The sequence below is a fragment of the Vibrio sp. 1249-1 genome (genome assembly GCF_033340495.1).
In genome coordinates this window covers 112071-169741 of sequence record NZ_JAWOWJ010000003.1, presented here as the reverse complement: position 1 = coordinate 169741, position 57671 = coordinate 112071, and the positions used below count along the sequence as shown (strand labels likewise).

53 protein-coding genes (1 of these 53 only partly in view) are annotated in these 57671 nt (G+C 45.3%); 29 read left to right on the top strand and 24 right to left on the bottom strand.

The window, feature by feature from the left end; all coding sequences use genetic code 11:
* Positions 1-66 precede the first annotated feature (66 nt).
* On the bottom strand, positions 67-930 hold the full coding sequence (locus R7Z50_RS07550; RefSeq protein ID WP_017820079.1) for a helix-turn-helix domain-containing protein: 864 nt from the start codon (positions 928-930) through the stop codon (positions 67-69).
* Positions 931-1114: 184 nt separating this feature from the next.
* On the opposite strand from R7Z50_RS07550, the gene R7Z50_RS07545 reads away from it, so the two are divergent.
* Positions 1115-2014 (top strand): AraC family transcriptional regulator, encoded by a 900-nt coding sequence (locus R7Z50_RS07545; RefSeq protein ID WP_009706616.1) that lies wholly within the window; start codon positions 1115-1117, stop codon positions 2012-2014.
* A 299-nt stretch (positions 2015-2313) separates the two neighbouring features.
* Positions 2314-3411 (top strand): YdcF family protein, encoded by a 1098-nt coding sequence (locus R7Z50_RS07540; RefSeq protein ID WP_104980250.1) that lies wholly within the window; start codon positions 2314-2316, stop codon positions 3409-3411.
* Positions 3412-3464: 53 nt separating this feature from the next.
* Here the strand turns inward: R7Z50_RS07540 and R7Z50_RS07535 are convergent, their stop codons facing one another.
* The 3 genes from R7Z50_RS07535 to R7Z50_RS07525 all read right to left on the bottom strand — a co-directional run bounded on the left by R7Z50_RS07535 (position 3465) and on the right by R7Z50_RS07525 (position 4743).
* Positions 3465-3800 (bottom strand): type II toxin-antitoxin system RelE/ParE family toxin, encoded by a 336-nt coding sequence (locus R7Z50_RS07535; protein WP_020195558.1) that lies wholly within the window; start codon positions 3798-3800, stop codon positions 3465-3467.
* A 13-nt stretch (positions 3801-3813) separates the two neighbouring features.
* A complete protein-coding gene (locus R7Z50_RS07530) occupies positions 3814-4056 on the bottom strand; it encodes a type II toxin-antitoxin system Phd/YefM family antitoxin (RefSeq protein WP_005383516.1) in 243 nt (80 codons plus the stop codon).
* A 264-nt stretch (positions 4057-4320) separates the two neighbouring features.
* Positions 4321-4743 carry an organic hydroperoxide resistance protein gene (locus R7Z50_RS07525; RefSeq protein ID WP_064369558.1) on the bottom strand — a complete coding sequence of 141 codons (423 nt, stop codon included), beginning with the start codon at positions 4741-4743 and terminating at the stop codon, positions 4321-4323.
* Between the two features lie 137 nt (positions 4744-4880).
* Between R7Z50_RS07525 and R7Z50_RS07520 the strand changes: the two genes are divergently transcribed.
* The 4 genes from R7Z50_RS07520 to R7Z50_RS07505 all read left to right on the top strand — a co-directional run bounded on the left by R7Z50_RS07520 (position 4881) and on the right by R7Z50_RS07505 (position 9444).
* On the top strand, positions 4881-5339 hold the full coding sequence (locus R7Z50_RS07520) for a MarR family winged helix-turn-helix transcriptional regulator (RefSeq protein WP_064369557.1): 459 nt from the start codon (positions 4881-4883) through the stop codon (positions 5337-5339).
* Between the two features lie 305 nt (positions 5340-5644).
* Positions 5645-6202, top strand: a complete 558-nt coding sequence (gene ahpC / locus R7Z50_RS07515) for an alkyl hydroperoxide reductase subunit C (RefSeq protein WP_005374632.1) — start codon at positions 5645-5647, stop codon at positions 6200-6202.
* Positions 6203-6536: 334 nt separating this feature from the next.
* A complete protein-coding gene (gene ahpF, locus R7Z50_RS07510) occupies positions 6537-8105 on the top strand; it encodes an alkyl hydroperoxide reductase subunit F (protein ID WP_005374617.1) in 1569 nt (522 codons plus the stop codon).
* 919 nt (positions 8106-9024) lie between these two features.
* A complete protein-coding gene (locus R7Z50_RS07505) occupies positions 9025-9444 on the top strand; it encodes a VOC family protein (protein ID WP_005374615.1) in 420 nt (139 codons plus the stop codon).
* Between the two features lie 77 nt (positions 9445-9521).
* On the opposite strand, the gene R7Z50_RS07500 is transcribed toward R7Z50_RS07505, so the two are convergent.
* Together R7Z50_RS07500 and R7Z50_RS07495 are read right to left on the bottom strand one after the other, a co-directional pair.
* Positions 9522-10061 (bottom strand): CAP domain-containing protein, encoded by a 540-nt coding sequence (locus tag R7Z50_RS07500; RefSeq protein WP_017634523.1) that lies wholly within the window; start codon positions 10059-10061, stop codon positions 9522-9524.
* A gap of 127 nt (positions 10062-10188) precedes the next feature.
* Positions 10189-11145 carry a LysR family transcriptional regulator gene (locus tag R7Z50_RS07495; protein WP_065275550.1) on the bottom strand — a complete coding sequence of 319 codons (957 nt, stop codon included), beginning with the start codon at positions 11143-11145 and terminating at the stop codon, positions 10189-10191.
* A gap of 126 nt (positions 11146-11271) precedes the next feature.
* Between R7Z50_RS07495 and R7Z50_RS07490 the strand changes: the two genes are divergently transcribed.
* The 3 genes from R7Z50_RS07490 (at position 11272) to R7Z50_RS07480 (ending at position 13470) form a co-directional block, all read left to right on the top strand.
* The gene (locus R7Z50_RS07490; RefSeq protein ID WP_064355013.1) at positions 11272-11958 is read left to right on the top strand and encodes a DJ-1/PfpI family protein; all 687 of its coding nucleotides are present in this window, start codon (positions 11272-11274) and stop codon (positions 11956-11958) included.
* A 119-nt stretch (positions 11959-12077) separates the two neighbouring features.
* Positions 12078-12608, top strand: a complete 531-nt coding sequence (locus R7Z50_RS07485; protein ID WP_254901941.1) for a sigma-70 family RNA polymerase sigma factor — start codon at positions 12078-12080, stop codon at positions 12606-12608.
* A gap of 166 nt (positions 12609-12774) precedes the next feature.
* On the top strand, positions 12775-13470 hold the full coding sequence (locus R7Z50_RS07480) for a VC0807 family protein (RefSeq protein ID WP_005383527.1): 696 nt from the start codon (positions 12775-12777) through the stop codon (positions 13468-13470).
* A gap of 73 nt (positions 13471-13543) precedes the next feature.
* Here the strand turns inward: R7Z50_RS07480 and R7Z50_RS07475 are convergent, their stop codons facing one another.
* A complete protein-coding gene (locus R7Z50_RS07475; protein WP_206959519.1) occupies positions 13544-14536 on the bottom strand; it encodes a zinc-dependent alcohol dehydrogenase family protein in 993 nt (330 codons plus the stop codon).
* An 88-nt stretch (positions 14537-14624) separates the two neighbouring features.
* The gene (locus R7Z50_RS07470) at positions 14625-15440 is read right to left on the bottom strand and encodes a helix-turn-helix transcriptional regulator (protein WP_318149027.1); all 816 of its coding nucleotides are present in this window, start codon (positions 15438-15440) and stop codon (positions 14625-14627) included.
* A 111-nt stretch (positions 15441-15551) separates the two neighbouring features.
* Here R7Z50_RS07470 and R7Z50_RS07465 point away from each other — a divergent pair, with 111 nt between their 5' ends.
* A complete protein-coding gene (locus tag R7Z50_RS07465; protein ID WP_017634527.1) occupies positions 15552-16244 on the top strand; it encodes an MOSC domain-containing protein in 693 nt (230 codons plus the stop codon).
* Positions 16245-16310: 66 nt separating this feature from the next.
* On the opposite strand, the gene R7Z50_RS07460 is transcribed toward R7Z50_RS07465, so the two are convergent.
* Positions 16311-17549, bottom strand: a complete 1239-nt coding sequence (locus R7Z50_RS07460; RefSeq protein WP_025768699.1) for a DEAD/DEAH box helicase — start codon at positions 17547-17549, stop codon at positions 16311-16313.
* Positions 17550-17813: 264 nt separating this feature from the next.
* The gene (locus tag R7Z50_RS07455; RefSeq protein ID WP_005383547.1) at positions 17814-18815 is read right to left on the bottom strand and encodes an arginine deiminase-related protein; all 1002 of its coding nucleotides are present in this window, start codon (positions 18813-18815) and stop codon (positions 17814-17816) included.
* A 404-nt stretch (positions 18816-19219) separates the two neighbouring features.
* Here R7Z50_RS07455 and R7Z50_RS07450 point away from each other — a divergent pair, with 404 nt between their 5' ends.
* Together R7Z50_RS07450 and R7Z50_RS07445 are read left to right on the top strand one after the other, a co-directional pair.
* A complete protein-coding gene (locus tag R7Z50_RS07450; RefSeq protein ID WP_054578587.1) occupies positions 19220-21070 on the top strand; it encodes an ABC transporter ATP-binding protein in 1851 nt (616 codons plus the stop codon).
* Positions 21071-21661: 591 nt separating this feature from the next.
* A complete protein-coding gene (locus R7Z50_RS07445; RefSeq protein ID WP_005374596.1) occupies positions 21662-22369 on the top strand; it encodes a DUF445 domain-containing protein in 708 nt (235 codons plus the stop codon).
* Positions 22370-22472: 103 nt separating this feature from the next.
* On the opposite strand, the gene R7Z50_RS07440 is transcribed toward R7Z50_RS07445, so the two are convergent.
* The gene (locus R7Z50_RS07440) at positions 22473-22949 is read right to left on the bottom strand and encodes an Lrp/AsnC family transcriptional regulator (protein ID WP_005374595.1); all 477 of its coding nucleotides are present in this window, start codon (positions 22947-22949) and stop codon (positions 22473-22475) included.
* A 292-nt stretch (positions 22950-23241) separates the two neighbouring features.
* Positions 23242-23490, bottom strand: a complete 249-nt coding sequence (locus R7Z50_RS07435; protein ID WP_005374593.1) for a hypothetical protein — start codon at positions 23488-23490, stop codon at positions 23242-23244.
* 358 nt (positions 23491-23848) lie between these two features.
* On the opposite strand from R7Z50_RS07435, the gene R7Z50_RS07430 reads away from it, so the two are divergent.
* Positions 23849-24382: a GNAT family N-acetyltransferase gene (locus R7Z50_RS07430; protein ID WP_085569453.1), complete on the top strand. Its 534-nt coding sequence runs from the start codon at positions 23849-23851 to the stop codon at positions 24380-24382.
* A gap of 18 nt (positions 24383-24400) precedes the next feature.
* Positions 24401-24835: a hypothetical protein gene (locus R7Z50_RS07425; RefSeq protein ID WP_213905563.1), complete on the top strand. Its 435-nt coding sequence runs from the start codon at positions 24401-24403 to the stop codon at positions 24833-24835.
* Between the two features lie 91 nt (positions 24836-24926).
* Here the strand turns inward: R7Z50_RS07425 and R7Z50_RS07420 are convergent, their stop codons facing one another.
* Entirely contained in the window at positions 24927-25166 is a 240-nt protein-coding gene (locus R7Z50_RS07420) for an RNA recognition motif domain-containing protein (protein WP_005374587.1), read from the bottom strand.
* 148 nt (positions 25167-25314) lie between these two features.
* Here R7Z50_RS07420 and R7Z50_RS07415 point away from each other — a divergent pair, with 148 nt between their 5' ends.
* A complete protein-coding gene (locus R7Z50_RS07415) occupies positions 25315-25848 on the top strand; it encodes a GNAT family N-acetyltransferase (protein WP_213905564.1) in 534 nt (177 codons plus the stop codon).
* Positions 25849-25972: 124 nt separating this feature from the next.
* On the opposite strand, the gene putP is transcribed toward R7Z50_RS07415, so the two are convergent.
* From putP to R7Z50_RS07395, 4 genes are all read right to left on the bottom strand, one after another.
* Complete coding sequence (gene putP / locus R7Z50_RS07410; RefSeq protein WP_005374582.1) at positions 25973-27466, bottom strand: sodium/proline symporter PutP; 1494 nt, start codon at positions 27464-27466, stop codon at positions 25973-25975.
* 136 nt (positions 27467-27602) lie between these two features.
* Complete coding sequence (locus R7Z50_RS07405) at positions 27603-28310, bottom strand: 1-pyrroline-5-carboxylate dehydrogenase (protein WP_318148984.1); 708 nt, start codon at positions 28308-28310, stop codon at positions 27603-27605.
* 11 nt (positions 28311-28321) lie between these two features.
* Positions 28322-31453 carry a bifunctional proline dehydrogenase/L-glutamate gamma-semialdehyde dehydrogenase PutA gene (gene putA, locus R7Z50_RS07400; RefSeq protein ID WP_203345533.1) on the bottom strand — a complete coding sequence of 1044 codons (3132 nt, stop codon included), beginning with the start codon at positions 31451-31453 and terminating at the stop codon, positions 28322-28324.
* Positions 31454-31859: 406 nt separating this feature from the next.
* The gene (locus R7Z50_RS07395; RefSeq protein ID WP_176311374.1) at positions 31860-32672 is read right to left on the bottom strand and encodes an AraC family transcriptional regulator; all 813 of its coding nucleotides are present in this window, start codon (positions 32670-32672) and stop codon (positions 31860-31862) included.
* Between the two features lie 974 nt (positions 32673-33646).
* Between R7Z50_RS07395 and R7Z50_RS07390 the strand changes: the two genes are divergently transcribed.
* Entirely contained in the window at positions 33647-34366 is a 720-nt protein-coding gene (locus R7Z50_RS07390) for a PAS domain-containing protein (protein WP_017820063.1), read from the top strand.
* 73 nt (positions 34367-34439) lie between these two features.
* Here R7Z50_RS07390 and pdxH read toward each other — a convergent pair whose 3' ends face one another.
* Positions 34440-35075: a pyridoxamine 5'-phosphate oxidase gene (pdxH, locus tag R7Z50_RS07385; protein ID WP_005374570.1), complete on the bottom strand. Its 636-nt coding sequence runs from the start codon at positions 35073-35075 to the stop codon at positions 34440-34442.
* Positions 35076-35190: 115 nt separating this feature from the next.
* Here pdxH and R7Z50_RS07380 point away from each other — a divergent pair, with 115 nt between their 5' ends.
* From R7Z50_RS07380 to R7Z50_RS07350, 7 genes are all read left to right on the top strand, one after another.
* Positions 35191-37065 carry an ATP-binding protein gene (locus tag R7Z50_RS07380; RefSeq protein ID WP_206970558.1) on the top strand — a complete coding sequence of 625 codons (1875 nt, stop codon included), beginning with the start codon at positions 35191-35193 and terminating at the stop codon, positions 37063-37065.
* Entirely contained in the window at positions 37058-38281 is a 1224-nt protein-coding gene (locus tag R7Z50_RS07375) for a sigma-54-dependent transcriptional regulator (RefSeq protein WP_005374563.1), read from the top strand. Before R7Z50_RS07380 ends, R7Z50_RS07375 begins: the two co-directional genes overlap by 8 nt.
* A 173-nt stretch (positions 38282-38454) precedes the next feature.
* Complete coding sequence (locus R7Z50_RS07370; RefSeq protein ID WP_005374562.1) at positions 38455-39846, top strand: HlyD family type I secretion periplasmic adaptor subunit; 1392 nt, start codon at positions 38455-38457, stop codon at positions 39844-39846.
* A gap of 114 nt (positions 39847-39960) precedes the next feature.
* Positions 39961-40644: a transglutaminase-like cysteine peptidase gene (locus R7Z50_RS07365; RefSeq protein ID WP_005374561.1), complete on the top strand. Its 684-nt coding sequence runs from the start codon at positions 39961-39963 to the stop codon at positions 40642-40644.
* Between the two features lie 5 nt (positions 40645-40649).
* The gene (locus R7Z50_RS07360; protein WP_005374560.1) at positions 40650-42563 is read left to right on the top strand and encodes an EAL domain-containing protein; all 1914 of its coding nucleotides are present in this window, start codon (positions 40650-40652) and stop codon (positions 42561-42563) included.
* Positions 42564-42578: 15 nt separating this feature from the next.
* Positions 42579-44693 carry a type I secretion system permease/ATPase gene (locus R7Z50_RS07355; protein WP_005374556.1) on the top strand — a complete coding sequence of 705 codons (2115 nt, stop codon included), beginning with the start codon at positions 42579-42581 and terminating at the stop codon, positions 44691-44693.
* Positions 44694-45186: 493 nt separating this feature from the next.
* Entirely contained in the window at positions 45187-45780 is a 594-nt protein-coding gene (locus R7Z50_RS07350) for a mechanosensitive ion channel family protein (RefSeq protein WP_042522270.1), read from the top strand.
* A gap of 300 nt (positions 45781-46080) precedes the next feature.
* Here the strand turns inward: R7Z50_RS07350 and R7Z50_RS07345 are convergent, their stop codons facing one another.
* A complete protein-coding gene (locus R7Z50_RS07345) occupies positions 46081-46419 on the bottom strand; it encodes a hypothetical protein (RefSeq protein WP_017821886.1) in 339 nt (112 codons plus the stop codon).
* A 231-nt stretch (positions 46420-46650) separates the two neighbouring features.
* Here R7Z50_RS07345 and R7Z50_RS07340 point away from each other — a divergent pair, with 231 nt between their 5' ends.
* A complete protein-coding gene (locus tag R7Z50_RS07340; RefSeq protein WP_258476643.1) occupies positions 46651-47235 on the top strand; it encodes a flavodoxin family protein in 585 nt (194 codons plus the stop codon).
* Positions 47236-47298: 63 nt separating this feature from the next.
* On the opposite strand, the gene R7Z50_RS07335 is transcribed toward R7Z50_RS07340, so the two are convergent.
* Positions 47299-48924, bottom strand: a complete 1626-nt coding sequence (locus R7Z50_RS07335; RefSeq protein WP_318148983.1) for an ABC transporter substrate-binding protein — start codon at positions 48922-48924, stop codon at positions 47299-47301.
* Between the two features lie 141 nt (positions 48925-49065).
* Here R7Z50_RS07335 and mpaA point away from each other — a divergent pair, with 141 nt between their 5' ends.
* Positions 49066-49776 (top strand): murein tripeptide amidase MpaA, encoded by a 711-nt coding sequence (gene mpaA / locus R7Z50_RS07330; RefSeq protein WP_115386879.1) that lies wholly within the window; start codon positions 49066-49068, stop codon positions 49774-49776.
* A 19-nt stretch (positions 49777-49795) separates the two neighbouring features.
* On the opposite strand, the gene R7Z50_RS07325 is transcribed toward mpaA, so the two are convergent.
* Complete coding sequence (locus tag R7Z50_RS07325; RefSeq protein WP_005500180.1) at positions 49796-50647, bottom strand: SIS domain-containing protein; 852 nt, start codon at positions 50645-50647, stop codon at positions 49796-49798.
* Positions 50648-50889: 242 nt separating this feature from the next.
* On the opposite strand from R7Z50_RS07325, the gene murQ reads away from it, so the two are divergent.
* From murQ to R7Z50_RS07310, 3 genes are all read left to right on the top strand, one after another.
* Entirely contained in the window at positions 50890-51792 is a 903-nt protein-coding gene (murQ, locus tag R7Z50_RS07320) for an N-acetylmuramic acid 6-phosphate etherase (protein WP_206970555.1), read from the top strand.
* Between the two features lie 28 nt (positions 51793-51820).
* Complete coding sequence (murP, locus tag R7Z50_RS07315) at positions 51821-53275, top strand: PTS N-acetylmuramic acid transporter subunit IIBC (protein ID WP_140356814.1); 1455 nt, start codon at positions 51821-51823, stop codon at positions 53273-53275.
* 148 nt (positions 53276-53423) lie between these two features.
* Positions 53424-54479 carry a porin gene (locus R7Z50_RS07310; RefSeq protein ID WP_054576525.1) on the top strand — a complete coding sequence of 352 codons (1056 nt, stop codon included), beginning with the start codon at positions 53424-53426 and terminating at the stop codon, positions 54477-54479.
* 89 nt (positions 54480-54568) lie between these two features.
* On the opposite strand, the gene R7Z50_RS07305 is transcribed toward R7Z50_RS07310, so the two are convergent.
* Together R7Z50_RS07305 and R7Z50_RS07300 are read right to left on the bottom strand one after the other, a co-directional pair.
* Positions 54569-55234: a peptidase E gene (locus R7Z50_RS07305; RefSeq protein WP_054575283.1), complete on the bottom strand. Its 666-nt coding sequence runs from the start codon at positions 55232-55234 to the stop codon at positions 54569-54571.
* Between the two features lie 37 nt (positions 55235-55271).
* Positions 55272-56183: a LysR family transcriptional regulator gene (locus R7Z50_RS07300; RefSeq protein ID WP_318148982.1), complete on the bottom strand. Its 912-nt coding sequence runs from the start codon at positions 56181-56183 to the stop codon at positions 55272-55274.
* Between the two features lie 88 nt (positions 56184-56271).
* Here R7Z50_RS07300 and catC point away from each other — a divergent pair, with 88 nt between their 5' ends.
* Positions 56272-56931, top strand: coding sequence for a type C chloramphenicol O-acetyltransferase (gene catC / locus R7Z50_RS07295; protein WP_025768711.1), 660 nt, complete (start codon positions 56272-56274; stop codon positions 56929-56931).
* A 55-nt stretch (positions 56932-56986) separates the two neighbouring features.
* Here catC and R7Z50_RS07290 read toward each other — a convergent pair whose 3' ends face one another.
* Positions 56987-57671: the 3' portion of a FapA family protein gene (locus tag R7Z50_RS07290; RefSeq protein ID WP_318148981.1), read on the bottom strand. Its footprint extends 995 nt past the window's final position; the window shows 685 of its 1680 coding nt (coding positions 996-1680); the start codon falls outside the window, past its right edge; the stop codon is at positions 56987-56989.

The following is a 57671-nucleotide window of genomic DNA, read 5'->3' as shown; positions in this document are numbered from 1 at the left end:
TAGTAGCCCAGCGGATAAGAGAAAAATTGGATTTTTGCGACAACTTTCGGGCTGATTAGCAATGTATTACGACTCAAAATCGCCATAGATATCGATGGTTAAGTCACGTTTTTTCAGGTATTTGCTCGGTGTTTTTCTTAGCTGATGTTTGAGGGTACGAATCAAATGCGATTGGTCACTGAAACCAAATTGTTGTGAGAAACTCGCCCAATCAATCGCTTCTTGTTGCTTGTAGAGAGTCAAAATCATCTGCTCCAGACGCGCCATTTGTTGATACTGCTTAACGCTCAACCCCACCACTTGTTTGAAACTGCGCTCAAGCGTTCTGCGAGAACAGGCGCACTGTTTGGCTATCTCATCAATATCCATCGCTAACTCAGGTGAACGTAGCGCTTGAGCGTCCATCACGGATACCGCTTTTTGTGACGCCAAAAACGGTTTGGTACGGCAAGGTTCGATATCTAACGCATCTAAATGTTGTTTGATGTAGTTCAGCAAACATTGCGATGAACCTTGCAACTCTAACTGCCATAAGCCTTGTTGAAAGCGCTCATCAAACGCCGCGTTAAGCCAATCAAACCATTCGCATTGGTTAATTGCACTAACTTGGGATGCATCACTAAACCGTGATTCAATGGCATAAAAACCCTCTGGGCGAAAGGTGATACCAATACGCTTGATGGGAGCCGTATCTTCCAACAACAGTAAATGTTCGTTAGCCATTAACAAGTGGCAGCCTTTGCCAGCAAGCTTTGTGTGTCCCGTGTCGTAGCTGTAGCCTTGCTCTGGTGGCGTAAAGAGTAAGTGAGCACGCGGGTTTGGGATAAGGTGCGGCTTGGGGTCAATGACTTCACCCTCTGGCACTTCCAAGTACCAAACTTGATGAATGAGCCATTCGTACTCTGGCAGAGACTGTTTCCAAGCTATCATGATTGTCCTAGCGGTTAGTAAAGATAATGGGCGCAACGTTTTTGCTTAAACATCTGCTCGTTGAGTGTGACTGATTGACGCTCATCTCGCCACGCATTTCTCACGCTGCTCCCTTGCAAGCTTGTTGGATTGCGGTAGGCTTTGAGCAGAGAAAACAAGCTGAACAGAACAAGGAAATCCCCCGATGCGCGTCGACTACCACCAACGACTGGTTCCTGTGATTCGTTATTTAGAACAACACTTTAATGAACCACTCAATCTGCCAGAAGTGGCCGCGCTGGCGAACCTTTCTCCTTATCACTTTCATCGCACCTTCAAAGCCGTGCAAGGCGAGACATTGGCTGATTTCATTCGACGTTTGCGTCTAGAAGCCGCCGCCGATGACTTATTCAAATCCAAGCAACCGGTATTAAACATTGCCTTAGAGTACGGATTTTCTAGCTCACAGAGCTTAGCCAAAGCCTTCAAGCAACATTATGGCGTTACACCTACGGCCTTTCGCGACTGCGAAAACTACCAGCAGTTTTCTGAATTAGCACGAAACAGCAAGATTGGACACACGTTGCGCAAGAATGGAAACGAAGTAACACCAAGCGATTCATATACTGGCTCTGAACTCACCAAATGGAGCATGACAATGGAAACGCAAAACTTTGAAAAAGCAAAACTGGCTTACATTCGCGTAAACGGCCCTTACGGCCAAGGCTATGAGGAGCCATCAGGTCGCTTGTATCAATGGGCAGGAATGAAAGGTTTGGCAGGCAATACCTGCATCTTCATCTACCATGACAATCCAGAAATCACGCCAGACGAGAAGTGTCGCACTGATATCTGCTTGATGGTGCCAGAAGATACGGAAGTTCCAAAAGGCATTGAGCTGCAAGACTTCCCCGGTGGTCAATATGCGGTGATGCGCCAGCACATTACTGACCCGAGCCAATACTCAAAAGCATGGGATGATGTCATGAGCAAGGTAATTGAATCCGGTATTGAGAACGACGACCGTCCTTGCTTCGAGCTTTACCACAGCTTCGACCCACAAACGCACCATGCAGACGTTAGCTTCTGCACCGCGATCAAATAAACCAAAAGCCTGCATCGTTGCAGGCTTTTTCATTTCTTACTCTGGTCGCTTAAATCCCTTCTTCTAAACGCTGTTTATCTTTTAATCCAATTACTTAGAATACGAACGAATACCTTTTTATTTTCGTGATCCTACTTCGCGTTTTGACTACGCGCGTTCATTCGCTCGACTGAGTTGGGATTCATTTCACAGATTATTCATGAAGCGAACCTAGACTGAAAAAAACTCCATCGACCCCGTTCGACCTACAACGCTAGGCACAATAAAAACTAGGTACTACAGCACCTCTAGGACATTCCATGAAGAAGAACTTACTTGCCATTGCTCTTGGTAGCGTAATTGCGCTGACTGCTGCCCCATACTCTATCGCGGCTAACGATGCTGCTATCCAATCTTCCGCCGACTACTCACAGATCGTCACCAAACGTCAGGTTGTCGACCAACTGCTGAATGACGCGGTACAAGCATTCAAATCCCCTGCGCGTATCTCGCATGCGGGTTTTACCGCCAAAATGCCGAGCAACATGGAGATTGTTACCGACCGCTTACTAGAAGCCTACAAACTTGAGCCGTACCGCACTGACCTACTGATTTCTGCGGCAAACGCACAGATCTACAACAAGAATGCAGACCGCGCGATTGAACTGTTTGAACAAGCTCTTTCTGTCGCACCAGACGATGTGGATTTGCACGCTTACTTAGCGGTATGGCAACGCTTTGAGGGCAACCAAGCAGAATCAGCGAAACACATGGCGACGCTCATGAAGCTCAATGCAGGTAAAGCGGCAGATATCCAACGCATCTTCGACACCGTAGACCGCGTACTTGCAACGCCACTAAAAGAGAAAGCCGATAAAGGCAAACTGGATGACAAAGGCGCTATAGTCACGTTGGGATACGCGCTGAACCCAGATGGTTCAATGCATCAAATCTTGGTTGAGCGTCTGGAAACCACGCTAGCAATGGCGAAAGCAAACCCAGACGCGTTGATCGTGTTGACGGGTGGTGTACCGAAGAACCACAAAACCGAAGGCAAATTAATGGCAGATTGGCTGATTGAAAAAGGCATCAGCAAAGATCGCATCATTGAAGAAAACTACGCCACCAGCACGGTAGGTAACGCCCTATTCAGCAGCTACGCATTGGCACGTCATAACATCAAGCACGCGACCATCATCAGCTCAGCGAGCCATGTGCGCCGTGGTCAAACCTTGTTTGAAATCGCAAGCTGGCAAACTGGCCCGCAAGACATCACTTTTGACACAGTGAGCTATCCAGACAAGCCACTGAAAGACTTAGCCAAAGCCAGCGATGGCGAATTGCTTGGTATCTACCGCGATGCACTGCGTACCTACGGTATGTGGAGCTACCGCTCTTACCCGCTAGAGTCGCGTTAATACACTAGAGCCAGAAAGCAAAAGAGACCGCGTTAATGCGGTCTCTCATAGAATCATTTGAACATGATGCAGTGGTCAATCAATGCGTTTTGTAGGTTTTGTTTGTCACTCAGAATCACTAGAGCATAGATAGTATTTTTGTCACCAATTCGGTAAAGCAGCTTGAATCCATCAAAGCTAAATTGCCGGATGTCGTAAACACCGATTGTTGTCAGTTCATAACAAGGGGGATAGATAGACGGGTTATTCAAAACGTTGTGTTCAAACCTCTGCTGAACCGCAATTAATCTATCAATCACATCGTTGCGAGCGCTCCAGTTCGATAAATAGTTAATACTCTGAATAGCCGTATTTTCAAAGGTTTGTGTATAGAGAACTTTTGCTTCCATGCTCGTATCAAACTCAATCTTTGAGTGCTGCTAACGTGCTCTTCATATCTTCTGATGACTTTACACGTTCATTCGCAACATCATTTTGAGCAAAGCTAACAAACTTCATTAAAGCAATGGCTTCATCACGCTTCTGACGTTCTTCATAAGACTCAACGACATAAATAGGCTTACCATTTTGCGTAATCGTCATTGGCTCATCCAGTTCAAGCTTCGCAGCATTCTTTTTTAGATAACTTACCGTTTCAGTGCTCATCACATGACTCCTATCGGCAACCTCGCTGGTGTAACAACAAGCGAATCCAGCCGAACTATACTGCAGGTTTGACCGAAATATTTGAATCAATAGAAAGTGCTAATCACATTCTATTTTTCGTTTAGATTTTGACCTAATCTTGCCAACTATACCTGTGCATTTCGAACAAACCAAATTAAGTTTGAATTTAGACTCCTACTTCAAATATAGAAAAAGCCTGCGTACTTGCAGGCTTTCTTGTCTTTGTGCAGTGATAAGAACCGCTTAAATTGCTTCGCCGTTTACCGTTACTACCACATCAATGTTGCCACGAACTGCGTTTGAGTATGGGCAAACTTGGTGTGCAATGCGCGTTAGTTCTAGCGCTTGTTCTTGTGGCATGTCTAGCTCTACGGCTAGGCTCACTGTTAGTGCAAAGCCGCCGTTATCGTTCGGACCGATGCCCACTTCTGCCGTTACAGGAGCGCTTTTCAGGTTTACTTTACCTTCACGTGCTACGTGCAAAATCGCGTTAGAAAAACACGCTGAATAGCCCGCTGCAAAAAGCTGTTCTGGGTTAGTTGCTGCGCCTGTGCCGCCCATTTCCTTCGGGTATGACAGCTCTAGATCGAGAAGACCGTCATCTGTTTTTACTTGACCATTACGACCAGCCAAAGCGGTAGCTTGAGTTTTGTATAGAGTAGTCATGCGAGTGTCCTTCTTAATTTAAGTTGCGCACAATTTAATTGCTTGCAATCTTATATCGAAGTAAAGATCGTTTGCAACTATATTGTGCACAATTTATTTTATGACTCTCTTTCTCTATGAGCAGGTAGGCAGCGCCAATGAGCCAGTGTTACACCGACAACACCATGACCAACGACGATAAACTCTTACTCGAAAACCAAGTTTGCTTCCCGCTCTACAGCGCAGCAAATGCAGTGATCCGAGCGTACCGCCCGTTGTTGGACGAGCTTGATTTGACTTATTCGCAGTACTTAGTGATGATGGTGCTGTGGGAGAAAGACGGTGCCAGCGTAAAAGAATTGGGGTCACAACTGCATTTGGACTCAGGCACACTCACACCGCTGCTTAAACGCTTAGAAGCAAAAGGCTATGTAGAGCGTGGTCGCAGTGAAACCGATGAGCGCGTTCGCGTACTCAACCTAACAGAGCAAGGTCGTGCCCTTAAAGAGCAAGCTAAGTCGGTGCCAAACGCCATGATGTGTAAAATCACCTTAGAGCTAGATGAAATGATCATGCTGAAGAAGTTGTGTGGCAAAGTGCTCGACAACCTGAGCTAACAAGATAGAAGCATCCGCTTCACCACTTCCTATTAGAAAGAGCCTGCCGAGATGCAGGCTCTTTCGATCTTGTTCAGAACATCCACTTAAGGTCATCATCAGTATTCTCTATTGCTAATCCGCCTTCATCTTCAATAAAACCTATCAATGCAAACCCACTTACATCGGATATGCCTATCAAGTGAAATAGGAAATGGCTATCAATAGGATAGTTACAAGCGATTTTCCTTAAACACACTCCGATGAGAATATACTTTCCGAAAGCAACAACAGCTCAGCTTAAAACATTCAAAGGAAAGTAAATTATGATTAATACTCAAATCAAACCATTTGCAGCTACAGCGTACAAAAACGGCGAATTCGTTGAAGTAACAGAACAAGACGTCCTAGGTAAATGGGCAGTATTCTTCTTCTACCCAGCAGACTTTACGTTTGTATGTCCAACAGAACTGGGCGACCTAGCAGACCACTACGAAGAGCTACAAAAACGTGGCGTAGAAGTTTACTCAGTATCAACTGACACACACTTCACTCACAAAGCATGGCACGACAGCTCAGACACAATCGGTAAGATTCAGTACTACATGCTTGGCGACCAAACAGGCAACATCACAAACAACTTCGGTGTGATGCGTGAAGGTCAAGGTCTTGCAGACCGTGCAACGTTCCTAATCGACCCAGAAGGTACTATCCAAGCAATGGAAATCACTGCTGAAGGTATCGGTCGTGACGCAGAAGACCTACTACGCAAAGTGAAAGCAGCTCAATACGTAGCAGCGCACCCAGGCGAAGTTTGCCCAGCTAAATGGAAAGAAGGTGAAGAGACACTAGCTCCATCACTAGACCTAGTTGGCAAAATCTAAGCCACTGAAATTTAAGTTCTAATCAGTTCCGATTTCCTTTTTCTGATTAGAACTGAATTAGAGAGCACTTCAGGTTAGATACCTTGACGACCTTCTGCCTGATTTGCTCTCTCCCCCTCAGGTTTTATCTACAGTAACCACTTTTTATTACCTATCTGAATAAGTAGGTGTGCAGTAATTGCGTAGAAAAAATCGTTTAGAACCAGGCATAGATTTTCGATAGCTAGTTACTCTAACTACAAAATCTATAACGCAGTTATCAACGATTTTAGCTAGCAACAATGAACACATACTTGTTTTGATTGGTAACTATTTAATTAAGGTAGTAACAACTATGTTAGACCAAGCGATCCAACAACAACTCAAACAATATCTGGCTAATGTAAAAGAAGAAGTTCGTTTAGTGGTTAGTCTAGATGAAAGCAAAGCATCGAATGACATTTTGTCTCTAGCGAACCAAATCGCAGAGATGAGCGACCTAATCACCGTTGAACGTGACGACAACGCAAGCGCACGTAAACCAGTGATGGCGGTAACTAACCCAGCTAAAGGCACAGCACTACGCTTTGCAGGCTTGCCAATGGGTCACGAATTTACCTCTCTAGTATTGGCACTGCTTCACTCTGGCGGTCACCCAATCAAACTAGAACCAGAAGTGATTGAGCAAATCGCAGCACTAGACAAAGATCTAGACGTAGAAATCTTCATTTCACTGTCGTGTCAAAACTGTCCGGACGTGGTTCAAGCGTTCAACATGATGGCGGCGATCAACCCGAAAGTAAAAGCAACCATGATCGACGGTGGTTTGTTCCAAGATGAAGTGAAACAACGCGACATCATGGCAGTACCAAGTGTATTCGTGAACGGTGAGCTATTCGGTCAAGGCCGTATGTCTCTGACTGAAATCCTAAACAAAGTGGATGACGGCGCGAGCGAGAAAGCGGCGAAAGCACTAAGCGAAAAAGACCCATACGACGTACTTGTTGTCGGCGGTGGCCCTGGTGGTAGCGCAGCTGCTCTTTATGCTGCTCGTAAAGGTATTCGCACTGGTGTTGTTGCTAAACGCTTTGGTGGTCAGGTTATGGACACCATGGCAATTGAGAACTTCATTTCGGTAAAACGTACTGAAGGTCCAAAACTGGCAACTGACCTAGCAGAACACCTAAAAGAATACGATGTAGACGTCGTGACTGAGCAACAAGCTGAGAAGCTAATGGGTGCAGCACACACAGAAGATGGTTTGATTCACATCCAACTTGAAAGCGGCGCAACGCTGAAGAGTAAGAGTGTCATCTTAAGCCCAGGTGCACGCTGGCGTGAAATGAACGTTCCGGGAGAGCAAGAGTACCGCAACAAAGGTGTCGCGTACTGCCCACATTGTGACGGTCCACTGTTCAAAGGCAAGAAAACTGCGGTTATCGGCGGTGGTAACTCAGGCATCGAAGCAGCTATCGACCTTGCTGGTATCGTAGAACACGTAACGGTTCTTGAATTCGCAGACGTACTTCGCGCAGACCAAGTGCTTATCGACAAAGCGAACTCACTACCAAACGTAGACATCATCACGATGGCGCAAACAACAGAAGTGGTGGGTGACGGTACTCGCGTAACAAGCTTGAAGTACAAAGACCGCAACACAGACGAAATCAAAGAGATTGAACTGTCAGGTATCTTTGTTCAAATCGGTCTAGTACCAAACACAGAATGGCTAAAAGATTCAGAAGTAGCCCTATCTGAGCGCGGTGAGATTGAAGTCGGTAGCCGTGGCGATACTAGCCTAGAAGGTGTGTTCGCAGCGGGTGACGCAACAACCGTTCCTTACAAACAGATCATCATTGCGATGGGTGAAGGTGCAAAAGCAAGCTTAGGCGCATTTGACTACCTAATCCGTAAGCAAGGTTAATCTCCAAATTTCTTGGACACAAAGCGCACGGTGCTGTGTTTTCTTCCCCGGAAAACCAATCGGGGCACCGTGACAGCGATGAGTAACAAGAAATAAAATCAAAAAACTAGAAGCCCAAAGACTTTGCCAGCAGATATTAACTGCTGGCTTTTTTGGTTTGGGGAGAGGTGTAAGCAAATCTCTCAGCGCTCCGAGTTCAAACTGGAGGGAATGGCTCTACAATCACGGATAATTCAGTTCACTCCACCAGCATCACAACGCGCTGCGAATAGATTCTGAATACTCGCTTAGGCTCCTTCAGAATGACGCTGTTCGTTTAGCGTTCTCTCCCCGTCATTCCCGCGAACCTAGGTGAGACTCGGAATCTACTCACCGTAAACTCGATCGAAAATGAGTAGCACGAACAAACAAAAGGTGAAACAAGGTTGCAAGCACCTTACCCAACATTCAACCAGCAACCCCACCTAACCTCCCCTTGTATCAAACTCCGAAGCTCTCAACACGCAGAGCTCAAAAGGGAGGAACTGGTTCTGTGCTCGCGGATAGTTCAATTCACAACGCAACATAACAACACACTGAAAGTAGATTCTGAATACTCGCTTAGGCTCTTTCAGAATGACGCTCTTCGTTTAGCACTCTCTTTCCGTCATTCCCGCGAACCTAGGTGAGGCTGGGAATCTACTCACCACAAACTCGATCGAAAATGATTAGCAAGAACACGAACAAACAAAAGGTGAAACAAGGTTGCAAGCCCCTAACCCAGCTCTCAGATTCAAAGCACCAAACCCACCGAATCTCTCAATGTATCCAGATCCAAAGATATCAACCCTAAAAATTTTAAAAAAGCCCTTTACCTCAACTTTACTTGAGGTTTTAGCATATTCATCGTTGGCTAGAAAATGACAAAAAGGAGCACATCATGATCCAACTAGAACATATTAACTTAGTCGTGAAAGATATCCCTGAAATGCTGAAGTTTTACCAAACTGCATTTCCACATTGGTACGTGCGTGATGAAGGTAAAGGCGAATGGAGTGGCAAACCAAGAAACTGGCTACATTTTGGCGACGAGTATCAATACATAGCCATGAGTGACCATGGCGAAGGAGAAAACCGCGAGTTGAGCGGGCACCAAGTTGGGCTAGCGCATTTTGCTTATGTGACCAACAACGTCGATGCAATCATCAAAAGACTAACCGATGCAGGTTATCCGATTGCCCAACCTGGTGCTGATGAACCTTACCGCAAAAATGTGTATTTTGTTGACCCTGCCGGTTTTGAGATTGAATTTGTTGAATACCTGGCGGATGACCCAAAACTTCGTAACCTGACAAGCTAAAAGAGATGTAAATAATAAAACGCCAGCAGATAGTGACTGCTGGCGTTTTATTTTATCTATCAGGCTTCTTTATCGCATTAGCGCTGTTTGGCAAAAACCTGAGTCCAGTAATATCCGTAGCGTGCAGAGTGATTTTCGACAAGCGACGCGCCCATCTGATCAAAATCCGCACTCATGATATTAAGGCAGTGACCTTCACTCGATAACCAAGCATTAATGACGGCGTTAATGCTGCTTTGCCCTACGGCGACATTCTCACCAATGGCGCTCCAAGCATAACCCGTTGCGTTAACTCGATCTGACATTTTGCTGCCATCAGAGCCTGTGTGGCTCATGAAATCGCTGTTCGCCATATCGCTTGAATGTCGATAAGCGGCGCTTTCCAAATCGTAGCTCCAAGTCAGGGCCCCAACAGGTGGCATGGTGGTTGCGCCACACTGTTGTGTAGTAGAGCGGGCGCTGTTGACCGCTGCAAGCATCTGCTCGGCAAATGTGCCTTGTGACGATGTGGAACCTGTGTTTTGTGAGCCGCTTTCTGCTGGGGCTGACGACTCCCCATCGCCGCCACATGCGCTGAGAAGTAGGGCCAAAGCAGGCACTAAGATCTTAGTTGGCATTGTCTTTCCTTTATGAGTGACGAAGAGCAAACTGCGCTTTTCGATAATAACGCCCAATAAACTAACAAAAACCAATAAAAGCACCATATAGCTTAGGGGTTTTTAACCAAAGACTCACATGAAGTTTTCAATCACCTTGGTTCGGTCGATAAATCGGCAACGTTTCAGCCCAAGTATGGAATGGCGTTTCATCCATATCCTGTATTGCTTGAGTGATAAAATCGATGAACACCCTAACTCGTGCAGGCACATATTCCCGGTTGGCATAGAGAAGATACACGCCATTTCCTGCTTGGCGCATGCTCGGAAATATCGGCACTAAACGCCCCGCTTTAAGCCAGTCTCTCGCGATAAAATGAGGAATCTGAGTTAATCCTAAGCCTTCTGCGCAAAGCTCTGCCATGGATTCACCGTCATTTACAATATAGTTTCTTTCGGGGTCATATTCACTCGCACCGTCTGGTTCTGGCATCCGAATCGGCAACAGTTTCCCCGTTTGTTTAAAACGAAAACGAACCCAAGAATGGTCATTGAATACATCCGGGCTACTCGGAACACCATGGCGCGCTAAGTAATCCTGACTGGCACAAATGATAAAATCGATAGGGCTGAGCTGACGCACAATCAATTGACTATCGTGAGCGACACCAGAGCGAATCGACACATCAATACCTTGCTCAATAATATCAACGTAGGCGTCATCGTAATGAATATCGATAGTGATGTTAGGGTAGCGGCGGCAAAACTCTTTTAACAAAGGACGAATATAGAGGCGACCGTACGAGACAGGCACATTAATCTTAAGCTGCCCTGAAAGTGCATCATTGTGACTTTTTAATGAATCCTCACATGCCGCCAGCTCTTCCAGTACAAACCTAGCAGTATTTGCGTACCGACGACCAGCTTCTGTCAGGCGGCTCTGTCGCGTAGAACGTTGAAAAAGCTGTATACCCAAATCGCTTTCGAGACGATGTATGGCTTTGCTCACGGTCGAAGGGTCAGTGCCATACACTTTGGCAGCCGCAGCAAAACTACCGCCATCTAAAGTGGCAATAAAAAATCGTAGGGACCGTATCTTATCCATATAACCAATGAACTCTATTCATGAATTTTATTCACTTTAGTAAAGACCAAGTGGCTCTTCAATCACTAATTAGCCTAAATATAATGAACCTCAATAACTTGATGCTCTGTTAGCGAGGAAAAAACCATGGGTAAAAACGGATTGAAGAATGCACTACAACTATTGATAGCAACACTAGTCCTATTCTTTGGGGTGCTTCAAACAGCACATGCCGAAGATAAACGAATTGGTATTCTAGTTTACGATGGCGTACTGACCTCTGATGTTACTGCGCCTTTAGAGGTTTTTGGCGTCGCAAGTCGTCTCACTTGGTTTAGCGATTATGACGTGCTCACCATTTCCGTCTCCGATCAGAAAACCATCACCACTGAAGAAGGATTAAAAATTGGTGTGGATGCTTGGATTGGTGATCTGCCGGAACTCGACGTACTGGTTTTAACATCCAGCTATGACATGGATGCACTAATCGAAAATAAAGATCTCATTCACTTTATTAAAACTACCTCAAAGGCGGCAGATTGGATGGCAAGTAATTGCTCTGGCGCGTATTTGTTAGCCGAAGCTGGCCTTTTAAACGGCAAAAAAGCAACAACTTGGGCCGGAGGTGAAAACGGCTTTCAAAGAGATTACCCAGCAGTCAAAGTACAAGTCGACCAGAATTTTGTCATTGATGATGGCGTTATCACTTCGAACGGTAGCCTAGTTAGCTATCAAGCTGCTCTTAAGCTACTTCACCTTATGACTTCAGAGTCTAAAGCTCAGGAAGTCGCAGATGCCATCCAGTACTCACGTTTTTCCAACCAACCATTTTAAGCGTGTAAGAAAGTAATCAGAGCCACCCTTCGATATTTCGAAGGTTAACTCTTCGAATTTATCTTCCTAATCGAACAACCCTTTTTATCACTGTAAAAGCGATAAAAGGGTTGTCGTTCATCTGGCAGACACAACGTGCTCTCCAAACTTTTTATCTTAATGCTATGGAAAAACGTAAACGTTACGAAGCACTGACGAAAGAGCGATACCAAGAGATCTACCGTCTCGCGTATTGGTTATGCAAAGATCACCACCTTGCTCAAGATTTAGCGCAAGAAACCTTTCTGAAAGCGTGGCGATTCTTTGATAAATTAAATGACCCCAACGCCGCGAAGTCTTGGCTCATTACTATTTTGCGTCGTGAGAATGCTCGGCGCTTTGATAGAAAACAGTATGATTTTGTCGACATTGATGAGTGTGCAATACAGACAAAAACCTACCCTGGCAGTGACTACGACATGGCCCAAGATTGGCTTCAAAAACAAATGATGATTCTCGAACCCAAATACCGAGAACCGTTGCTCTTGAGCTTAGTCGCTGGGTTGAATCATGATGAAATTGCCCAAGCCTTGAGGCTCAACCACAACACAGTGGCGACTCGATTATTCAGAGCGCGTAATCAGATCATCGCACAGAAGGAGAGTCATTAAGACACAAAAAGTAGTCAACCATGTAAACTAACTGGCTATGCTCCGGTCTATTTCATAAGTCGTTACACAACTCGACGCTTTAACGCTTTACATCAAGCGCGACTAGATGAACACTTCTTGTCAAAGTACAATAACAGCCGACATAGAGTAGAGTCAGTAAAACATTATGAGTAACACGACGGCGAAAAAGCCGAATCCCTTATTTGAAATCCTTTTCAACGTATTTATCCCTTCCTTCATTTTGATGAAGTTTAGTGGCGATGAGCATCTAGGGACAGCAATGGCGCTGGTTGTCGCTTTGCTATTTCCTATCATTTATGGCGGTATGGACCTTGTCCGTAACAAGAAATTTAACTTTATTTCTGCTCTGGGCTTTATCAGTGTTCTACTAACTGGTGGCATCGGCTTGTTAGAGCTTGATACACGCTGGTTAGCACTAAAAGAAGCCCTGATTCCTGGCCTGATCGGTTTAGCGGTTTTGGGTTCAACGTTTACCCGCTACCCACTGATGCAGAAGTTAGTACTGAATGACACAGTGTTGAATCTCGCGTTGATTAACCAACGTTTAAAAGAAAATGGTAAAACCGATGCGTTCGAACGTTGCCTTATGTCTTCTAACTACCTGTTTGCAAGTACTTTTGCGTTCTCATCTGCAATGAACTACTTCCTTGCGACTTGGATTGTGACTAGCCCTTCTGGTACTGCTGCCTTTAACGAAGAGTTAGGGAAAATGACGCTGTACAGTTACCCAATGATTGCCATCCCAAGTATGTTGATGATGTTCGGTATTTTTTATTACATTTGGCGTCAAGTACGTGCGATGACATCGCTCGAAACAGAGCAAATCTTCCATCTAAAATAGCCCAATCATTACAAGTAAACCCATAAAAAAGGGAGGATTTTATCCTCCCTTTTCTCAACAGGCTCACTGTAATTCACAGCGTCAAAATGATTTTTCCTGACACTGCTGACGAGCGTCGCTCAACCATTTCAATCGCTGTTTGAAAGTCCTCTAACGGCAGATAATATGCAACGTTTAACTTTATGTCGCTGCTAATAAAATGTTCTAACATTTCAGCGAACACCGTCTTTCTCCCGCCTTTACCTACCGATTCTTCCCAATACCGCAAAAAGAATGTACTAAAGTCGATGTTGTTGGCCTTCATCGATTCAAAAAACTCAGGCGTATAAGGCGTTAACGACAATGTTCCGTAGTTGATGTATTGGCCGTTTTCTTTCAAGGTACGAATAAGATCCGTGCCAGCCTCACCACCTATCGCGTCCAGAGCGACCGTTGGTTGTGGCAGTTGGCGCGTTTGCAGCTGCGCTTGTAAGTCTTTCTTCGCGTCCAACACTGGAATGGTATCGTACGGATACTCGTCTCGCTTTGAGGTCACAGCAATCAGTGCAAAACCCAGTGAATGGGCGAGCTGGGCAAATATCTTACCGATCGCTGACCCTGCCGCATTGATGATCACCACATCACTTTTGTTCAACTTAGCCACTTTAGTAGTGATCACCCACGCGGTTAGCGCGTTGATGTACAACTGGCAGGCATAGCCGTTATCCAAACTTTCAGGTAGCGGAAAAAGATTCTCGGGCGAAGCATCGATGTAGTATTGCCAAGTACCACTCATCGCCACCAACACTTTTTGCCCAACTTGAAGGCCAGCGTGACCGACAGCACTGACTTCCACCACACGCCCAACCGCTTCAAATCCCGGCACGCGAGGTGGTACGTGAACGCGGCGGTATTGCCCAACACCATGAATGGAAAGCAAGTCACTTGGGTTAATGTTTGTAGCTTCGAGTCTCACCCGAACCTTGCCCTGAGCAAGCGGATTGAGGGGCTCTTTTTCCAACGACAGCGACGTTTTGGGTTGACCAAAACAGAATTGATTCACTCGAGTATTTATCGTTGGTGCCATTGTTATTCATACCATGTAATTGAAATTCAAAAAGGAAGTTTCGCGACTTCTACTCAAAAGCATTAAGTGAAGTCGAAGCTCTGTATTTCTACCTGCGCGATGCGCCGTTCACTCTAAACTGTTGTGGCGTCATATCAAAATAGGCTTTAAATGCTTTGATGTAGGATGAGTCGTTTTGATAACCCACTAGGTCTGCAATGGCTTGGATTGGCAACGATTCATCTAACAAAGAAAGCGAGTAAATTAGCCGAATTTGTTGCCGCCAAAGTAGAAATGAAGTGTTGAATTCCTTGGCGAACAACCGTGATAAAGTACGCTCAGACGCCCCAATTTTCTCCCCCCACTCTTTTAGCGAACAGCTCAACGCGGGCTCGTCAGTCAATTGCTCGAAAATCAGTTTTAGTCGTCTGTCTTGTGGCAGCAATAACTGAAATGTCTGCACGTTGCGTTTCAAAATTTGATCATGCAGTACCGCCAGCAAATGCAACACTTCTTCGTGGCTTGTCTCACCTTCACACTGTCTGCGGATCTCTTGTAAAAGCTCATTTAAAAACGACGTTAAAGCAATGGTTCTCACTTGTGGCTCGTACGTCGCACCAAACTCAGGGTTGAGGTAAATACCAACAAATATCGTATTGCTTAGAGCAATCGACTCGTGTTGAACACCCGCAGGAACAAATAACGCAGAGGTGTGCGGAACCAAGTGCTGATAATGCTCAGTTTGTGTTTGCAATAACCCTTTGATAGGAAAGATGATTTGATGCCAAGTGTGTTGATGCAGCGCATCAATGTAACCTTTTGGCATGTCGATGGTTTTCACTAAAACAGGAGAATGGGGATTCGCGTCCATCATCTTATTGGAGGTGACGACGCCTGACTTCGAATCAATTTGGCGAGTTAGCATTGTTATTTGTCTTTTCATCCCTATACCGACACAAGTTTACTAGGCTATCATGCTCCGCATTGCGAATGAAGGTAAACACTTTATCTCTCATTCAAATAATAAGGAGGTTATATGAAGAAAATCGGCGTCGTAAAAGCTGTGCTAGCAGGGAAAACCGTCCCTTATGCTCATGGTGCGCAAAGCGCAATCAACAAACAAGTGCTGCCTGAGCGCCAGCATGCAACAGAGCTCGGTTTTATCAGTGATGAGCAAGGTGATCCGCGCTTTCATGGTGGCATTCAAAAAGCGCTTCATATTTACCCAAGCGAACACTACCCAATCTGGCAACAAGAATTAGGCGAAAGACCAATTTTCCAATCCGCCGGCGGCTTTGGCGAAAACATCAGCTCCGAAGGCGTCACCGAATCCACGATTTGCTTGAAAGATAAAATTCGCATCGGCTCAACACTACTGGAAGTGTCGCAAGGTCGTATGCCTTGTTGGAAACTTAACGTACGCTTTGACCAACACGACATGGCGAGAAGACTGCAAGATACGCTTCGAACAGGCTGGTATTTCCGAGTGCTGGAAGAAGGCGATATCGGTGCAGGTGACGATATTATTCTGTGTGAAAGACCTTATCCAGAATGGCCATTGGCTCGCATCATGGGTGCGGTTTTCACTGGCTGTTTAGATAGAAAAGAACTCACTAAGCTGTCTGAGCTGCCGTTAGTCGAGTCTTGGGGCAAGCTGGTCGAGCGCCGCCTAGAAACCGGCGAAGTTGAAGATTGGGAAATGCGCTTGGTTGGCCCAACTGTGAGTTAACACCCCAAAGTAAAATTTTAAGCCACGCTCTGAACCAACTATGCCGCCAGAGCGTGTTTTTTTGGTTTACTTCGCACTCGGGGCTGGGCGTTTCGACTTACCTTGGAACTGCTTAATGCTCTTCTTAGCATGAGTTCGGCGGTTGGCTTTTTTATCGCGTGGCGCGCGTTTGCTCTCGCCAGTTGATGGCTTATCCGTTACTGGAAAACCAACCAGATCTTGCACTAGCAATGCACGTTGAGTCAGGTGACGAATCGCGTTTAGTGCGTCCATTTCACCATGACAAACCAATGACACCGCCACACCTTGTTGGCCTGCGCGAGCGGTACGTCCTACTCGGTGAACGTAAGTTTCTGCATGCATTGGCAGTTCAAAGTTGATCACTACAGGTAATTGCTCAATGTGAATGCCACGCGCTAGTAGATCGGTGGCAATCAACACCTGAATTTGCCCAGATTTAAACTGCGCCAGTGCTTCTTCTCGCTCATCTTGACTCTTATTGCCATGCAGCGCATTGGTTGAGATGCCCGCTTTATTCAGCTTCTTCGCTAAGCCATCGGCGTTCTCTTTCGCACCAATAAAGACTAATGCCTGAGCCCACGCGTTTTTTTGAATCAGTTCAATCAATGCCTTGGTTTTACTGCCTTTGTTGACGAGGTACAGCGTTTCAGCAATATCTTGGTTGGTGCTGTTTTCTTGATGCGCTGCAACTTGCTTTGGTGCCTGCATAAGCAGCTTCGCTTTACCCTTCAACTCATCTGAAAACGTTGCCGAGAACATCGCGGTTTGACGCTGATTGAAGGTTTGCATCGAAATCTTTTGTACGTCAGGCCAAAAGCCCATATCCAACAAACGATCCGCTTCATCCAATACTAGATAATGAACATTGCTCAAATCCAGGCCATTGTTTGCTAGGTCAACCAAACGACCTGTCGTCGCGACAAGGATATGAGGATTTGTCGCTAGCGCCTGCTGTTGTTGCTCTTTATCAACGCCGCCACACAAGCACACTGTTTTAATGCCAATAACTTGACCAACTTGGTTAACTGCTTCACTCACTTGCATTGCCAGCTCACGCGTTGGCACAAGAATCAGCGCCTTTTGCTCTGGATTGACACCCAGCTTTTCCAACAAAGGCAAACCATAAGCAAGGGTTTTGCCGCTGCCTGTATTTGCCAAAGCCAATAGATCTTGACCAGCCAACAGCTCAGGAATGGCCAACGCTTGAATATCGGTCGGTTTCTTGAAGTCTTTTGGCAGTGCGTGAATCAGCTCAGAACTCAATGAGAGAGTAGAAAATGGCATTAGCGAAACCTTGTACTTTTGGTTGAAGAAGCAATAAAAACAATGAAGATGCGGTAAAACGCAGGCGCGGACTTTATCACAATCTGCTAGGTGAACCATCCTATTTTAGGCGCTTAAACCAAGCGTCGCCTACGCAAATCGTCAGAAAACTAAAAAGCGCAAAAAAGCCGTTAGTCTGTACTGCCACAGAGCTAACGGCTAAAAACCCTTGAAGAGAACGCTTCATCAGCCTTTCACTGCGGCTGAAAAGAAATGTGCAGTTTATTAAAGCACAGCTTTACGATTCGGTAAGAACACTTCACCCAACATGCAACGAACCGAACCACCACCAATAGATTCTATGGTAGAAACGTCGAATGGCAGCAATTTACCGTGCGTTGCCAATTGGTTTCTTTGTGCTGGTGAAAATGCATCGTACGCCGATTGCGACATCGCAATCACCTTATCGCCGTTGATCGTTTCCAGTTGCAGAATGTTACCGCAGAACTGGTTCATCTGCTCAAGCGAAATTGAGATGACTTGCTTGTCTTTGGCGAGTGACTTCATTACAAAACGACGCTCAAATTCTGGGATCACTTCGTCACAAATCACGCAAAACTGTTCGCCAACCGCCATCATCACATTGGTGTGATAAATCGGCGCACCAGACGGCAAACGAGTTTGGAAAGAAATCACTCGTTCATAGCCAATACGATCGGCGTAATCTTCTAAAACCAGACGATCACAACGTTGTGAGAGTGCGGCGTAGACCGTTTTATTTAGGTGGTCAAACACCATCACACCCGTGCTTTCTAAATACGCTTGCTCATCAAGATATTCAGTTAGACTGCTGCGTCGATGAACTTCTCGCCCAGCTTGCGCTAGTGCTGCCACAAGCGCATCGGGACGTACTTCTTTTTGACGGTTTTCACAGGCCATTGGAAAGGTGTACAACGTGCCATCTGGCGTAGTGCTAAACCAATTGTTTGGAAATACCGCGTCTGGCGTCGCAACATCTGAAGTTGGATAATCAAACTCAACAACTTGAACGCCCTCTTGACGCAGCGTTGCAACCATACTCGCGAACTCGGCCATTACTCGACGTGAGACTTCTTCTTGGCTGAGTGACACTTTATGTTGGAACTCATTATCTTGTGCGGTTTCTTCATTAAAACGAAACTCTTTCGGTGGCACCATCACTACGCAGTTTGCGGTTTGGCGCTGAGCACTTTGCGTGCTTTCTTCTTTCCCATTAGCAAATTGGGTCACTGATTCGTGTAATAGCATCCAATACATTCCTTATCACTAGAATGAGGAGATTGTAAATTTATTGTTAACTTCAGTTTTGCTGTTTTGACAATTAATTTAATTGCACAAAAGTAATTTTTGCTGCATTAAGTTCATTTTTCCTTAAATTTTATTGTCACTTTGCAGGTTTAAGCTTTTATGGCACCACGATGAACATGATAAGAATTCATCATAAGAATCAGAACCATAGACAATCACACTCATAACCAACTAGTTACATTTAAGACACAATCGGTTAGACTATTTTTTCGCCCCTCTCGTCAATCGGTCTGCTTTATCGAGGAGCAGGCAAAAAACTCTCATACACGCGGTTTCGTCCAAAGCAGCGTGAATCGATGGATTTAGCCACCCCAAATGGCACTGTTTTAACTTTAGGATGAGTTATGTTTAAACGATTTGAAGGCTTTACAGAGCCGTTCCCCAAATCTACACCGGATCAGCCTCCTTCAGGGATGTTCGCTTTTCTGCGTTATTACACTCGTGGTTATGAAAAGCCTTTGATCATCATGTCTTTGATGGCCACAATTGTGGCTGTTGTTGAGGTAATGTTGTTTGGCGCGATGGGACAATTGGTTGATTGGTTGTCTACCAGCAATCCAGAAACGTTCTTACAAGACAACAAATCGGATTTGATTTTCTACGGAGCCTTATTGCTGGTTGTCATGCCTATATTGGTGATCTTGTACTCGTTGCTCGTTCATCAAACGTTATTGGGCAACTACCCAATGTCTATCCGCTGGCTTGCACACCGGTATTTGCTCAATCAAAGCTTGAACTTCTATCAAGATGATTTTGCAGGTCGAGTCGCAACGAAAGTCATGCAAACCTCATTAGCTGTGCGCGAAACCGTAATGAAAGCTATGGATGTGTTTGTTTACGTTACGGTTTACTTCACCAGCATGATCATTATGTTAGCGACGGCAGACTGGCGTTTGATGATCCCAATGATCGTCTGGTTACTCGCTTACATCGCTATCCAAATCTATTTTGTCCCTAAGCTCAAAGACGTCGCTTCAGCGCAGGCCGATGCACGTTCGACAATGACAGGGCGCATCGTCGACAGTTATACCAATATTCAAACCGTCAAACTGTTTTCTCATAGCCAGCGCGAAACCCAATATGCCGAGCAAGGCATGAAAGGATTTTTGAATACGGTCTATCGTCAAATGCGCCTAGTGACCGGCTTCGACGTCGCTGTAGAGATCTCAAACTATATTTTGGTGTTTTCCGTTGCTGCTTTATCGATTTACCTGTGGTTGGATAGTGCCATTAGCGTTGGCGCGATTGCGATTGCTGTTAGTCTTGCATTGCGCGTAAACGGTATGTCGATGTGGATAATGTGGGAAGTTGGCGCCCTCTTTGAAAACATGGGAACCGTTGTCGATGGAATGAAAACGCTCTCTAAGCCTATTGATATTAAAGATAAACCAGGTGCAAAAGACTTAGTAGTCACTGAAGGTGGCATTCACTTTGATAACGTCAGCTTCCATTACGGTGAGAACAAAGGCGTAATTAGCCATCTCGATCTCAACATCAAACCAGGAGAGAAAGTAGGCTTGGTTGGGCGCTCCGGCGCCGGAAAATCGACTTTGGTGAACTTGTTACTTCGTTTCCACGATGTCGAAGACGGCAGCATTAAGATCGATGGACAGAACATCTCAGAAGTCACACAAGACTCTTTGCGTTCAAAGATCGGTATGGTGACCCAAGATACTTCTCTGCTACACCGTTCAATTCGAGACAATATTTTGTATGGCAATCCAGATGCGACAGAAGAAGATTTGCTGAAAGCCACTAAGCAAGCGCATGCCCATGAGTTTATCGAAACTCTGACCGACCCATTTGGTAATGCCGGATACGATGCGCAAGTTGGTGAACGTGGTGTAAAACTGTCTGGCGGCCAACGTCAGCGTATCGCAATATCTCGTGTGCTACTCAAAGACGCACCATTGCTGGTACTGGATGAAGCCACATCGGCTCTGGATTCAGAAGTCGAAGCAGCGATTCAGGAAAGCTTGAATGAATTAATGCAAGGGAAAACGGTTATTGCTATCGCTCACCGATTATCGACCATCGCACAAATGGATCGCCTCATCGTGCTAGATAAAGGCAGCATCGTTGAACAAGGTTCTCATCAAGAACTCATTGCGAATAACGGCATTTACGCCCAGCTTTGGGCGCATCAAACTGGCGGATTTATCGCTGAAGAACTAGACAATCAACACGCTTCTTAACGAGTGATAAGCTCAATAAAAACGGCGCTTTAAGCGCCGTTTTTTATTTAAATCCATGGCTAGATGCTCATATAGCCATTGTGGTTTCTCATATATGAAACACTCTCCATGATAAAGCTCACACTTTTTCTGCTAATATACCGCCTCGTTGCGTATCCATTGCAATGAACACAATACAGAGTATTGAGCCGTCTTCATTTGTCATTTCACTTTTTGAGAAACAGCTATACTCAATAGATGGCTTAGTTATTATATTAACAATAAGGTAATTAGCTTATGTGTAAATGTGGTTCAATGCAGATCGTACAACTCAAACCAAGTTGGGCTGACAAGCTATTTGGCTACTCAGAAAGATGGAAATGCCAACTTTGTTGTAAGATCTACCGCATCTAAAATTAAAAATAGAATCTTAGTTTTTCTAAGAAAAAGCAGTGGCCCGACAATGATTGTCGGGTTTTGTTTTTCCGAGCATTCATTTTTTTCCCTTCGCTACAAGACTACTCATCACGGCAAAACCTAGCATCTTAATGTGACTTAGGTATAGAATCAGGCCCACTTATTCTTTCCGATATTCATATATAACTGGTCACTATGAACAAAAGTTTGCTAACGAATGTCCTCGCTATCGCTTTGATGGCTGGAGGTCATCAATTACAAAACGACTATCTTTGGTATGCGGGGCTATTTGCGTTCTCAGGCGCCATCACCAACTGGCTTGCCATCCATATGCTGTTTGAGAAAGTGCCTGGATTATACGGTTCTGGCGTGATCCCCGCGCGATTTGAAGAGTTTAAACTGGCTATCAAAAACCTGATGATGGAACAGTTTTTTACTGAAGCGAACATTGACCGATTCTTGAATAAAGAAATGGCGGGCGGTGTGAACATCGATCTTCAACCAGTAATTGAGAAAGTAGATTTAAATCCAGCATTTGATTCCCTAGTGGAAGTAATTGAAGGCTCTCAGTTTGGTGGCATGCTAGCGATGTTTGGCGGCTCGGAAGCGCTACAACCCATGCGCCAACCTTTCGTCGAAAAGATGCAAGAATCCATCATTGAGTTGAGCAAGAGCGATAACATCAAAGAAGCACTGAAAGAGCAATTCGAATCTCCTGCAATGATGGATGAGATAAAGCAGAACATTGAAGGTATCATCGATCAACGTTTAAGCGAATTAACACCGGCATTAGTTAAAGAAATGGTGCAAAAGATGATCAAAGAACACCTTGGCTGGCTAGTCGTTTGGGGCGGTGTTTTTGGTGGTTTAATTGGCGTTATCAGTACCTTTATCGGGGCATAATCGCTCACCGATTTATTAAAAAAGGAGCTTCGGCTCCTTTTTTAATCGAGAAAAAGTAATATACCAAGCCACGCTAAATAAGGAGGCTCAACACATGCCTCGCCTAACCAAGGAGCTCGGGATTAACACCAAATCCCGTTTTATGTTCTTCTATGACCACTTCACTACGAGTTTGAATCACGCCCGGAAGCGTGCCTAACTTACTCGACATAAACTCCTGATACGCTTTCATGCTCTTAACACGAACTTTTATCATGGTATCGAAATCTCCAGAGAGCGAGTAGCACTCTTCAATTTCAGGCATCAATTCCACCGCTTTCGCAAACTTTTCAAAAATAGAAAAACTGGTTTGGTCTAAACGAATATGGATGAATACTTGCACATCCAGCCCCAACTTTTCCGCATTCAACTCTGCATGGTAACCATTGATATACCCTTCTTTTTCTAGCCGCTTTACACGGTCAGAACATGGAGAAGTCGTTAAGTTAATCAGCTTTGCTAGTTCTACAACCGGAATTCTGCCTCTCGAATGAAGCACTCTCAAAATATGTAAATCAATCCGGTCCAATTGATAACTCATTAACCCGCTTCCTTGTAACCACTTAGAAAGCATCACATTAATCGTTGCTCAAACAATTGCAAACCATCAAATGCACAGCATGTGAAATTCAGCAGAGAATAACCAGAAAACAACGAAGGAGGGAAAGAGCTATGATTATTGCCGCTCACTTAGTAACCGTGATATGAAGAGAAAAAGCAACCTAGCGGCTCCCGCGGAGTCGCAAATTTGAAAGCGCATGACACGCCTGTATAGATATGTCGTTCGGGCAACACTGCCCTATTTAGCCATTAATCATGGCTATCACTCAGAATTAGAGTGCGGCCGATGTATGCCGTGTAGGATGTGGAACAACCTCTCCAATTGCACGATGATTACAACAACGGCAGTAGTATTGAGGCTCCATCTCGTAATAATGTTCACCTGATACAAATTTCGCCATCAGCTGTGTAAAACTCACCATTTTGCCTGTTAACGAGTCAACAGACTGAGGCTCGCAACGCTTCATAATCACTTTATGTTGCGTTGATTTTCTACAAGCTGCGCAATATATATCCGGCATTTCTCTTCTCCCTACTTTTTCGTCCTACTGACAATTGACATATTTTGTTCAAAATAATTCCACAATTAAAAAGCTCCTTTAATTTTTTGTGCCCTATCTTCAAAAAATTGAACGAAAGTATCAAAAAACTGAGACATTGGTCAGACCTCAACTTTTGTACCATCAATATGAGCAAACGTGCTTATGTGTGTAATAATACGACACATTACACATAAGCAATTGTTCGGGCTTATTATTTAGTAAGGCGCATGACAACTACACGCCTGGCTAGATCGAGCTTTCGAGACGCCTTGTTATCTCGATTTACCCCGCAAACCAGTTGCTAGCAGCTATAGCCGTCTCATCAAGGAAGAAATGCATGACGATACAACCGATTCTCACTACCGAAAGACTCGTCCTCCGGCCATTCAATATCGATGACTGCCAACAAGTGGCTTTACTCGCTGGAGATAAGCGAATTGCCGACATGACAGCAAACATCCCTCATCCTTATGAGCGACCGATGGCGCAAGCATGGATAGATAGGCACGATCCGATGTATCAGCAGCATCAAGGCGTGGCGTACGCTATTACCTTGCGAAACACTGGGGAGTTACTTGGTGCAGTGAGTTTACCGCGTATCGAAGAGGGCTACGGTACATTAGGCTACTGGGTTGGCGTGCCACATTGGGGGAAAGGCTATGCATTCGAGGCCTCCAAAGCCTTACTCGAATTTGCTCGAATGCACTTTGAGTTAAACGGAATAACCGTGATGCATTTGGTGGACAATCAGCGTTCTAAATCGGTGATCCAAAAACTAAATATCCCTTACATCGGTGACAAAACATTGCGCATGCAAGGCAAAGAACGAAAGGTTTGTGTCTACCAACTCACGTTCGTCGCTTCTGAATAAAGTCGAGGAATATGTCGGATGATCATCCATGAAACTTCACAAAATCTGCCCAAGAACAACCCTTTCTTGCTAGGAACTGTATTGTTGTCGCTGTTCTATTTTTCCTACCTAGCAGACAAGATCGTCGAGTTTGGACTCGTAGCACTCACAATAATAGGATTGAAACTGCTCTCAACGTACTTCACGCGCCGCGCGTTCAATCCTAAAACGCTAGATATCGAGGCAAGCACCAACACCTTGAAGTACCGCCAGGGCTCAACGGTTTACTTCCGTCTACCTCTTGATGACATTGTCAAAGTCCAAATACAGAAAGAGTTCTTCTCTAGCAAAAGTTTGATGCTCTACACAGTCAACGACGCTTACCAAGTGCCGAATTCAGACAATTTCGATTCTCTACAGTTAAAGGATTTAATGAAACAACTTGAAGAGAGAATTGATGATCAATCTCGCTAAAACGAAAAGAGAAGACATTCTAGAATGTTGCCAATTTGGTCTCTAAATAGAAAGACAAAAAAGCCAGCAATAACGCTGGCTTTTCTCTGTGTTAGTCTTGCGCGACTTTCACGCGAATTTTGCTTTTTTCTACGTTCGTCAAATTCAGTGCTTCAAGAGCAGAAATGGCTTCTGCTTCGTCCGGCATGATGACAAAACCGAAGCCTTTCGACAAACCCGTGTCTTGATCAAGCACTAGCGAACACAGTTCTACTTTGCCGTACGCTGAGAATAATTTGCGGATATCTTGCTCGGTCATGTGACGAGCCAAGTTTCTTACTAAAAGTTTCATAATGAACCTAGTTGGTTTGATAACGGTTCGATTCTCTCAGTTTCTCTCTGGCAAACCAAGTGAATAATATGACGGCGTTGACTAGATCATTCTAAGTACATCTGTTTAAATGATTTTCCGTTCATTTTTCACCCATAGGAGAGTCGGCATGGAAACGAAACGTCTCAAACTCATCCCTGCTTGTTTAGAACGAGCCGAAGAGGCGCATCAAGCTGTCGTTCGCAGCCAAAAGACTCTCGAAGTCTATCTGCCGTGGGTGCCTCATGTGCTGACATTAGAAGCGATGATAGAAGGGACAGAGAAAGCCATCGCAAACTTTGAAAACTTCGAAGAAGAGCTGCGTTACTACATCATTGAAAAGGAAAGCGATCTCTTACTGGGTGCGGTCGGCTTGATGATTCGAGATCCCGACGTACCATCCTTTGAGATAGGTTATTGGTTAGATAATGCTGCCGTTGGCAATGGTTATGTTGCCGAGGCTGTGCTCGAAGTTGAGCGCTATGCGTTTGATGACTTGGGCGCCAAGAGAATCGCAATTCATGCTGATAGCACCAACCAAAAGAGCCGGGCTGTAGCCGAGCGCTGTGGTTATGAGTTCGAAGGAGAGCTCAGAAACGAACGTCTTACCACATCGGGAGAGCTGAGTAACACCGTTATTTACGCCAAAATTCGTCGCGACTAACACTCCAATCTAACCGAGCAATGCTAAGCTTTGATCTCAAGCTACCACCATTAACGTTAATTACGTTTCAGATAAAACAAAGCCCGCTAAAATAGCGGGCTTTGTGTTCATATACGGGAAGTTACTAGTCTAGTTCAACCAGTTTTTTCTCGAACGACTGGTGTTGGTCTAACACGTCTTGCGCAGCACCGCCCGTTGCTTTACTTACCACAATGATAGCAAGCGTAGAGAAGATGATGCCCGGTACGATTTCGTACACATCAAACCAACCGCCAGTTAGCTGCTTCCAAACTACGATAGTGATACCACCAACAAGAATACCTGCTAACGCGCCGTTACGGTTCATACCGCTCCAGTAAAGGCTAAGTACAACCGCAGGACCAAATGCCGCACCAAAGCCAGCCCAAGCGTAAGATACAAGACCAAGTACTGAGCTATCAGGCGTCATCGCTAGGAATAGCGCAACAAGCGAAATAACGATAACACCGATACGACCAATCATTACGATTTCTTCAGAAGACGCTTCTGGCTTGAATACTTGCTTGTAGAAGTCTTCTGCAAGCGCTGAAGATGAAACAAGGAGCTGTGAGTCAGCGGTACTCATTACCGCCGCTAGGATTGCTGCTAACAACATACCCGCAACGACAGGGTGGAATACTGCGTTAACCAATAGCATGAAGATCTTCTCACCGTCTTCTAGTTGAGTACCCGGATGACCCGTAACCCAAACCAGACCAACAAGACCAACAAGCATTGCACCGACCATAGATAGTGCCGTCCAAATCACTGCGATACGACGTGCAGTCGTTAGATCTTTGTTTGAACGAGACGCTTTAAAACGCGCTAGGATGTGTGGCTGACCAAAGTAACCAAGGCCCCACGCCGCTAGAGAGATAATAGCAATCGCAGATAATGGTTCGCCTTTCGCGTCATTCCATAGCGTTGCAAGTTCTGGGTTGATGTCATGTAGATCAGAACTTAGCTGCCCTAAACCACCGTCCATTACCGCTATAGGAACAATCATTAGCGCAGCCGCCATTAGCAGACCTTGCACTAAGTCAGTCCAAGATACCGCTAGGAAACCACCGAATAGTGTGTAAGAAACGACACACACCGTACCGATGATAACAGCGTAGGTATAATCTAGACCGAATACCGTCTCAAACAGTTTGCCCCCTGCGACCAAACCTGAGCTGGTGTAGAAAAGGAAAAATAGAAGAATGAAAAACGCAGAGATTGTCTGAATCAGTTTCGACTTATCGTTGAAGCGACGTGACAGGAACTCTGGCAACGTTAGCGCGTCAGTTTGGATACTGTAGGTACGGAGGCGTTTTGCACTGATGAGCCAGTTTGCCCATGTACCAAGAAGTAGACCGCCGGCTAACCAGAAGGCCTCGATACCCGCAGCGTACGCATAGCCAGGCAAGCCTAGCAGCAACCAACCACTCATGTCTGAAGCACCTGCAGATAATGCAGCAGGCCACGGACCTAGGCTACGGCCACCTAGGAAGTAGTCAGATGAATTGGAAGTCCTCTTATACGCGTAAACGCCAATAGCAACCATAATCAGTAAATACGCCACAAAAGTGGACGTGATAGCAAAGCTATTTTCTATCATTAGATAGTCCTCGTTATAATTATTTCCTTCCTTGCCTGCCCTGATATTTTACCGTCTCAGCAATACATCAGAGTATAAAAAACCAATCTGGACCGACTCTCAGTCCAGTTACTCCAGATTGGCATTACAAGTCAGGTTAGTGAGTTTCGTTCCCCAACTCGAGTAGAGTTGCGTTACCACCCACCGCGGTAATATTTATCGTTCGAGTGCGCTCAGTAATGAAGCGCAACGAGAGATGAGGATCATGAGCCAATTTCGGTGACTCTAAATCCGTTTCAGAAACTAAGCCGACGATTGCACCGTCACGCTTAGCTAGTTGAAGATTGAGCGCATGCTCAATCTGTGAACGCCCAACATAACCCACACTACGTACATCGCTCTCAAGCAACGGGGCAGACGCATCGTACGCAACAACCTGGACTAAGTTAGATGGGAAGTTTGCCAACACTACAGCTTGCTTAACCAATTGGTTTAGCTCTGCATTGTCACTGCAAACGACCACACTGTTGCCTGCAATTAAGGCACAGGTGATCATCGCAAAAGCACTGTATAACGCATTATCAGCAGGCTCGATGTTGTTTTCACAAATCACCAAAGCCACACCGCGTCCTGCGGCATACAGTTCGTTAGTTTCCCCTGTAGGGCCAACTAACTGGTGAGTTTCTGCAAGAAGAGCAGATGCTTGTTGCAAGTGGTAAGAAACCACTTTGGCAACGGTAGACTGCTGCCCTTCTAGTGCAGATTTAAATGCCAGAACATGCTCGCATTTGTAATCAAAATCAGTCAGATTCCACTGCTCCCACGCAGAGAATGCATCTTTAAAATAGGTGATCTGATGAACCATAATGCGACTCCTTATGCGTTTTCTGCTTGAGCAAGAAGATGTTGAGTAAAGCGGAATAGGTAGTGTGGACCACCAGCTTTCGGGCCAGTACCCGACAAGCCTTGACCACCAAACGGCTGTACACCAACCACAGCGCCAACTTGGTCTCGGTTGATATAGCAGTTACCTACTCGTGCATGTTTCTCAATCCAACGGTACGTGGTTTCGTTACGGCTATGGATACCCATCGTCAAGCCAAAACCCGTTCTGTTGATCTGCGCAACCACGTTCGGTAATTCAGACGCTTTAAAGCGAACAATGTGCAAGATTGGACCAAATTGTTCTTCTTTCAGCACATCGATGCCCGAGATTTCAAACGCACTTGGTGAGACAAAGTCACCATGCTGGCACGATTCATCCAGCTGTAGCTGAGCGACTTTAGTCTGTGTTTTGCTCATTTGCTCAAGGTGAGCGAGGAGTTTTTGTTTTGCATTGCTGTCGATAACCGGACCAACATCCGTTTTGTGTAGGTAAGGTAAACCAACATGCAGCTCATTCATCGCACCTTGAATCAGGTTGATCATACGGTCTGCTACATCTTCTTGTACAAATAGAACACGAAGGGCAGAACAACGCTGACCAGCAGATGCAAACGCCGAACGAATCACATCACGCACCACCTGCTCTGGCAATGCAGTACTGTCCACAATCATTGCGTTTTGGCCACCTGTTTCCGCAATAAACGGAACTGGTTTCGCGCTGCGCTCCGCGAGCGTGACGTTAATGCGTTGCGCCGTTGCCGTTGAGCCAGTGAATGCCACACCAGCAATAGCATCATGAGAAGTCAGTGCATGACCGATCTCAGCGCCGCGACCAGTAAGTAACTGAATCACACCTGCAGGGAAGCCAGCATCAAGCATTAGTTCAATAGCGCGAGCGGCAATTAAGCTTGTTTGCTCAGCAGGTTTTGCAACCACTGTGTTACCCGCAATCAGTGCTGCCGTCACCTGACCAAGGAAGATAGCCAACGGGAAGTTCCAAGGGCTAATACACACAAACACACCAAGACCTTCACGGCTAGAAATGCGTTTCACACCATCAAAGCCTTCTAGCTCAAATGGCTGTAGGTTTTGCGCTTGTTTCGCGTAAAAACGACAGAAATCCACCGCTTCACGAACTTCATCAATGCTATCGTGAATCGTTTTACCCGCTTCTTTGTGGCAAATCGCCACCAGCTCAGCTAGGTTTTCTTCCATTAAGTCAGCAAGCTTTTCTAAACAAGCCGCTTTTTGCTCAACAGGAACGGTTTTCCAATCAGAGAAAGCAGTTTGCGCCGCATCAATTGCAGCGGAAACGTGATCAAGAGTTGCAAATGCCACTTTGCCGACTTCAATTCGGCGATCGTATGGTGCGGTGATGATCTCAGCCGCATTTTCCTTGATCATGCTTTCGGCAAAGCGTTCACCATTGATCATCGGGCCTGCAACCCACTGGTTGTCCATGAAGCTTTCGACCTGAGCTTCAAATGGCTTCGCTTCACTGTCGATGTCGATGTTGACGCCATATGAGTTCTTACGCTCAGGGAAAATGTCGGCAGGCAATGGAATTTTGTCGTTGTGTAGCGTGTCAAAACCCGTCAACACATCCACAGGGTGATGGGTCAACTCATAAATCGGACAACGCGCATCAACTAGACGGTGTACAAACGAGCTGTTCGCACCATTTTCAAGCAGACGACGAACCAAGTACGGAAGAAGATCAGCATGGCTACCGACAGGAGCATAAATACGTACTGGCTGACCGTACATTTTCATAACATGGTTATAAAGTGAATCACCCATACCATGCAGGCGCTGGAACTCGTATTCTTTGTGCTCCGCCATGACAGCAATTGCCGTAACTGTGTGAGCATTGTGGCTTGCAAATTGTGGGTAGATATTACCGCGAACACCTTCGCTAAGTAGGAAACGAGCACAAGCTAAGTATGCAACGTCCGTCGCTTCTTTGCGAGTGTATACTGGGTAATTTGCATAACCCGCTTGTTGAGACCACTTGATTTCGCTGTCCCAGTACGCGCCTTTAACCAAACGCAGAGGAATAACGTCACCTTGCTCTTTTGCGAGTGCATTTAGCCACACCAAGACTGGTAGCGCACGTTTTGAGTAGGCTTGAATAACCAAACCAAACTTGCCCCAACCTTTCACAAGATCGCTACGGTACACTTTCTCAAATAGCTTCAGAGAAAGCTCAAGGCGATCCGCTTCTTCTGCATCGATTGTGATTGCAACGTCGACTTCAATAGCACGTTTTAGTAGTTGCATTAGTGAGTCATACAACTCTGTCATTACACGTTCTTCATTTGCGACTTCGTAGCGCGGATGTAATGCAGAAAGCTTGATGGAAATCGAAGGCGCAGGGCTGGTGTCGTTACCGTAAGTCTCGCGACCCACCGCTTCGATCGCCATTAGGTAATCTTTGAAGTACTTGTTCGCGTCCGCTGTAGTTAACGCCGCCTCACCTAACATATCAAATGAGTAGGTGAAACCTTTGTCGCGCATTGGACGACCGTTCTTTTGCGCTTCTTCGATCGTACGACCACGAACAAACTGGTGACCCATGATCTTCATTGCCTGATACATGGCTTTACGAATCACAGGCTCAGAGAATTTATTTACCAGACGGTTTACAGCCTGACCTGGGCTCTGGGTGCCTTGCTCACCAAGACCAACCACTTTACCTGTTAGCATAAGGCCCCATGTTGATGCGTTAACAAACACAGAGTCAGAGTTCTTCAGGTGAGATTTCCAGTCTGCGACACTCAACTTATCTTTAATCAAAGAATCTGCTGTCGCGGCATCTGGGATGCGCATTAATGCTTCTGCAAGACACATCAGCAAGATACCTTCTTGAGTATCTAAGCTGTATTCTAGCAATAAAGCATCAATCATCTGGATTGACTTCTTATCGGCACGAATGGCTTCGATAAGGTGGGTCGTTTGGGTAGTGATCGCCGATTTTTCATCCTCTGTCGGCGTCGCTAGTGGCAATAGTTGCTCTAGCCATTGAGACTCGTCCACCATATATAATGGCGAGATCAGTGACCACAACTTATCAAGCGGCTGCCCGATAAATTCCGGTGTCAACACGTTCGTAGCTGTAAACATGTGTGTTCCTCAATCTCACTCCTCGAAAACCGCTTCGAGGATTATCAATGGCTGGCAGTGTATTTTGAGGCCGATAAGAATACTTGTCAAAAACTACGACATTTTTGCCAAAAACTCGCTTTTATAACAAAACATCCACATAGTCACATTCAAATAGGTAATATTTTGTGTTGTAAATTTTAATTTTTTCATTGCATTCACAACAAAATATCAAGAATATCAATAAGATTTTTGTGAAGAGCTCGTTCTAAGAGAAAATGTAGGATCAAGTGGCATATCAACCACTGCAAAGAACAGAGAATTTAAAAAAACGAGAGATAGGTCACGTGAATAAAACATAAAAAAACCATGCATAGTGCATGGCTTTATTCTGATTGATGATTATTTGACCTAAAAAAACGCGTTGTTATCCAACTTGTTTTTTATAACGGGAAGGTGATATTCCCTGTAAGCGAGTAAAAGTATGAGTAAAAGTACTCTGGCTTGAGAAGCCAGTAAACTCGGCAATTTGCCCTAAAGAAAGGTGCCCTTGCTCGATTAATTCACGAGCCATGTCGATACGCTTTCCGAGAACATATTGATGAGGTGTAATCCCCATCTGCTCTTTAAACAAGCAATGGAACTGACTTTCCCCAAGAAACACTCGCCCGGCCAATTGAGCCACACTAATCTTATGACTCAGGTGCTGCTCAATGTAACGATCAATCGCCTCCAAATCAAAGCGCGACTCTTTTCGACTGGTCTCAAATGCCGAGATATGGCGCTGCATTAATGCAATCACAGTGTCGTTACACGCACGACTTAACAGCAGGTCATCCGGATGGTTTCGCATTTCCTGAACCAACATCTGTATCAGCTTCTGAATTTGACTATCTAACTGGAAGTAGACATGCTCTCTCTCCAGGTTATTGATTTTTTGAAGCATTTCGGGATCATCATTTGTCGGTTTGGGCATATTCAGCACCAAAATATCCGATTGATTGATGACGCCACCGAAAGCATGATCAGAGCATGCGGTAACCACACAACCTTGACCAGGGCCGACAAGATTACCTCGCCCGCGCACTTCAAATTCGGCTTGCCCTTTTAAACCAATCACGATCTGCGTATAAGAATGATCGTGGCAATCCATATAAGACGGAAGTGTGATCAGCTCCGCCGGCTTTGGCAGCATAATCTCTTGATATGAAAGGATTTTTTGGTTATCTGAGTCACTCATTTTAAACAGTCGTCTTTACACGGTCAGCTTACGTCTTCGCATCATATACCTTCTTTGTTGGGTTGCAACTTTTACCCAACTCAATCGACAAGATCAAATCAGCATGATCAAGTTCATTTACATGATCATAGTTCCGGAACGATGATCATGCGAGGTTAATTTACGGTCAGTGAGCAACCAATTTTATTAACAAAAACGGATAGATAGGCAACACCTTACGTATACATAATCAATCAATGTAAAGATCCTTATTACCGAACAATCTGTTATTTTGTAAAACACCGTGCTCCATATTAGATAACTCGTCCCTGAAACGGATCGAAACCCACTCTTAAACTCAACATAGAGGGATTTCCCCCCTTACTAATATGCTTCTGATTCAATACATTAGTCCTCGAGCTTTAAGATGCATACGATCTAAAGCTCTCGGTATCTCATTGATACCTCTAACTTACTTAGCAGACCCTCGCTAGGTAATTTAGAACCTCTTCTACACGTCGACAAGATTATATCTTGTGTTGCCAGCCCGTCTTCAGGCTGGCTTTTTTTTTTTCGCTTCTCAACAATGAAAACAATGGCATAAGCTGATATCATAGCTTTTGTCTCACTGTCCCTCTCATATGCTTAGGTGCTGCTCTTTCGCTCACAAGTGATATGAACGTCAACCACATTACAACTGAGTTGTAGGAAGCATGATCAAGGACGATACGAGTTGTAAGCCGAACATTGGCGGACATCCGTGAGCGCACATATCTGTAATGAAACAGACCATTTTCCCAATTAAACTCTTCGTTCCATTTCGTCGTTGTCTATGACTACCTGACGAAAACATCGAACACCATGAATTTAATTGGATTGAGCGCCAATCAACGAACGTGTTCTAGCAACGTAACTGCCTACTTGGCAACATCAATACGAGCCATGTAACACGGACGTCTCTGTATTGGTAAAAGCAGTATGTAGTGAGTCCTTTTGTGAATATTTCAGTCGATACCATAGAACAATCCCTCCTTAAACAGCTACCAGGTTGTTGGGGATGCAAAGATAAAGATTCGGTATTCCTATACGTAAACCAGGAATACGCAGAACTGTTAGGGCACACGTCGCCCGAGGAGTGCTTGGGTAAAACTGATTTTGATATGGCCAGCCCAACCACTGAATGCGCGCAAGAATTTCAACGCCAAGATAAACACGTTCTCGAAACTGGCGAGTCACTAAAAATTCTGGATATCCACCCTTATCCAGATGGCCGCTGGCGAGCACATATATTTACTAAAACACCGTGGCGAGATGACAAAGGCGACATCGTAGGCACCATTTTCTACGGAAGGGAACTCACCGACACCGCCGTGATTGAAGTCGGGTATTGGGTTTGTCGTGCAATCAGTACCAACCCAAATCAACAATCCATCTTTCGTTTCTCTGACTTACAACCAAAACCAGAGAAGCTCACATGCCGCGAGCAAGAAACGCTTTTCCTCTTGCTCTATGGCAAAAAGCCTCAATTTATCTCTCAGGTCATGGGCATATCAACAAAAACCGTTGAAGGTCACGTCGCACGCTTACGTAATAAGTTTGCAGCGAACAGCAAGAACGAGCTAATAGATAAAGCAATGGAAGCAGGCTACGGCTCTGTTGTACCCAAAACGCTGCTTAAGCATCAATTATCGGTTGTGTTGAATGGAGAGCGATAATTCGCATCGCTTCTACCTACAAAAACACCGCCCCAATTCGGCGGTGTTTGTTTATTCATGAGGGACCATAAGCCTATGGCGCTAAACGATCAATGTCCCAACTTCCATCATGCTGGGAGAAAAGAAAACGATCGTGAAGGCGATGTTCGCCACCTTGCCAAAATTCGATGCTCTTTGGTTTTACGCGAAAGCCACCCCAAAAGGTTGGTACTGGTATTTCACCCTTAGCAAACTTCTGTTTTAGCTCTAAAAACTTACCTTCCAACACACCTCTGGCAGAAATACGGCTACTTTGTTTGCTCGCGATTGCGGCCAACTGGCTCTCTTTAGGACGAGAAGTAAAGTATTTCATATTCTCTACGGCGGTAAGCTTTTCAGCCACACCAGTAATATGAACTTGGCGCTCTAACGGATGCCAAGGGAAGTGCAAACTAATATTGCTGTTATGCTCTAGCTGCTGGGCCTTGCGACTGCCTAGGTTGGTGTAAAACACAAAACCATCTTTGTCGACGTTTTTCAATAGAACAATGCGTTGAAACGGCATGCCATTTTCATCAACCGTTGCAACTGTCATCGCAGTCGGGTCCGTTAAACCCGCTTCAACTGCTTGCTCTAGCCACAGATTAAATTGATCAATAGGATCAGCTTTCAAATCTTTACGACGCAGCCCACCTTTGGTGTACTCACGACGAATATCAGCAAGTTCCATCTTTACTCCTTCACTCGTTTTTGTCGATTGTGCTCCCGATACTGAGGAAATACAAGGACATCATTGTGCTTGTTATCGTTGCCGCTCACAGCATCACAGTGCGTCATTTGATACCATGACACAAAAAACCAGTGAGCCGATCGTGAACTTACTCAACCCCAAAGCCCTACGTCATTTTTTACTGCTACTGTGTGCCGGCGGCATTTCAGGGCTTGCGCTTACTCATCATTACGCAACTCAATACCAACATGATCAATGGCAACAAAAGCTAGAGAGACAAGCCGCGCAAGTGTCACAAGAAGTGGACTACGAACTGGCAAAGTTTGAACAGATACCAAACCTATTAAGTCACGACCCAAGACTACTCAAAGCAGTAGAGCGCGGAACGCCCTCTCAAGAGCTCAACCTACTGTTATCAGATTGGTTGAAGCAAAGTTTGGCCGATACGATTTACGTTCATGACCGCACCGGGTTAGTCATAGCCTCAAGTAACTTTCAGCAAGAAGATACGTTTGTTGGCTCTAGCTTTAGCTATCGCCCCTATTTTAAAAATGCGCGACGCGGTGAGCCCGCTCAATATGTTGGATTAGGCGTGCGCTCGAATAAACGTGGGTACTTCTTCTCATCTCCGCTGTGGGTAAATGAGGAAGTCGTTGGCGTGATCACAGTAAAAGTGAACTTGGAGCAATTAGAACAGCGCCTTTCGCAAACCACGACAGACGTACTCATTACAGATAAACACAATGTCGTGTTTATGAGCAATTTACCAGACTGGCGCTATCGTGCACTTTTCCCACTGTCATCGAGTGCAATAATTGAACTTACCGAAACGCGTCAATATGGCGATACCTTGCCCGAATATTTTGGTGAGTTGACGGCGCACAGTGGTGTCACGGAGTTTGATGACAATCAATTGCTTCTATCACCGAATTACCTCGCATACGCAACACACTTATTGGATAAAGGGTTTCGCGTCGTTGCCTTAATTAACCACAACAGCGTTCTTGCCGCCGTTTTACAGGCCGATATCGTCTTCCTGATCTTATATGCGCTCATTGCTCTAATTGCGTTAGCGTGGTTCCAAACCCTAGTTAACAAAGCACGCCTTGCCCATCTCAATGTGAGCCTAGAAGAAAAAGTAGTGCAACGGACACTAGTTCTGAGTGAAGCCAACCAAAAACTACAACAGACCATCCGCCAATATGAGCAAAGCCAACAAGAGCTTAAACAAACACAACAAGAACTGACGCAAGCCGCGAAATTGGCACTGTTGGGCGAGCTATCAGCCAGTATTAATCATGAGATAAATCAGCCACTTTCCGCACTAAGAACCTATACCGAAAACTCGCAGCGTTTGTTGGCAATGGAAAAATACCCAATGGTCGCTGACAATTTGGGCAAAATGCTGACACTCAATGACACCATTTCGGAAGTCATTGCCCGCTTAAAAGTCTTTACTCGGAAAGCCACGCACGATTCACACAATGAAATCTCAGTACTGCACGACGCGGTACATACTGCCACCAGCATTTTGAGCAACAAGCTTATTAAGCAAGGAGTAACACTAAAAGTTCCGGCCATCGACTATGATGTGAAGCTGGCCATTCACAGCGTTGAATTAGAACAAGTGCTGATAAACCTCTTCCACAACGCCGCACAAGCGATGGAAAACCACTGTATCGATCCGCAAATATCAATTGCTGTTCAGTGTCATGATGACAGTTGCGACATTCTTGTTTCCGATAACGGGCCTGGCATGTCGGACGAAGCCCTAGCAAAAATCTTTGATCCATTTTTTACGACTAAGCCAGAGGGCTTAGGATTAGGTTTGACCATCTCCAAACGCATTTTAGAGAGCTATCACGGCTCCCTCTGTGCCTATAAACATCAGAACACAGAACAACAAGCAGGAGGCATGACCTTTATCGTGACGCTACCAATAGTCAATCAGAATAAACGTACTCCAGAAGTGGAAAACGACCATGAATAACTCAGTTTTCTTTGTTGATGACGAACCACACATTCGTGATGCCGTGTCTCAAGCCCTGCTGATTGAAGGGATAGACGTCACCTGCTTACCAAACGCAGTAGAAGCCTTACGCGTAATCGACTCAAATACGCCTGCGATTATCATTACCGATATCCATATGCCCGTGATGGATGGCTTGGAGTTTATGCGAACTTTGCGAAGCAAAAACGATCACTTTCAATTCATCGTACTTACTGGACATGGAGATGTGAAAACCGCGGTAGATGCGATGAAAAGCGGCGCGTACGACTTTCTAGAAAAACCGTTTTCAACGGAACAGCTCATGAAATCGCTCAACAATGCCAGCGATAAACTGAACTTGTTGCAAGAAAACATCTGGCTTAAGAAAGAGCTCGACATGCAAACTCATGTTGGTCCGAAAATGATTGGTCACAGTAAGGCCATGGTGAGCATTCGTCGCGCCTTGATCAGTGCGCCCACAAGCCAGCCGCTCATTTTTGTAGGTCAAGATGGTACGGGTCGGCGACTCGCTGCACAATTTGCCCACGACATACATGCAACACCGGATAGTGAGCTAATCGCCGCTTCTGGTGAAGACCTCTATGAGCTTTCATTAGAAGCGCTCGACAAAGCCATACACCGCTTAAGTGAAGGAAAACGCCACTGCAGTTTGTACTTACATAGCGCAGAGCATGTATCATTTGAGCAATGGGAATACTTATTCAAGCACCCAAAACTTGAGCGTGTTTTTGGCGCGACCACCCAAGCCGAGCCACCTCTAAAATCCCTGGCGACTCTAATTCACTTACCGACGCTCGATGAAAGAAAGGAAGATATAGGGCCTTTATACAAGCACTTTGTGCGCCACACAGCGAGTCGATATCAGTTACAGCCGCCACATATCAGCCTAGAAGAGGTCAAACACCTCACCAGTCTCGAATGGCCAGAAAACGTTAAGCAGCTACGCCAATTTGCTGAACTTCGTGCCCTCAAGCCAGATACTTTTAGAATGGAAGATTGGAACAGTGAGAAAAGTCTTGAAATTCAGAGTATGACTCAGCGCACAGAATACTTTGAATATTGCTTGTTATTCGATGCATTGCAAAGACATCGCGGCAGACTCAAAGAGGTTCAACTAGAATTACAGGTATCACGCAAAACCTTGTACGACAAACTAAAAAAACATCAGTTGGATAAAGCCAAGTTCAAGGCGTAATAGCTATACTCCGGCGCTAATTATGCTTTTGTTTGATTTAGAAAGTGTAAGAAAGCTCATTTGAAGAGAGAATAACCCTCTTCTCATATTTTATTAGCCGAGCATGCTGACATGATCGGTTAATAATAATAAGATCAAAAAGATAATCCGTAATTATATAAGCAGGGACTGTGATGAGCCGAGATAACTACAACAAACTCAACGATGAAGAGTTGGATTTTGTTGATGACAAAACTGCAGCATTGCTCCTCAATACCCCCAACAGCGCGCGTTTTATGCTCTGGGTTATGGTGCTATTTTTCATTGCAGCAATAGGTTGGGCATCTTGGGCTGAAATCGACAAAGTCACGGTTGGTCAAGGCAAAGTGATTCCCTCCTCACAGATACAAGTAGTCCAAAACTTAGAAGGTGGCTTAGTCAAAGAAATCTTGGTCAAAGAAGGTCAGTTGGTTGAAAAAGGCCAACAGTTACTGCTTATCGATGACACCCGCTTTCGCTCAGATTTTCGTGAACGTGAGCAACAAGTTGCCAACCTTACCGCATCTGTGCTGCAACTATCCGCTTCTATTAACAGTGTTGCCGTTAATCGTGATTTTGAAACGGAAAACTGGCGTCAAAGTGTACTACTTGATTACGGTAAACTGACCTTCCCACCAACCTTGGAAGAGACTCGACCTCAACTCACACAGCGTCAAAAAGCAGAATATCGCGAAGATCTAGATAATTTACGCAACCAACTTTCTGTTATTGACCAACAAGTGCAGCAAAAACAGCAGGACTTGGTAGAGATCCAAGCGCGAGTAAGGAACTTGCGTCAAAGCTACCAATACGCGAAAAAAGAACTCGATATCACCAAACCTTTGGCAGACGAGGGCGTTGTTCCTCGTATTGAACTGCTCAAATTACAGCGCCAAGTCAACGATACCCGTCGTGAAATGACGTCCAGTGAGCTCAAAATTCCCGTATTGCAATCAGCGATTCGAGAATCCATGCTCAACCGTATTGATGTTGCACTCAAATTCCGCTCTGAACAGCAAGAGAAACTCAACAGCGCCCAAGACCAGTTATCTGCTTTGGTTGAATCAGCGGTGGGCTTGGAAGATAGAGTAAACCGAACGGTTGTGAATTCGCCAGTAACAGGCAAAATCAAAACACTGAACATCAATACTGTCGGTGGTGTTATCCAACCTGGTATGGATATCGTCGAGATCGTACCAACAGAAGACACACTATTGGTAGAAGCGAAAATTGCGCCAAAAGACATCGCATTTTTACGCCCAGATCTTCATGCTATCGTGAAATTTACAGCTTACGACTTCACAAAGTACGGCGGTTTAGAGGGTGAGTTGGAACATATCAGCGCGGATACCACTCAAGATGAAGAAGGCAACAGCTTCTACATTGTTCGTGTACGCACCGAAAAAACAAACTTTGGTCAAGATGCAGATTTACCAATCATTCCAGGAATGACAGCATCGGTCGATATCATCACAGGGAAGCGAACCGTTTTGGAATATCTACTTAAACCGATTTTAAGTGCCAAAACGAACGCCTTGAAGGAGTAAACCACATTAAGATACTCGCGATAGGGAGTATTGAGCGATAAGTGATTAAATAAAAAGCACTTATTTCTCACTGACGAACTCTCTAGAAGAGTATACTTGTGATACGAGTCGAATATGCGATCCAATTTGCAGCGTAAAGTTACATTATTAATCAGCTTAAGTTGTTTGTCGTTCCAACTTGGTGCGCTGAACAGCAAAGAACAACGATGGGTCAATACGGTCACAGCGGTGTACGGCGAACGTGCGGGATTGCGCGTAAATACATGGCGAAAGAACCTCGACTTATTTAAACAATTAGAGACTCATGAACAGCTCGCTGGCGTTAACGACTTTTTTAATCAGCTGTATTTCGTTGACGACATAAAACTGTGGGGAAAGACAGATTATTGGGCTACGCCACTCGAATTTTTAGGGAGTAACGCAGGAGACTGTGAAGATTTCACTATTGCTAAGTACTTCTCTTTACTCGAGCTAGGAATACCAGATTCAAAGATGCGGTTAATATACGTAAAAGCCATCGAACTGAATCAGTTTCACATGGTATTAGCTTACTACCCTACCCCAAGTTCTGAGCCGCTCATTCTCGATAATATCAATCCTGACATTGTCCGAGCCTCTAAGCGTAGCGACTTGCTACCGATATACAGTTTTAATGGTACAAACCTGTGGTTGATGAAGTCATCTGCTAGCACTGGAGAGCTGGCAGGGAAAGCATCACGGTTGAGCCTTTGGAATGACTTACGCTCGCGCGAACGTAAGTTGCAGTTAAATAAACCTAAAATTAACTATGACGAGTGAGAAACATGACCCTATATAAGAAGCTTGTGGTGGGGATGGTTACGGTCTTTATACTCTTGTTGGCATCAGTATTCGTAATCCAATTCAACACGACTCGAGACAGCTTGGAGCAACAGCAACGTTCAGAGGTCAACAACACTATTAACACCGTAGGTTTGGCACTGGCTCCTTACCTAAAGGACAAAGATAAAGTCGCGGTTGAGTCCGTGATTAATGCTCTATTTGACGGCAGCACCTACTCCGTTGTTCGTCTTACAGCATTAGATTCTGACTACCAGATCGTGCGTACTTACCCAGTTAAACCAAGTACGGTGCCACAATGGTTTATCGACATGAATCTATTTAAAGCGATTCACGATAAGCGTGTTGTGACCAGTGGTTGGATGCAGCTCGCCGAAGTAGAAATCATTAGCCACCCAGGCGCAGCTTACGAGCAGCTCTGGCAAGGTTTTATTGGCTTGCTGTCTGTATTCAGTGTTATTTTTCTAGCTGGTTTAGTGGCAATTTCATACATCCTACGTCGCTCGCTAAAACCATTAACGGCCATCGTAAATAAAATGCATGAAATCGCGAATAACCAATTTGGTGAACCGCTTGCTCGTCCAAGAACCAAAGATCTTATCGCGGTGGTAGATGGCATTAACATGATGTCTGCTCAAATCGAGCTATCATTCAAAGAGCAAGCCAAAGAGGCGCAACGTCTGCGTGCTCAGGCTTACCTCGATCCTATATCTAAATTGGGTAACCGCTCATTCTACATCAACCAAATCGACCAATGGCTTGCAGAGCAAACGCAAGGGGGTATCGCGCTACTCCATGCTGAATACATTGGCGACATTTACGAGACCAAAGATTACCAACGCGCAGATGCCCACGTTAAAGAACTGTCTCAACGTTTGAAAAACACCATTGATGTACCGGGTGCCACTATTGCTCGCTTGTCTAGTGATGAGTTCGGCTTGCTTTTCCCTCATATGGATGAGAGCGAGTTACGCATTTTATCGGACAGCATCGTCAATTGTGTGAACGGCCTAAATACTGACCCAACAGGCTTAGCAAAACCTAAAGCGTCACTAGGGGTTGCACACAGCAAAGATCAGAAAACGCGTTCTGAAATCCTCTCGATGGTGGACAACGCACTATCGAAAGCCAAAGCGCAACCAGACAAGCCATACGGCTTCATTGGCAGTGATACACCTTCTAGTTTGATGGGTAAACAGCAATGGAAAGCGTTGGTTGAAGAAGCCATTCATAGTGATTGGGTTAAATTCCGTTTCCAAGCTGCGAAAAACACATGGGGTAAAGTATTCCACAACGAAGTATTTTCAAGCATCGAAAAAGATGGTGAAACGTATCGTGCGAATCAATACCTATTCGCACTAGAACAGTTAGACGCCACCAACATCTTTGACCAGTATGTCATTGAATCAATGATTAAGATGCTAGAAAATGGTGAACTTAATGACCCAGTCGCGATTAACATCGCGCAAAGCAGCTTGTCTCAACCATCGTTTATTCGCTGGACAACTAGCATGCTGGAAAAACACGCCAAAGTGGCCTCTAAGCTACACTTTGAAATTCCAGAGGAATGCTTTATCGATCAGCCTCACCACACAGCACTGTTATGTAATGCCATTCGCCAATCAGGTGCTGAGTTCGGCGTAGATAACTACGGACGTAACTTCCAATCTTTGGAATACATCCAAGAGTTCCGCCCGAACTATGTGAAGCTCGATTACCTATTCACACACAACTTGCACGACGAAAAACAGAAATTCACGCTAACGTCGATCTCTCGTACTGCCCACAACCTTGGTATTACGACTATCGCATCGCGTATCGAAACTCAAATCCAGTTGGACTTCCTCACTGAACATTTTGTTGAGGTATTCCAAGGATTCATCGTCGACAAGGAATAAAAAGGTTTATCAACGATGAAAGACCCTTTACTGAATTCGCTCATCTACGTTAGCCGTTACTATGGGTTAGCTAACTCGCCAGAAGCGCTAGTCAACGGACTACCGCTATCTGACGGTAAACTGACCCCATTTTTGCTACCAAGAGCAGCGGAAAGGGCCGGATTGGTTGCCAAGGAAAACCGCGCAGAGCTGGAGAGCATCTCCAGCCTAATTCTGCCGGCAATCTTAGTTCTTAAAGGCGGTGACTCTTGCGTTCTCAACAGCATCAATATGGAGAAACGCGAGGCCGAAGTCACCACCCTAGAAAGTGGAATGGTGCCGATCTCTATTCCATTAGAAGACCTACTTGAGCAATACACTGGTCGGTACTTTTTAGTTAAAAAGCAATTCCGTTTCGATGAGCGCTCTCCCGAAGTGCTCAAAACCAACGAAGGCCACTGGTTCTGGTCCACCTTGTGGCAGTCAAAACGCATCTACCGTGATGTTTTAATCGCATCACTTCTCATCAACCTCTTTGCGGTTGCCGCTCCGCTATTCACTCGCTTGGTGTACGACAAAGTGGTTCCGAATCTTGCGTTTGAAACCCTATGGGTACTAGCAAGCGGCATCTTTGTCGTGTTCCTGTTCGACTTCATTCTCAAGTCGCTGAGAAATTACTTCATTGATGTGGCGGGCAAGAAGTCTGACATTCTGATTTCATCCAAACTGTTCAGCAAAGTGATGGGGATTAGAATGGAATCGAAGCCGCCTTCGGTCGGTGCCTTCGCTCGCCATTTACAAGAATTCGAATCTATTCGAGAGTTTTTTACTTCAGCGACCGTCAGTGCTCTCATTGATTTGCCTTTTGCCATTTTGTTCTTAGTGATTATATGGCTAATGGCTGGCGATCTTGTGTATGTACCGATGGTGGGCGTGGTCATTTTGATTATTCACTCGCTACTGATACAAGGGCCGCTGCGCCGCTCCATTGAGGAGGGTTCACGCCTAGCATCGCAAAAATATGCCAATTTGATAGAGAGCTTGGCTGGGTTAGAAACCGTAAAAATGCTCAGTGCGCAAAGCCAATTCCAATACCGCTGGGAAGAGGCAGTTGCGCACATGGCGAACTGGAATATAAAAAGCCGCCGAATTACGGATAGCATTCAAAACGCAGCAGGTTTTGTGCAGCAAAGTAGTAACGTAGGGATGATCATCCTAGGCGTTTACTTGATTGCAGAGGGCGACTTAACCATGGGTGGCTTGATTGCCGCAACCATGCTTAGCGGCCGCGCGATTGGTCCTTTGGTTCAGTTATCCTTACTCTCTACGCGCTACAACCAAGCGAAGTCTTCTATGACAATTATCAATCAAGTCATGGAAATGCCGGATGAACAAGAAGAAGGTAAACGTTACATTCACCGTCCAATAGTACAAGGCAAAATTGAACTTGAACGCGTGACCTTCCACTACCCAGATTCACCGGTGGCGTCGATTCGAGATTTGAGCTTAACCATTAACCCAGGCGAAAAAGTAGCGATCATAGGCCGTATCGGTTCGGGTAAAACCACGTTAGAGCGTCTTATCATGGGCTTGTATCAGCCGACGGAAGGTCATGTTCGCATTGATGATACCGACATCGCACAGCTGCATCATGTCGACATTCGCCGTAATATTGGTTGTGTGCCGCAAGATTCCAATCTGTTCTTTGGTTCTATCCGCGACAACATTACGCTAGGTCGCCCATTAACCGATGACCGTGACGTACTAGACGCAGCGAATCGTGCCGGTGTTACTGCGTTTACGCAATCTGACCCAGCGGGCTTAGAACGCCAAGTTGGTGAAGGTGGTGCAATGCTTTCGGGGGGTCAACGTCAAGCAGTCACGATCGCTCGTGCATTTTTGGGTCGTCCTCCTGTTCTACTCATGGATGAACCAACCAGTGCGATGGATAACCGCTCAGAGATGCACATTAAGCATCAATTAGCACAGTTGAAACCTAGTGAAACGCTGATTCTGATTACGCATAAAACGTCTATGCTCGACATCGTTGATCGCGTAATTGTGATGGAGAAAGGCAGCATCATCGCAGATGGCCCTAAAGCGCAAGTGCTGAACGATTTGAAACAAGGCAAAGTGCGTGCGGTTAGCTAACCTGAATTCACATTGATAAAAGACAAAGGCCCCGTTTAACTTGTGTTTAACGGGGCTTATTTTATTGGGAGCCCGAGATAATTAAGTTCTTCAAGCGCGACCCAAACGAGTACAAGGCCAACAATCACGAATAAAATCATAATCGCCTTTTCATCTTCTTCCATTTTTCAACGCCCTAAAAGCTATTTCAATTAATACACCTTAGGTTATCAGGACAAAAGTCATATTCAGCTCGTTTATAAGGAACTAGCGTCATAGAATGTCGGATATGGGATACAGCTCAAAGATTGCTCTCTTCAAAATCACGTCAGCTTTGGTTGAATATAAGTAATGAAGCCAAAGAGTTCGCAATGCTCACTAAGTCTTTGATTAACCAATATAGTACTCTGTGGTACCTCAACACAGAGACAAATGGTGTAAAGAAAAATTGTGATTACTTACAGCAAAAAATCAGCTATAAAAGCCGCTTTCTAGATATCGTCGAGATGAAGAAATGAATGATTGGATCCAATTAGAGCAAGTGAGCCAGTATTTCACTACGGGCTCCCTCGGTTACAAACTATTGATGGGCATTTTTGTCCTGATCGCGTATCGCATCCTGAAGAGGATTGTAAATCGAGCCATCCTAAATTTGGCAACAACGAAAGGTGTAAAAAAGGCTCGTTTGAGTTTTATTCAGCGCTGTTTCAATGTCGCGCTGCTATTTTTGACCGCCTCTATTTTTGCCATTATCACAGGTATTGGCTATGGCGATGTGTCTTTGTTCCTATCGTCCATTTTTGCCGTATTAGGTGTGGCGTTTATTGCGCAGTGGTCAATTCTGAGCAACATCACTGCCAGCTTTTTGATCTTTTTTGTCTTCCCATACCGAGTGGGTGACCGAATTAAAGTCGTAGATAAAGATGAAGACATCTGCGGTGAGATTCAAGAAATCAGCATGTTTCACGTGTTAATTAAGCACGACAACGGAAACTTAATCACTTACCCAAACAACCAGATTTTGCAAAAAGCAGTGCTAAAGCTGGCGAAAAACAAGCCAGAGCCAAGTAAAGTAAAATCTCGGATTTATACTCGCAGAAAGAAATAACCCACTAAAAAGCCGATGTATCTACATCGGCTTTTTAGTATCACTTGGTGGTCACAAATAACCCAAAGTTAATGGCGAAAAACAGTGAAGAGACAAAACGTATAAGCTGAAGGTCACCACTGTATTCTTTCATGATAAAAACATGACACATCGCCGAAACCAAAAGCGCCACTTTAACCAAAGGAAGCTTCTTATTTACGAACCTTAAATAAATACAAAAAATAGAGATGGTGCAAGCAAAGAAAAAATCGTCACTAGTTCCATCTTCCTTAAAATACAAGGACATGGTTTTAGTTAAGCTTATATTTTTAGCTTCATTATGAGCCACCCACTAATATTTAGCGAGATAAGGGCATAAAAGAGGTAAAAAACAAGACTGACCGAAACAAAAAGTAGTGCATGCACTTTTTCTTCTAAGCTCTCTGGATGAACATTCATATCCACATCAAACACCCCCGCTATAAAGTGTGCAAATACCGTGGAAGAGGCTGTAGAAAGGCCTCCTACCATAATGATAATAATCCCTCGCCTTAAGAAACGATGAAATGTACTTTTCCCGCCTTGGATCAGGTCTGAGTTTACATATTTTAATCTATTTTTCCGCCTATTAATCATCACTAGCATCGGTACCTTTATCATTGTTTCCAAGAGAGTTTTCTACATCTTTAAGATCTTCCTTTAACGCTTTTATACACGACATTCATCGTCGTTGCATTCACTGTAGTTATGCCGTCGACTTACCCTATAAGAAAGCTCTTTAGATACCAATTCGTACTTTATCTATCTCAAATCTCTTCTTGACCTCAACTTAACTTGAGGTTTTAGCCTTAGTCGCACGATTAAAGATCAACAATGAAAAAAGGAACCATTGTGTCCAAAATTGCGATTATTTATTTCTCTAAAACCGACGTTACTGGTCAGCTTGCTCGCGCGATTGCCGCAGGTGTTGAACAACAAGGCATTAAACAGCAAGATGAATGTGAAATCCTCTCTCACCGAATTGAAGGCAGTGAGATTATTGAGGGACGTTTTGTGAACCCTAAACTAATGGATGAACTTGCTGAGTGTGATGCGATTATCTTTGGCTCACCGACCTATATGGGAGGTGTAGCAGCGCAGTTTAAAGCATTTGCAGATGCAAGCAGTGAATCTTGGTATTACCAAAAATGGGCGAGCAAAATCGCGGCTGGCTTTACCAGTGGTGGGGCAATGAATGGCGACCAATCTTGCACATTACAATATCTACAAACGCTCGCTAACCAACACGGCATGATGTGGGTCGGGTTGGATAAGATCAGCAATTCTGGGGAGCAAAACCTGAATCGTTATGGTGTACAAGGTGGTATTGTTGCACAAGGTGGTGAAGATGGTCAGTTGCATGCTTCTGATGTTGCAACAGCAGAGTATCTTGGCAAACGAGTCGCTATGCTCGTGAACAAGCTCTCCACTCGCTAACAATAAAAAGACGCCCCGTAAGATACATCTTCGGGGCTTCATATTTATCGCTTGTTTTGAGCGCTACTTCTTGATGTAGAGGTCTTTCGAGTAGATACGACCTTCTACGTTGCTCTTGGCAAAACCGCCAACCGTAGGACGAACCAAACGCGCTTGCATGTAATAATAGATTGGCGCAATGGGCATATCTGCCGCCAGCAACCGTTCAGCTTGGTCGTAAAATCCTTGGCGCGCTTTCTCATCGGTTGCAGCCAATGCACTGTTCATCGCGTTGTCGTACGCTGCATTGCTGTAACGTGCAAAGTTACCCGAAGAACCTGAGCGAAGTAAGCTCAGGAAAGTAGACGCTTCATTGTAATCACCGCACCAGGAAGCACGCATCACATCGAAATTGCCTTGTTTACGCGCCACTAAGTACGACTTCCACTCTTGGTTTTCTAACTCCACGTTTGCACCGAGATTTTTTTGTAGCATCGACGCTATCGCAACCGCGATCGATTTGTTTGCCTCACTGGTGTTGTACAGCAATTTAAAATCGAGCGGCTTGTCTTGGCTGTAACCCGCTTCTTTTAACAACTGACGCGCTTTCTCGTCACGTTGTTGCTGACTCCATTTACTATACTCAGGGGGCGTCGCATCAAAACCGGCAGTGTACTGATGCGCAAAGGTGTACGCAGGAAGGTTGCCCACTTGCGTGACACCATTCGTAATCACATCACGCATGATGGAGTACGACACCGCTTGACGCACTCGCGCATCATCAAATGGCGGACGAGTGGTATTGAACGCGTAGTAATACGTGCACAGTAATGGCACCACCGTGTAAGCCTGCTTGTAATCTTGTTTAAGCTTCTGCGCCATATGAGTCGGCACATCTGACGTGATATCCAGCTCTCCTGCCGCATAACGATTGATTGACGCGTTTTGGTTTTCAAACGGAATGTAAGTCACTTTGTTTAAATGCGTATCTGCGCTGTCCCAGTAATTTGGACTCTTAACCAGTTCAATGCGCTCATTCACGACCCACTTATCCAATGTGAATGCACCGTTGCTAACAAATTGGTCTGGATCGCTCCACGGCTTGTCGCGGTTTTCCACTGTCGCTTGATGCACTGGCATCATGGACGTGTGCCCAGTCATAGCAACAAAGTACGGCACTTGACTGTCCAACTCAAAACGTAGGGTGTATTTATCCACTGCCTTGATGCCGAGATCGTCCAAAGGCTTTTTGCCCTCTGCTACATCGGTGATGTTTTTGATCTTGGTGAGTTTGAGATACCAAACATTTGGAGAAGCGGTTTTCGGATCTACCGCTCGGCGCAGTGAATAGACAAAATCATCCGCTGTCACAGGCTCGCCATTCGACCATTTCGCGTCTTTGCGCAAGTGAAAAGTAAAGGTTTGGTTGTCGTTGGTTTCCCATGATTCTGCCACACCGGGAATAATGTTTCCGTCACGATCTTGAATCACAAGCCCTTCAAATAAGTCACGAATCACATGCATTTCTGGCAGACCTTCGGCTTTCGCTGGATCAAGCGTCGCCGCCTCTGCGTCATTCGCACGTACTAAATGCTGTTCTGCGGCGAGTTGAACGCCGTTAGGTAAGGTATCCGCAACGACAGATGCAGAAAGAAAAGGGGTGAATAAAGAGGAAATCAGCAACGCCGTTGAATGTTTTTTAAAATCCATATCGTTTTTCGTTCTCCTAACGCGTCTTGTGAAGCAAGCGCCACAATTAACATTTCAACCGTTGACGAGTTTAAACGGTTCGGTTTAGCTAGGTTTAATTAGCTTAGATATTGATATTACTTCATCAATCAGGAGATTACGGTGAGTCTAATTCCAAGAACGGAAAGAGCGGCATTTTTAATTCGGCCAACAACATACGGTCATTCCGTGCTTGGTGCGCCATTACTGTATTTTCCGGCACAAGTCGAAAGTGCTTCGCGAGGTTTGATTTTGGCAGGCACTCACGGGGATGAGACAGCCTCGATTGCAGGTTTGTCCTGTGCGCTAAGAAGCTTGCCAGCTAAAAACTTACGACATGATGTGATTCTGTCAATGAATCCTGACGGCAACCAGCTAGGCACACGTGCAAATGCAAACCAAGTGGATCTCAATCGCGCGTTTCCAACCCCAAATTGGACTGAGCATGGCACCGTGTATCGATGGAGCTCTCACACACCCGTTCGAGACGTAAAGGTGAAAACAGGCTCTAAAAACCAGCTAGAGCCAGAAGTTGGCGCATTAATTAACTTGATTGAACTGCGCAGGCCAAAGTTTGTAGTGTCGTTTCACGAACCGCTTGCGTTTGTAGATGATCCCAAACATTCCAACCTTGCCAAATGGCTCCACGAGCAGTTTCAGCTGCCAATCGTGGACGATGTCGACTACGAAACACCCGGCTCATTCGGCACTTGGTGTAGTGAACGTGATTTACCTTGCATCACGTTGGAGTTACCGGCAATTTCTGCCGATCTCACCATTGAAAAGCATCTATCCGCTTTTATTGCTTTACTGATGCACGATCCGGATCTTTAGTCCGCTGTTGGTTAAGCGATCATGTGAGGATCTGTTTGATGTCGGTACTGATATCGCTGATCAACTGACGTGCACTTTCGTCTCTTTGCTGAACCAAGATGATAAACAGCAAATCGGTGATCACGTTTTGCGCGGTGCGCGAAGCAATGGATGAGCTGCGATGTTCCGTTTCATTGGCAATCGTATCAAACGTAATATCGGCAATACCACGCAAGCGGCTTCTCCCAGGAGCAGATAACGCAATCACCTTCGCGCCCTGCTCTTTTGCCGCTTCTGCCGCGACGAGAATTTCTTTGCGTTCGCCCGAATACGAAATCGCTATCTGCACATCTTCTGAAGAGAGGGTACGAGCAACAGCAATCTGCACGTGGCTGTCTTGTTCGGAAAGCGCCGTAATACCGAGTTTAAGCAGTTTAAAGCTTAAATCCTTCGCGGTCAGGGCTGAGCCCCCAATCCCGACCACTTGCACTCGACGCGCTTCACTCAACCATTTCACCGCTTGGTGACACGCTTCATAAGACAGCGCATTGGTGGTTTGAAACATAGCATCTGTTTTTGCTTTCACCAGTTTCTGCGAAATAACCGCGATGGGATCATCTGCCAAAATATCACTGTGCAACGGTGTCGACTGCATCGCATGCTTACGGCCAATCTCTTCATTCAGAGCTAACTTAAACTCGCTGTAGCCTTTAAAACCAATACGCTGAGTAAATTTCACAATGCTCGATTGACTCACTTTTACTTGCGCCGCAAGTTCTTGGCTAGTGAGGAGCGCCGCCTTTTCTGCGTTTTCAACAATCCAATCGCCGACCAAACGACCACTTTGCGAAAGCTGAGTACGCCTCGCGACTATCTTATTGACAACTGACACAACAAAAACCTCAAAAAATTTAAATAAATTATTCCAAAACAAAAATAATTGGAGTTTGATTTAACCCCATGATTGTTCTAACCAAGCCAGTTTATACCGGATGTAATGGACGTATATTTTCTCTCATTATTCCAAACTTCTCCTGCACAAAGAATAACCTCAAGTGTGATTTTTATCACCAAAACAGAATATTTTATTCCATAGAATCGCCCTCAGATTGAACATTACGAAGAGTGTAAAACATGAAAATTGATTTAAGCCGATTGGTGACAGAAAGCCGTAATCCAGCCAGTGCAGAGATTGATACGCTTTCGACCATCGAGATGCTGCAAGTCATTAATGAAGAGGATCAAAAAGTCGCGCTCGCGGTCAAAGCAGTGCTACCACAAATTGCAAAGGCGGTTGATGCAATTACTGCAGCGTTCGCCAATGGTGGCCGTTTGGTTTACATGGGAGCTGGCACATCAGGCCGCTTAGGAATTCTTGATGCGAGCGAGTGTCCTCCTACCTACGGCACGCATCCAGACATGGTGATTGGCTTAATTGCTGGTGGACACCAAGCGATTTTGAAAGCGGTAGAAAACGCAGAAGACGACGTGAAAATGGGTCAAGACGACTTAAAAGCGCTTCACCTCACCAAGCATGACGTGGTTGTAGGCATAGCTGCAAGTGGCCGCACGCCTTATGTGCTAGGTGGTTTGGAGTACGCTAAATCCATCGGATCTACGAGCGCATCTATCGCCTGTAATCCAGAATGTGCCATGGCAAAAGCGGCCGACATCGCGATTCTGCCGATTGTTGGCGCAGAGGTTGTCACTGGCTCTTCTCGCATGAAAGCCGGCACCGCACAAAAACTGGTGTTAAACATGCTCACGACAGGTGCAATGATTCGTAGCGGTAAGGTATTTGACAACTTAATGGTGGATGTAGAGGCCACCAACGCCAAGCTCATCCAACGCCAAACCAACATTGTTGTAGAAGCAACTGGCGCATCAAAAGAAGAAGCAGAGCGAGCATTAAATGCCTGCGATCGACACTGCAAAACTGCCATCTTAATGATTTTGGCCGATTTGGATGCCGAACAAGCCAAATCACGCCTCGCCGCGCACAACGGTTTTATTCGCGCAGCACTAAATAATAACTAAATAATCCGAGTTCTGAAGGATAGACCCTATGGCAAAAATAACTTCAAACACAGTATCGCAGTTGCTGTCCGCAGTGGGTGGCAGCGGCAACGTAAGCAAATGTGGTAACTGTATGACGCGTTTGCGTTTATCGCTCGCCAACAATGGTTTGGCTGATCAGTCAGTTATCAAGCAAATTCCCGGCGTAATGGGTGTGGTGGAAAGCGATGAGCAGTTTCAGATCATTCTCGGTCCCGGAAAAGCTCAACAAGCGGCTGAGATGATGAATCAATTGATCGACAGCTTAACTTCTAGTGACAGTGAAGAACCAGATATGCCGCAACAAGATCTTTCTGCCGTCGCGGCCGAGCAGAAAAAACAGATGAAGAGCAAACAAACCAGTGCGGTTCAGCGTTTTTTAAGCAAGTTTGCCACCATCTTTACGCCGTTGATCCCTGGCTTTATTGCAGCTGGTTTGTTGCTAGGTTTTGCGACGTTATTGGAACAGATGTTTGTTCTCGACCAGACACCAAGCCAGTTTATGTTGGATTTGATCGCCTACATGAAAGTCTTTGGTAAGGGTCTGTTTGCTTTCCTAAGTATTCTGATTGGTTACAACGCGCAGCAAGCGTTTGGCGGCTCTGGTGTTAATGGTGCCATTCTCGCCTCTTTGTTTGTGCTGGGTTACAACCCAGAGGCGACATCCGGTATTTACTCTGGCATGAACGAGTTTTTCGGCTTTGCGATTGATCCGCGCGGCAACATTATCGGCGTACTTTTGGCGGCGATCATCGGTGCGCAAGTCGAGCGTAAGGTTCGTCAATACATGCCAGATGATCTGGACATGATCTTAACGTCCGTTATCACTCTGTTGATCATGGGTGCGGTAACCTTCTTGATCATCATGCCAATCGGCGGCGAGTTGTTTAAAGGGATGTCTTGGTTGTTCCTCAACTTGAACGATAACCCATTAGGCGCTGCAATCTTGGCAGGTTTGTTCTTAATTTCTGTGGTATTTGGCATCCACCAGGGTTTTGTTCCCGTGTACTTCGCATTGATGGAAACACAGGGCTTTAACTCGCTATTCCCTATCCTGGCGATGGCTGGTGGCGGTCAGGTTGGCGCGTCAATGGCGCTGTATTTCAAAGCCAAAAAAGACGCTCTACTGCGCACTCAAGTTAAAGGCGCTATTATTCCGGGTCTTCTAGGCATTGGCGAACCATTGATTTACGGCGTGACATTACCACGCGTAAAACCATTCGTTACCGCTTGTATTGGTGGTGCTGCGGGCGGCTTCTTTATCGGTTTAGTTTCTTACCTTGGCTTACCAGTTGGTCTTAATACGGTGTTTGGCCCGTCCGGTATCGTGGCGATTCCTCTCATGACATCTGAAAATGGCATCTTCCCGGGCATGATGGTGTTTGTTGCCGGCCTGCTTATCTCTTACATCGTCGGCTTCCTCGCGACTTACTTCTTTGGCTGCAAAGACGTCGATTTAAGCTAAATCATTCTTCCCCTATAGGAATGGACTAGCTCGCGCCCTTGGCAAACAAGGGCGCACCCTCTCTCTACTTCACGACAATTTTTCTTATTCCGTTACTCGGAAGGGGCTTTGTCGTACCTAAAACAATAGAAATGAAAGGTCGTTAATCATGAAAAAGCACATTTTGACTCTACTTCTCCCTACATTGATGGCATCAAACGCAATGGCAGCGCAGCTGTATCAAGCGGAAGATGGGTCAGTTTTAAATATTTACTCTCGTCTTGGTTTCAATGTCACCAGTAAAAATGACGAGCACGGCGATGCAAATGGCGAGTTTGATGGCCGTATTGGTTTAAACGGTTCACAAACCATCAACGAGTACGCGTCGATCATCGGCCAAGCGCAATACCAAGTGGGTGCAGCTGAATACGCAAACCAAGTAAACGACAAACCGTCTCTGACCGCACGTTATGTATGGGCGGGGATTGATGCGAAAGATTATGGTCGTATTACTGGTGGTCGCGTGGCATCTGGATTGATTATGTTTACCGACATTGGTGATGTGTTCGCCTCTTCCGATGTTTCTATGGCGCGCCAAGCGAATAAAGTCGACAAAACCGCGACACAAGTTTTCCGTCAAGATGGCACGCTGCAATACCAAAACAACCTAGGTAATTTCGATTTTTCTGTCGCGTACATTTTAGGAAACAACACTTCTGAGCTCGACTACGGTTACAACACTGCACTGCGTTATACGCTAGACATGGGAAATTTGGGTACCTTGGCACCAGTGGTGGCGATGCAGAAGAATAAAGGTGATGCACGTGAAAGCAACGACACCGATTACACATTCTGGGGCGCAGGTACGCGTTACTACCTAGGTGATTTGATGTTGGGTGCGTTGTACTCGGAAGATGAACTAGAGGGCTATTACTCACAAACCAGTACCGACAAAGTGATGGAACTAACGGCGGTTTACAGTGTAAATGACAAATGGGTACTGCGTGCTGGTTATCGTTCTTTAGAAAACAGTGATGGTGACGAGCTAGAGCTGAAAGATACAACGCTAGAAGTGCAATACAAACTGACGCCTCGTTCTTCTATCTACACAAACTACGTTGATCGTAACGGCTCGCGTGGCTACAGCAATGGACAAGAAGTCTCGTTTGGCGGTGCACACGCAGACGAAAGCTACTACCACTTAGGTCTGCGTTACGAGCTGTAAGCACGATACTTAATGTAAGTTAGCTGAATCCATGAGCTTCTTCTATGTCCGGTCAGTAGTTATTGCCTTTAATGCTGATTTGAAGAAGCTCATCCTCGCAATATGTTTTCTTCGTTACCTGTTTTAACCAACACACCGGCATCAGGAAAGCTGGTGACAGTAGCTAACAATTTTCCATCGACAAAGTGCAATGCCGCATAATCGTGAATGCCATAACAAGTGATGCTCGGTTGAGAACGAGCAAAGGCTTGGAAAACCTCGAACTTCTCACCTACATGAGAAAAATGCGCCGCAGCCAAACCGTCAATAAATCCAAGACAACGCATAACTTGGTATGCTTCGGGATCACTGTCTGTCACCGCAAACTCAAACCAACAAATTGCACCTGCGCTCATGCCACAAATGATGATGCCTTGTTCATAACACTGCTTGAGTATTCTATCGATACCCCATTCGCGCCAAATGGCCAACATCGAACGCGTATTACCGCCACCGACGTAAATGATGTCTTGTTCAAATAGCGTTTCTTTCCAACCAGCTTCAAACTTAAACAGCGGAAAATGGGTCACGTTTTCACTAAGCTTCGCATCGTAAAAACGTTCAATCACTTCATCGGCGTCTCCCGTGGCTGTCGGTAGAAAACAAATGTTTGGATTCTCCTTACCAGACAAAGACAAAATGTATTGATCGAGTGGGCTCGGATTCTCTCCCATCATCCAGCCCCCACCGCCAATCGCAATACAGTGTTTTCGCATTCCTTTGCTTCCTCAATTGTTGCTAAGTTTGTTGTCGCTATTCGCCGACAGAATATATGTTCCTAAAGTGATCAATGAACGCTCGCGTTCTTCTTGGTAAGTGCTCACGTTTTGGGTAAAGCAGATAAAGCGGCAAAATCGCATCCGTTTGCCATTCTGGCAGCAAACTCACGAGTTTTTCTTTTTGTGCAGGGTCGAGTTTAGCCAGTGCAAATTCATCTAACATGGCTACACCACAGCCAGCCAAAGTAGCATCCAACATGGACTGGACAAGATTAAAACTCAGCGTACTTTCTAACTCAATGCTGCACTGCTGTTGAGTTTTCTTATGCGTAAACGTCCACTTATCTAACACCAAGTCGCGACTTTTATAAAGGATGTGCTCTAAGTCACCAAGCTCCTCTGGCGTACTTACATTTGGTTTATCAGCTAAATACGAGCGATGAGCGATCGGTTTACAGTGTAAAGTGCGTAGCTGATGGCCGACGTATCCCTCTGGAGGAGTATCGGTAAAGTAGAATGCGATATCAAACCCAGCCTCAATCAAGTCGAGAGGTGTCTCTGTGAAGATCACTTCGACGCTCACTTGTGGATGTTGCAATCGAAACTCGATCAATGTTTGGCTGAGTAACGCGGCTCCGAAAGAAGCAGACGCCGCTATTCTCAATTTTCCCGATACGATCTCGTTTGCCATGACTTGCTCATTGATCTGCTCAGCGCCTTCGAGCAGTTGCTTTACCTGCTGATAAAACCGCAAACCATCGTAGGTCAAATTAAACTGGCGCGTAGTTCGCTGAATAAGCTGCACCGACAATATGTCTTCAAGCTGTTTAAGTTGCCGACTTACATGCGCATTCGAACAATTCAGGCGCTTTGCTGCGCCAGCAATACTTCGCTCCTCGCACAAAGCGACGTAAAGTGGTACGTAGCTGAGCCATTTTATTTCCATACAGTAATTCTGAATCTCTAAAATCAAACTACTGGAAATAATAGAAAGCCTCTAAACTCTGTACAACCTAAATTTGAAAGGATGAGTTATGAGTGTTTTCGACACGTGGTTAAAAGGTCAAGTCATTAAAGATCACATCACTAATACCAATATCATCGTTGGCGATTACAGCTATTACTCGGGCTTCTATCATCAAAAAAGCTTCGAAGAGCAAGCGGTACGCTACTTGTTGGGTGACCCCGTCACACTTCAAGAATGGCAAAGTAGAGAACCCGATAGCATCGACAAATTAATCATTGGCAAGTTTTGTTCCATCGCTTCTGGAGCCACCTTCATGATGGCAGGAAACCAAGGTCATCGCATTGACTGGATTTCGACCTTCCCCTTCTCTCCTGAAGAATTTGGAGAAGGCGTACAAGACGGTTTCGAGCGTGCCGGAGACACAGTGGTGGGAAATGATGTTTGGATTGGCAGTGAGGCGATGATCATGCCCGGAGTAAACATCGGCGATGGAGCCGTCGTCGGAGCACGCGCCGTAGTGACGAAAGACGTGCAACCTTATTCTGTGGTGGTTGGAAACAACCAAGTCGTACGTCAACGATTCAGCGATAAAGAGATTGAAACTCTACTCAATATCCAATGGTGGAACTGGCCAATAGAACACATTAAACAAGCAATGAAAGTAATGTGTAGCAGCCAAGTGGGTGCGCTTGCGGACTACTATCAAGAGCACATTGTCGATTTGTAGATAAAAAAAGCCCACACATCTTGTTGCGACGTGTGGGCTCAGTGAGTAAGAAAGCTTAAACCGCAGCGACGTCCTCTTCTTCCAAGTTCGCCGAGACTTTAATTTCGTATTGATTGAAACGGAACGAACAACCGCCATGAGTGCGCTTTGTCGTTACTTGTTCGTCGCCAAACTGCACCGTCACGCGAGTGAATACACGCTCTTTGGCTTCGACAATATTTTCTTCTAACGCGACTTCAAAGTCATGTTCCGTTTGTTCTAGCTTTTGCTTTATCGCTTCAAGCTGCTCGTTGTTTTGTGTTTTCATCACGTCAATCTGAGCTTGTTCTTCGTCGGTACGTTCGGCTTTAGGACGTTTCTTAAATTCGAGCTCTTTACGAATCACATCCATCGTGCCTTCTTGAGCGCGTTTGTATTGTTCTTTAAGCTCAGCTAATCGCTCCTTAAATGCAGAATAGCGTGCGAACGCTTCTACCTTAGTGGCGGTGTCGCCTTCTACGCCCAATTGTAAGCACACCACTTTGCCACCGACTTTTGCATCTCCGCCGCTGAGCGTGCCGTTCCTACTGTTCGCGTCTAGCACCGTCAGATTGCGCCCACAAACAATATCGTTATTCATGCTGTGCACCGCCAACTCAATATCTTCGCCGGCTTGCAAATCACAATATTGGGCGTAGCTGGCACGAATCGAACCTTTGGCTTTGACGTGACAACTCTTTGGCTGGCCATCACTCACGGTG

Bases quoted from the DNA above. Each gene is read 5' to 3' on its own strand.
- R7Z50_RS07535 (WP_020195558.1), bottom strand. From the start codon at position 3,800: ATGGAAGCAAAAGTTCTCTATACACAAACCTTTGAAAATACGGCTATT.
- R7Z50_RS07305 (WP_054575283.1), bottom strand. From the start codon at position 55,234: ATGCGAAAACACTGTATTGCGATTGGCGGTGGGGGCTGGATGATGGGA.
- murP (WP_140356814.1), top strand. From the start codon at position 51,821: ATGGCAAAAATAACTTCAAACACAGTATCGCAGTTGCTGTCCGCAGTG.
- R7Z50_RS07445 (WP_005374596.1), top strand. From the start codon at position 21,662: ATGAACAAAAGTTTGCTAACGAATGTCCTCGCTATCGCTTTGATGGCT.
- R7Z50_RS07380 (WP_206970558.1), top strand. From the start codon at position 35,191: ATGACACAAAAAACCAGTGAGCCGATCGTGAACTTACTCAACCCCAAA.
- R7Z50_RS07375 (WP_005374563.1), top strand. From the start codon at position 37,058: ATGAATAACTCAGTTTTCTTTGTTGATGACGAACCACACATTCGTGAT.
- ahpC (WP_005374632.1), top strand. From the start codon at position 5,645: ATGATTAATACTCAAATCAAACCATTTGCAGCTACAGCGTACAAAAAC.
- R7Z50_RS07490 (WP_064355013.1), top strand. From the start codon at position 11,272: ATGGGTAAAAACGGATTGAAGAATGCACTACAACTATTGATAGCAACA.
- ahpF (WP_005374617.1), top strand. From the start codon at position 6,537: ATGTTAGACCAAGCGATCCAACAACAACTCAAACAATATCTGGCTAAT.
- R7Z50_RS07540 (WP_104980250.1), top strand. From the start codon at position 2,314: ATGAAGAAGAACTTACTTGCCATTGCTCTTGGTAGCGTAATTGCGCTG.
- R7Z50_RS07345 (WP_017821886.1), bottom strand. From the start codon at position 46,419: ATGATAAAGGTACCGATGCTAGTGATGATTAATAGGCGGAAAAATAGA.
- R7Z50_RS07505 (WP_005374615.1), top strand. From the start codon at position 9,025: ATGATCCAACTAGAACATATTAACTTAGTCGTGAAAGATATCCCTGAA.
- R7Z50_RS07450 (WP_054578587.1), top strand. From the start codon at position 19,220: ATGTTTAAACGATTTGAAGGCTTTACAGAGCCGTTCCCCAAATCTACA.
- R7Z50_RS07415 (WP_213905564.1), top strand. From the start codon at position 25,315: ATGGAAACGAAACGTCTCAAACTCATCCCTGCTTGTTTAGAACGAGCC.
- R7Z50_RS07525 (WP_064369558.1), bottom strand. From the start codon at position 4,743: ATGACTACTCTATACAAAACTCAAGCTACCGCTTTGGCTGGTCGTAAT.
- R7Z50_RS07310 (WP_054576525.1), top strand. From the start codon at position 53,424: ATGAAAAAGCACATTTTGACTCTACTTCTCCCTACATTGATGGCATCA.
- R7Z50_RS07460 (WP_025768699.1), bottom strand. From the start codon at position 17,549: ATGCCATTTTCTACTCTCTCATTGAGTTCTGAGCTGATTCACGCACTG.
- R7Z50_RS07440 (WP_005374595.1), bottom strand. From the start codon at position 22,949: ATGAGTTATCAATTGGACCGGATTGATTTACATATTTTGAGAGTGCTT.
- R7Z50_RS07300 (WP_318148982.1), bottom strand. From the start codon at position 56,183: ATGGAAATAAAATGGCTCAGCTACGTACCACTTTACGTCGCTTTGTGC.
- R7Z50_RS07430 (WP_085569453.1), top strand. From the start codon at position 23,849: ATGACGATACAACCGATTCTCACTACCGAAAGACTCGTCCTCCGGCCA.
- pdxH (WP_005374570.1), bottom strand. From the start codon at position 35,075: ATGGAACTTGCTGATATTCGTCGTGAGTACACCAAAGGTGGGCTGCGT.
- R7Z50_RS07545 (WP_009706616.1), top strand. From the start codon at position 1,115: ATGCGCGTCGACTACCACCAACGACTGGTTCCTGTGATTCGTTATTTA.
- R7Z50_RS07470 (WP_318149027.1), bottom strand. From the start codon at position 15,440: ATGCTAACTCGCCAAATTGATTCGAAGTCAGGCGTCGTCACCTCCAAT.
- R7Z50_RS07495 (WP_065275550.1), bottom strand. From the start codon at position 11,145: ATGGATAAGATACGGTCCCTACGATTTTTTATTGCCACTTTAGATGGC.
- putA (WP_203345533.1), bottom strand. From the start codon at position 31,453: ATGTTTACAGCTACGAACGTGTTGACACCGGAATTTATCGGGCAGCCG.
- R7Z50_RS07420 (WP_005374587.1), bottom strand. From the start codon at position 25,166: ATGAAACTTTTAGTAAGAAACTTGGCTCGTCACATGACCGAGCAAGAT.
- murQ (WP_206970555.1), top strand. From the start codon at position 50,890: ATGAAAATTGATTTAAGCCGATTGGTGACAGAAAGCCGTAATCCAGCC.
- R7Z50_RS07350 (WP_042522270.1), top strand. From the start codon at position 45,187: ATGAATGATTGGATCCAATTAGAGCAAGTGAGCCAGTATTTCACTACG.
- R7Z50_RS07395 (WP_176311374.1), bottom strand. From the start codon at position 32,672: ATGAGTGACTCAGATAACCAAAAAATCCTTTCATATCAAGAGATTATG.
- R7Z50_RS07355 (WP_005374556.1), top strand. From the start codon at position 42,579: ATGAAAGACCCTTTACTGAATTCGCTCATCTACGTTAGCCGTTACTAT.
- R7Z50_RS07335 (WP_318148983.1), bottom strand. From the start codon at position 48,924: ATGGATTTTAAAAAACATTCAACGGCGTTGCTGATTTCCTCTTTATTC.
- R7Z50_RS07365 (WP_005374561.1), top strand. From the start codon at position 39,961: ATGCGATCCAATTTGCAGCGTAAAGTTACATTATTAATCAGCTTAAGT.
- R7Z50_RS07530 (WP_005383516.1), bottom strand. From the start codon at position 4,056: ATGAGCACTGAAACGGTAAGTTATCTAAAAAAGAATGCTGCGAAGCTT.
- R7Z50_RS07520 (WP_064369557.1), top strand. From the start codon at position 4,881: ATGAGCCAGTGTTACACCGACAACACCATGACCAACGACGATAAACTC.
- R7Z50_RS07500 (WP_017634523.1), bottom strand. From the start codon at position 10,061: ATGCCAACTAAGATCTTAGTGCCTGCTTTGGCCCTACTTCTCAGCGCA.
- R7Z50_RS07405 (WP_318148984.1), bottom strand. From the start codon at position 28,310: ATGGTTCATCAGATCACCTATTTTAAAGATGCATTCTCTGCGTGGGAG.
- R7Z50_RS07370 (WP_005374562.1), top strand. From the start codon at position 38,455: ATGAGCCGAGATAACTACAACAAACTCAACGATGAAGAGTTGGATTTT.
- R7Z50_RS07465 (WP_017634527.1), top strand. From the start codon at position 15,552: ATGAAGAAAATCGGCGTCGTAAAAGCTGTGCTAGCAGGGAAAACCGTC.
- putP (WP_005374582.1), bottom strand. From the start codon at position 27,466: ATGATAGAAAATAGCTTTGCTATCACGTCCACTTTTGTGGCGTATTTA.
- R7Z50_RS07550 (WP_017820079.1), bottom strand. From the start codon at position 930: ATGATAGCTTGGAAACAGTCTCTGCCAGAGTACGAATGGCTCATTCAT.
- R7Z50_RS07455 (WP_005383547.1), bottom strand. From the start codon at position 18,815: ATGCTATTACACGAATCAGTGACCCAATTTGCTAATGGGAAAGAAGAA.
- R7Z50_RS07480 (WP_005383527.1), top strand. From the start codon at position 12,775: ATGAGTAACACGACGGCGAAAAAGCCGAATCCCTTATTTGAAATCCTT.
- R7Z50_RS07425 (WP_213905563.1), top strand. From the start codon at position 24,401: ATGATCATCCATGAAACTTCACAAAATCTGCCCAAGAACAACCCTTTC.
- R7Z50_RS07435 (WP_005374593.1), bottom strand. From the start codon at position 23,490: ATGCCGGATATATATTGCGCAGCTTGTAGAAAATCAACGCAACATAAA.
- R7Z50_RS07360 (WP_005374560.1), top strand. From the start codon at position 40,650: ATGACCCTATATAAGAAGCTTGTGGTGGGGATGGTTACGGTCTTTATA.
- catC (WP_025768711.1), top strand. From the start codon at position 56,272: ATGAGTGTTTTCGACACGTGGTTAAAAGGTCAAGTCATTAAAGATCAC.
- R7Z50_RS07475 (WP_206959519.1), bottom strand. From the start codon at position 14,536: ATGGCACCAACGATAAATACTCGAGTGAATCAATTCTGTTTTGGTCAA.